Origin of the sequence: Pseudoalteromonas rubra (genome assembly GCF_000967655.1) — a bacterium.
Lineage (GTDB): Bacteria > Pseudomonadota > Gammaproteobacteria > Enterobacterales > Alteromonadaceae > Pseudoalteromonas > Pseudoalteromonas rubra_A.
The window spans coordinates 57672-115342 of sequence record NZ_JXYA01000047.1 but is presented as its reverse complement, the minus strand read 5'-3'; the positions used below and the strand labels follow the sequence as shown (position 1 = coordinate 115342).

The following is a 57671-nucleotide window of genomic DNA, read 5'->3' as shown; positions in this document are numbered from 1 at the left end:
CAGGACAATTGCATGGAAACAACAATAAAAAAAGCACTTTTACTTACTTTGGCAACCACCTCTTTAACGGGCGTTGCGCAAGCGAAGGAAAAACTACCGCTGCAAACTCGCGCTGCGATGGACAATGTCAGAATCGTAGGTGGGGGTGAAACAACACCCTTTGCTTATCCGTTTATGGGTAGTTTGCAAGTTTTTAATGGTGAGAAATTTGTTCACTATTGTGGCTCGTCGCTCATTGCTCCAAACAAGGTGCTGACGGCAGCGCACTGCGTTGAGGGCTGGAGTGCCAGTGATTTTGCGGTTAAATTTGGTGGCCATGACCTGACTGACGAAAGTCAGGGGCAGGCCTATGAAGTGACGGACATCGTCATGCATGAAGGTTACAAGGATGAGTACGACTACAATAATGATATCGCGATATTGACCCTGGCAAATCCGGTCGAGGGTATCACGCCCATTGAGTTGGCTGACGATGAACTGAAGCGCAGTTATGTGGCTGGTGAAAACTTCAGAGTAATGGGCTGGGGAGCACTACATGCAGGTGGTCCATCACCGGATAAGCTGCATGAAGTGGATGTGGCCTATATTCCAAATGAAGTGTGTAATGATGCCAAGCACTACGATGGCAGAATTTCCGATAGTATGCTGTGCGCCGGATTCGATGAGGGCGGCAAAGATTCCTGTCAGGGCGATAGTGGTGGCCCGCTGATTGTCAATCGCAATAATCGCTGGATCCAGGTTGGCGTGGTCAGCTGGGGATTTGGCTGTGCAAGCCCAAACAGACCAGGTGTATATGCTGATGTTGCATTTTTAAATACCTGGGCGAATAGAAACCAACAATATGCCGGGTTTGAACCTGGGCAGTTCACCATTGCTGATAAACCCAATGCAACCGTGTCTGTGAGCTTATACAACAAGTCTGCCAGCTCGGTTGAAGTTGCTGGAATTCAGTTATCTGAGGATTCTGCCGGCGCTGCCGTCGCGTCTGAAAACTGTACGGCAACGGTTCTGGAGCCAGGTCAACACTGTGAAGTGTCAGTGGCTACATCGGACAGCTCCTCAGCAGGTGAGTTCACAGTAAGTGCAGAGCTGGCAAATCAGGCGGTTCATTCGCGTGGTTATACATACAGTTATGAGAAGATCCCCGCCAGTAGGGTGATTGATGCGCATATGTCTTCCGAGCCAGTTGTACAGTGGTATACTGGCGGCGATGCACCTTGGTTTGTCAGTGAAGATGTCGCTGAAGACAACACCCGAACGCCACTTTTGATCAGTGGTGACATATCTGACAGAGAGGAAAATCCTAACCTTCAGGATGCGTCACAAAAATCTATTCTGTTGGCTGAAATTGACCATGGGTTAGCACTGGGGTTTGACTTCGAGTACCTGCTGTCATCTGAGCAGAGCTATGACTTTTTCAATGTCTACATTAACGGCGAGCAAGTGCTCAGAAAGAGTGGTTTAGCCGATAAATATGAGAAGACGTCGTTTGACCTGAATAAAGGTTCAAACACAGTGGTGTTCGAATACATAAAAGATAGCTCAGTCAGTGAAGGTGACGACAACATCGTATTGAAAGCATTTGACGTGAAAATGCGTGATAATCTGAGCCCTGCTATCAAACTGGCACAAACTAACCTGAGTGTCAGAAGTGGTATGGGCATTGCCCTGGATGCAACTGGTACAGCGGATCCGGATGGAGACAACTATGCTGTGGCCTGGGCTGAAATGAGCGCGCCAGAGATTGTATTGAGCACGGCAGAGGCATTTACACCTGTTGCACCTGTGGTAAGTGAGACAACTACTCAGACCTATGAAGTAACAGCGACTGACGAATTCGGAGCAGCGTCTAAACAACGTGTTACTGTAACTATCGACGAGAACAAGCAGCCTGTGATTAAGGTTGCCGAAGCGAATATTGAAGTGCGAGGCGGGCTGGAGTTTACATTAGATGCCAGCGGCACGGCGGATCCTGAGGGCGACACGCTGTCCTATACCTGGATAAATCGCTCAGGTGATAGCACGGCTCCTGTTGGTGGAACCGCGGTTGTAAAACTCAAAGCGGATGAAGCACAGGTTGGTAAAACGCTGGTTTATGAAGTGGTTGCACAGGATGAGTTTGGCGCTAAGGCAGGACAACTGGTGACTGTTGCGATTGCTAAAAACAATGCGCCTCAGGTTGTGTTGACTGCGAGTTCTACTTTGGTTGCGTCGGGTCAGAATATCGAGCTGAGCGCATCTGCCTCTGTTGACCTGGAAGGAGACGAGTTGACGTTTAACTGGGAGCAGGTATCAGGTACCAGCGTGAATGTTTCCTCCAGCAATGCGCAGTTGAGCGTTGCAGCGCCTGCTGTTGACCAAAACGAAGTCCTGGAGTTTGCAGTGACTGTGACGGATGCCTTTGGCGCATCATCAACCGAGAACATTAAAGTGACAGTTAAGCAGCCAGAAAAAGACAGTGGCTCGTTTGGCTCATTTGCTTTGTTGTTGATGTCTTTGGCTTTGTTTACTCGTCGTATGAAGAAGTAAACTTTAGCAATAAAGTATAGCCGTAAAAGGTATAGAAACCGCTATCATGAATGTGATGGCGGTTTTTTTATTGAAGATATCTAATATTAGAGATACGGCGTGTTTTTTAATGGGAGATATTACTCTCATCTATGTTTAATATTATTCGCATTGTGTTTCATCCTGTTCCTGCTTGTTTCAATTTGTATATTCACATTTGTTCCATTGATTTATCCCGATTAATCCTCAATGATTTGTAGCCGTAAAGTTGGTGCGTCAAAGCTCAGGGCTATGTATTTACGTTTACTTTTTGTTTAATAGGGAAATCCAATGTTTTTTAAATTCACTTCATGCAAGTCATTTTTGGCCTATGTGATTTCATTGGCCTTGATTGGCTGTGGCAGTCACAACGAGAGAAAAGAAGATAACTCAAAGCTGGCGACTGAGGACCAGAAAGCGGTTGTAAAGACCCCCGAAACACGCACGATCACCGCTATTGATGGCTACCTGGTCAATGCGATTGTATGTGATGATCAGAACGACAACCTGGTATGTGATTCGGGTGAAGAAGTAACTGTCACACACAGCGACGGTACATCACAGGTGTTAACAACCAACGAACAAGGTCAGGCTGAGGTATCAACAGATGCCAATGTAATTATTAAAGTGGTTGGAGAGCAGACGTATGACACCGATTTTGATCTTCTCGCAGGTCAGGCATACACGCTACTTGCACACTCGGACACAGATATTGTTTCACCATTTTCGACGCTGGCTACGCTTAAAAATGTCGATATGGATACGCTAGCGTCTGAACTGAATCTCGATGCTGCTTTGATCAAAAGTGACTTTGTATTAGCCAAATCGGCAGACGACCCGGCAACGATCGCTAAATCAAGGCGTATTCATTTGGTTGCCCGTTCAATTGTTAAACTGCTTCCTGAGAATTTCTTCTCAGTTAAAGACGATGTGAGTTTTCCAGAGAAGTTGGTTGCCGACACAGTTGGGTTGGTGCAATACGCTCTGGAAATGGCACTCGACGATATAGACAGTCTGGTACTGGAGAAGAGCGAAGATGGCCTCAAGTGGGTTGCGCACTGGGTGACAGAAACATCTTACCCTGTACCAGATGTTTGGACCCTGAAGGATGACCTGGAGCAGGGCGAAGGGCGCTGGTACATGGGGTTAATCAGTGCCGGGGATTTCGCGCGTGATGGCGTTAAACAATGGGTGATGCAAGATGGCGTGGCGTCAGTGGGTGACGAGTCTATTCCTTATCAGGTTGATGGCGGTGTGATTGTCATGGACGGCAAGGAAATAAGTGTTTTTGAGACTTTAGAGGGACTGCTTTTGGCGACAGATAACTCCACGGGCGAATTGATCTTCTTCAGCAGACACTATGACGTATCGGTAAATATGGCAGCGAAATTCAGCGAAAAGACGCTCATTACTGAGGCTTTATATACAGTGATTGAGGACAGTGCCAATGACTCAAACCAGCGTGCAGAGCTGACTGTAATCGAGCATACGTTTAATACAGACGGTACAGGTAAACTTAAGTACATAGACAAAGTCGAGAGTATGGATACTCAATGGGAAGTGACTGATGAGGGCGCACTAAAAGTGCAATTTAACTCTGCAGGTGCATTGGTGACGCAAACCTATTATCGCAGTCCAAGTGCGCATGACGTGTTTATGGTGAGAGCCGAAATGGCAGAAAACCAGGCGGTCATTGCTGCCCATGATAAAGATTCAGCGCTGCAAATTTTGAAGGCGCTTGCACGGCATTATAAGTTAATCGAATTACTGTGAGATAGATATTGTTTGGCTTTTAAATCAGCCCTTTATGTTGTGCTTGCGCTAAGGGCTGACGGATAGGTTTAGGCGAATCTTTAATCGGTTGCCTGGCAGTTTTCAACCCTGCGTACGCTCTGTAGTGCCTGGTAGAGCCTTTGTTTGTCTTGTACAGTTAGGTTATCTGTATTTAGCGCAGCAAGAAAAACAGGCTTTAGCTCCGTGGTGAGGTTACCATGTTGTGCCAGGTGAGTGGTCAGGGTCTGCAGTATAGCCGCGCCGAGCTGATTTAATGTGTTTCTTAGTTGCGTCAGGTCGGCTTCCTGATTAGGTACGCCTTCAGAGAGCCATTGTGCCCGGTATCTGTATTGAATTGCCTTGGCAGCATCCATTTGCGCCTGGAAAAATGCCTTAACACTGCCAGTATCGAGGCATTGCTGCTGGGCTTGCTCCAGCGCCTTTGACAGCACTACGGCTTCACGGGATAAATCTTCGATGGGCCTGTGTTTTTGTGCTTTAAACAGTGCAACGGGCTGCATCTGGGCAAGGCGTTGGTTAATATGTGAGAACAGCGCTTTAGCTGAATCTGTGCGTGTGTTTATCAGCACATTTGCCTGGTCCACAACGTGCGCCAGTGCACTGCGCGCTTCGTCCTCGCTGATTGGCTGAGGTCGTTTTTCCATTTTCATCAGGCCGAACAGAGTATGATTATCTGCGTTATCCTGAATGCCAGTTTCGCGTAACGTTAGCTCAGGGTACACGGCTTTGAGTGCACAACTGCCCACTGCCACTGTGTTTTGGTCAAACTGGTCAGCTGCGAGTAAGCGGGCGGCTTCGTTGGTGCCTTTTGGTACTGGCTTGGCTTGGAGCTGATGCGCACTGAGCCAGCGGGCGATCTGTTTTAGAGCTGCCGGATGCGAGGCAGCATGAGTGATTTTACCGGTTTTATTCAAGCCAAATACACACATCTCGATGGGCATATGAACGGCCGCGCTGAGCTCCGTGACCTGATAGCTGCGCATTGCATCCACAATGGCCGGGACCAGTTGCCCTTCTATCGTGGAGTTGGCCAGCGCACTAAAAGCCCAGGTCTGTGCCTGCGCCGCACTGGTATAGGTATGCGCCGGGGTGCCCGAGTAAAAGCGCTGATAATCCATGTGGTTACGGGCTGCGAGTAAGTCAAGCGCGGCATGATTAAAGCTTCCGGGCCCGGCTTGTACATAGACAGGTGCCCCCTGCGTTGTCAGCGTTAACAGTAATGCAGGTAACGCCAGTAAGCGAGATATAAAAGACAATTTCAACGGCTTTTCCAAAGGTCTAACAGGCAAAGAAGGCATCCTAACAGAACTGCCGCGCGCTGTCGTGCAAGCGATAGACGTCAATAGCTGCGCTTATGCGTGCTGTACGTAGCTTAGTCATCTCTTCAGTTCGAGTTAATTTTTTATTGCAATAATCAAGATAATTGAATTTAACTCAGGAATGAATATGACAATCAATAAGATACTACTGGGCGCCGCTGCACTGGCTGCTTTATCAGGATGTGAAATGAACAACACAGGTAAAGGCGCGGCGATAGGTGCAGCAACGGGTGCTGTGCTGGGTAAAGCCACGGGCAATCACAAAGATAAACGCATTGCCATTGGTGCGGCGGTGGGCGCCATTGCTGGTGCGGCCATTGGCAATTATATGGATCAACAGGAAGCGGCTTTTAACGAGGAGCTTGCGGGCACCGGCGTAGAAGTGGTGCGCGAGGGCGATCAAATGCGCCTGGTTTTGCCTGCCAACATCACCTTTGCCACCGGCCAGTCGACCATCAGCCCTGGTTTTAACAAAACATTGCAGGGTATTGCCCGTGTGATGCAAAAATACGACAAAACCTTTTTGACCATCATTGGCCACACCGACTCTGCCGGTTCAGCCGGGTTTAACCAGACCCTCTCAGAGCAACGGGCAAATAGCGTAAAGCAGTCTTTGCTGTCCTACCAGATAAACCCGGCACGTATAGACGCGCAGGGGATGGGGGAATCTCAGCCTGTGGCCAGTAACAACACCGAGCAGGGCAAAGCACAAAACCGCCGCGTGGAGATCAAGATTATCCCTAATCAGGCGTCGTAGCGTTCGCACTTTCATTTACAAAGGCTTGATGTGGCTGCACTCAACTTAAGCTTGTGTCGTCACATCTGCGGTGCCTTTTAACAGCCGGCCGAGGATATCTGCGCCGGTGATGATGCGAGGTTGTTCGGTCCAGACCAGCACCACGTCGACTTCAATGTCGCCGTCGTGGTCCGGGTCCAGGGATTCGGCAGACTTTAGGTGTTTAAGCACATCGCCCAGGTTCATGTCATTGCTGTGGATGATCAGGGGTCTGAAGCAAAATTCATAGGGCTCGAAGGGTTGCTCTGTATTAAACAGCGCGGCGCGCAGCAGTCCATCGGCGTCCATCACCAGTAAATGCTGGCGGGCTTCGTTGGCCAGGATCACCCATTTATGCCCGCTGGCATTTACCTGTTGTAAAAATGGGTCATCGCTACTGCGCTGGACTTCGGGGAGAATGGGAAAGTCGACCTTGCTTGGCAGCGTAATGACAGAGCGCGGGTCGATAAGCTCGCCCTCTTGCGACACCAGGGTATCATCTATGGTCAGAAAGTTAACCGCGCCTATGCCTTCGAGTCTGTCTACCTCGGCTTCTTCCGCTTCAATGTGCTTTTCAATGACGCTTTTCAGGTCGGTTTCGCGAAAGTAGTTAATGCCTTCTTTGCCGAGCCAGCTGCCACAGATCGGACAGCCTATTGATGTTGACCACCATATTGTCGATTGGCAGGGTCGCACTGGTACCGGCAAGGAGCAGATCGTCCTTAACGTCGTCATGCAGCTGCTGTAGTTGTTCAAGTGCTTGAGTTTGCGGTTACAGTGACCAATTCCTTTCAAGCATCATCAAAGTGGCAGTTAAGCAGCCAGAAAAAGGCGGTGGTTCAGTGGGTTTATTCACCCGTCGTAAAAAGCGGTGGCCCTCAGAGAAAGTGTTTTGCCTGTACAGAATGAAAACACCACCGTCATTATTGTGATGGTGGTGTTTTTTTGCTGTACAACGCTGTCTCAGGCAAGCTGATATAAGCGTCGTGTTATAGCATCAGAGTAATCTGGCTCAGCGGCGTTTTTCGCATGAGTTATAATAGGGGTTGTCGCTGTTGTTATAGCAAATATCGTAACCTGAGCCACCGTAAAGGCTATCATTCAGGTTGTCATAAGGATAACCACCACCGTATAAATAGTCGTCACCGCTACCACCAAATAAGTTATCAGACCCCTCTTGTCCATGGAGTCTGTCATTGCCATTACCACCATACAAGTTATCCCAGCCGTCTTTACCGTAAATGTCATCGTTGCCACTGTTGCCAAAGATGGTGTCCCAAGCAGAAGTGCCGACCAAAACATCATTGCCACTGGTGCCATAGATGGTGTCAGCCTGAGCTGCCTGAGAGAAAGACGCCATAAGGATGAGTGCACCCGCGAGGGTGGAGATTTTATTAAACTTCATTATTTTTCCTTAATGTAAAATGAGTATTTCGATATCAATATCAGGGTATTTGAAGGTCTAATTTCAAATTCGTTGTAGCTTTACTAAATCGCTTACTAATTTTCTTCAGAAGCTAGCTCATTCATTTTTACGCGAAGATGCGCCAGCTCTTGGTGACTAAGCGAGTAGGTTGAAAGTGCTTTTAGCGCATGTTTTTTAACAGCGGTATGTTCATTTTGGTTGTTGATTGTGTGCCACAAAACTGCGCGATTGTCTTCTGATTTGAAGGTACTTTCAGCAATGGACATAATCGCTCTTGCACGCGCATTAACATCTTCTTCATGCATGGCCATGTGTCTTACAGGCGTAAGATCTGTGTCGGAAGTGGCCCATTGTGCTATCTGATAAGCACCATGGCGTCTTACGTTTTGATCTGTGGAAACAACGACGCGTGAGAGAGTTTGTTGTACGCGTTCATAATCTTCCCGAGTGCCCGGAGCGGGTTTCAGAGCCATAATTGTAAACTGTTTCATATCTGAACTGGATTCTTGCTCTGAATCTATATGCTCCAGCAAGCGGTCACGAGTTTGCCCAGTAATACTGTCCATATTTGCTAGCAAGAATAATCCAGCGGCTCTGTCGTCCTCACTATTGGATAGCTCTGTTGCCAGATCTATGGCTGCGTGTTGTGCCAGTGGATCACCCGTTTTTGAAAGAACGGCGCTCAGCTCTCTGCCAAGTAAGCTGTCAGGTGCCTGCACAAAAGCATCCACAATATGAATTATCAAAGACGGGTCTTGCTCAAGTGCCATCAGCATATCAATGCGTAGTTCTGAATATGCCTGATTAGGGCCCAATATTGCGTGCTGTAAAGGCGCCGTGCTGGCAGCAATCTTTTCTTGTAGCGATGCTAAAGAGTGTATCAGTTGGTCTTCAGGTGATTGCCAGAGCATTGGTTCGGGTTTTTGTTCACTTATTTTAGCCTCGGCAGACGGTAACGTAGACGGTAACGCATACATATTGCTGTCTGAGTCTCTTGTACTGGCTGTCTTTGTGGTTGGTACCGGTAATACTTGCGGGGCAGTCTGTGTAGGCGCGATGCTTGCCGTTTTCTCTGGTTTACCAATCAGTATTAGCAAGGTAACGAAGACCACGACTATGCTTAAGAGTAACAAGAGCTTATTAGGCCTTAATTCAAAAATCATTGACACTGTCTCTTCCTTGGTGGTGATTAAATGATCAATGAAACAATATAGGTACAATGTGACAGGCTTGTTGCGCTCTGGATTATTTTTACTGAAGCATATGCAAGGGGACTAGTTTGTTTATCTTGCACGTGTTGGGGGTTGTGTTCTCATTACATTGAGCAGTTCTCAACGGGCGAATAATGACTGTTAGTGTGCCATTATTCGCAAACGAACGAGGCGATATCTCGGCTCAAAACTGCACAGATACACACCTATCCTGAACTCAGATGCCCACATCACTTTAATGTTGTGCCGGCTTCTTGATAGCCTTATTTTTGCGATATGAGCACTATCTAACGGTGAATTATGTGGTGCTATTGCTGCTTAAGCCAGGGGAAAGCTGGTGCTCTATCAAATATAACAATAACATGGCTTTTTGCCATTGCTGTGTCAGCTGCCACATATCGGACAGGCCATTGATGTTGACCACCATATTGTCGATAGGCAAGGTTGCATTAGTACCAGCAAGGATCAAATCGTCTTTAACGTCATCATGCAGCTGCTGTAGTTGTTCAAGTGCGGCGGTTAAGGTGCTTTCGCTCATCGACTCGGCTGTCAGGCTGGTTTTCATAAAATGCCCCAGCTGCGACTGATATTCCTGAAGCTGGGCGTGCAGTTCAGGGTGTTCGGCCAGTTGTTTTTGCGGCTGCAAGTGGGCTAGCTTTTCAACACAGTGACTGCAGGTGATCAGGTAGTGCTCAACGCGCATGAGCTTTGCCAGCAGGCCAGTGGTTTCTTCCGACAGCGCCGACTGCTCCACGGTAACAATAAAGTTGCTAATGTGCTGACAGAGCTTCTGAATGGTCTGGATCGCTTGTTCAATGGCCAAAGCGTCGAGAGGTTGGCGAGACTTTTCGTACTGTGCCAGTATTTTATCGGCCACTAATTTGGTTTCGAGCAGCAGTGCATTGGTGGCCAGTGCCGGTGTCTGGGCAATGGTTTTATCCAAAAATCGCGGCCGGGCGGCGGTCTCTTCGGCGCTGCAAAAGCGCTTCATTAAAAAGCCTGCCAATCGGTTATTGAGCGGGAAGATCAGCATCACGCCCAGCACGTTAAACAGGGTATGGAACAGCGCCAGTGACAGCGCCGGATCGGCGGTCAGATTAAAAAAGCCGGTGATCACGGTGATCAGATAAAACAGCACAGGTAACAAGGCAAAGGCCACCAGAGCGGTGAGCGCATTAAACACAACTTGCGCCGCGGCTACGCGTTTGGCGTTGGAGGTGGCGCCAATGGCAGCGAGAATTGAGGTCGAGGTAGTGCCAATATTGGCTCCTATTACCATAGCACCGGCTGCATAAAGGCCAATCATGCCACTGGCTGCTGCCGTAATGGTCAGCGCGATAGACGCGCTGGATGACTGCGTCAGAGTGGTCATTACAATGCCAACCAGTAAAAATGTCAGCATGCCTGTCAACCCTTCGGCGGTAAACTGGCTCAGATCAAAAGTGGCGACGACATGTTCAAACGCGCCTTTAAGAATATCGATGCCGATGAAAAACAAGCCAAAGCCAACCATCGCCAGGCCCGCAGATGCCAGCCGGGACTGCGGGCGCAGCAGTTTCATCAGTGCGCCTATGCCAATCAACGGCAGGGCAATGGCCTGAATATTGAATTTAAACCCAACTGCGGCAACCAGCCAGCCAGTGACGGTTGTGCCGACATTGGCACCATAGACGATACCCAGTGCCTGATGCATGGTAATCAGGCCTGCATTAACAAAGCCCAGCGAGGCAACGGTTACTGCGCTGGACGATTGCACTAGTGCGGTCATGCAAAAGCCCGAGGCAATACCGCGTTGCGGGGTTTTGGTCCAGGTCGCCAGTACTTTGCGCAGCGACGCGCCGGCGGCGAGTTTCAAGCCATCTGTCATCATGCCGATGGCGACCAGGAAAATCCCCAGGCCGCCAAGTAGGCTACCTATCAGCTGAAGTGTATCCATAGTTACTCAATCCCATTATGGTGGCACAGTGCGCTCGGTCCACCTTATTTTACAGCCGTTAAAAGTACCATGATTGCTAAAAAGGGCGTTGTCTGAGGTCAACTTTTTGAACGGTCACATATATTTAGGGATATAAGCAGAAGCTGGGAAAGTCAAGACGAGCGGCTTGAACGAGGTGCCAGATTAACGGGTGATTTATCAGTCATGTTGCGCTGATTTGTGCCGTCATTTTAAAACTGTGACTTGTGTCGCACTTTTTTAACTGTTAAAGTGCGACAAGTGTCACATTAAAACAACAACAGATATGAAACCTAATACCACCGAATTAGAGATCCTCAAGCTGCTGTGGCAACAGGAGCCGCGCACCGCCAAAGAAATTCACGATGCCATTGCAGCGCGTTTTAACTGGTCGTATTCCTCAACACGCAAAACACTTGAGCGCATGGGAGACAAAGGGCTGCTGAGCATTGGTGAACAGGGTAATAAAAAGTCGTACACGGCTCGCGTTGAAAAAGTGCCGACTTTGGCCGCCTACGCCCAGGAATTTGCTAAAAATGTGCTGGAACTGGACGGCCCGTTGCCGGTTGCTATGTTTGCCGATAGCCGGCTGATAGAGTCGCAGGAGCTGGAGGAGCTGGAGCACCTGCTGGCATCTTTGTCTGAGCAGGATAAGCGGGGCCAGTAGTATGAGTCTGGCAACTTTATTTACAGTGTTGGGGTCAGTGCTGATCTGGTGTCTGTTGAGTGTCGCTCTGGTGCGGATGGGTCGTTTTCTGAGTCGCTACCATCCTGCGTCTCCCGATTTATGGTGGGCTGTGCTGGCGCTGAGTTTTGTGCCTTTTATTCCTCTGCCAGATATGACGTCAGGCGGCTCTGTCCCCTTGATACTCTATGATTTTGCTGAGCAGACGGACAAGTTCCAAGTAAATACGGAGATTTTATTGACTGCCAACACACAGTGGGACTGGTTGTGGGTATTTATAGCGCTAACTTCGCTGGTTGCGCTGCAAAGTGTTCGCCAGGGCGCACGCTTACTGAACAAGCTCACCAGCCTGCGTGCTTTAATGGCTAGCGCTGAGCCACTAGAGGCCAGCCTTTATAAATCGCTCGCGCCTTTAACACGTGTTAATGGTCGCCAGGTGCCTGTCTATGTTTTACCCCTAGATTGCACGGCATTTGCAGCGGGTGTGCGTCACCCTGTGATTGTGATGCCTCGCTATTTTACCACCTTACCTCAGCACAAACAGCAAACCTTACTGCTGCATGAAATGACGCACCTGGTCCACAAAGACCATATTGCGATTCTGATTTGGCAGTTAGTGCGGTGTTTGTTTTGGTTTAACCCGGCGATTGCCAAAATGGAAGCGGCATTTATCAATGCCATGGAAGCGCGCTGCGATGCACAAACCATAGGCCGTTATGGGATTAATCGGCAGCAGTACGCGGCGACTTTGTTAGACGCACTTAAATACAGCACACTGAATAAGACACCCAATGCCGTCGCAGGGTTTGCCTCTGAAGCCGTATCGCTGGCCGATTATAAGAGTCGTCTGGTGCAGATCATGAAGCCGGTTAAGGCACGACATCGTTTTGTGCTCTTTAACCTGCTGTTGATAGGCGTGTGCTGCGCATTTATCTCTTTTCAGGTGAGGCCTCTGCTGAGCCCTCAGACTCCAAACTGGCAGTGGCCAATGACTGAATATGAGATCAGTGCACACTTTGGCCATGTGTCGGCATTTCGCAACCACAAGCCTCATGGCGGGGTCGATTTGGTGGCAGCAAAGGGCTCTCCATTGAATGCCGTTGCCACAGGTAAAGTGTTGGTTGCCGATGATGTCACATTGCCCAACAACTATGGAAAGGTGGTACTTATCCAGCATAGTAATGGCTATCAAAGCTTATATGCACATCTGGATAGTATTGCCGTGTCATCCGGTGACTGGGTATCGGCTGGTGAGGTGATTGGCACTTTGGGTGACAGTGGCCGGGTTTCCGGCGCCCATTTACACCTCGAAATTCTGGCTGACGGAGCGCGTCTCGACCCGCTGAGCATTTTCTCGAAGGACTAATTCATGAAATATCATCTGATGATCGCCATCCCTGTGGGTATGGTGCTAAGCACGCTTGTGTCTGATTTACCTGATCAGACAGCGGCTAAAAGTGGCCCTATGTGTACGCCCGCTGTGGCACAGGCCGAACCAAGTACAGAGCAAACAAGCGAAAAAATATTGCCTGTTCAGGTATCTGATGAGCCTGAACAGACGCCGCAGGTTGAGCACAAATTGCTAACTCTGTCTGCGGGTCAGTCATTTATTGCCTTACTGAAGCCTTTTGGTCTGAGTGACCGTCAGGCATACAAGTTACAAAAATTGATGGCCCCTGAGGTTGATCTCAGCAAGCTGCCGGTTGGGCAAAAAGTAAAAATAGAGGTCTTTGAGGGTCAATTACATTCAGTCACTGTAGCGACAGGCTTTGCACAGCGGCTGAGTGTTTCAATGACGGGCGAGTGGCAAAAACGCCGCTATCAACTCGATACGCGCCCGGCTCAGGCGGTGCACGATGTTGCCATTACTCAAAGCCTTTACGAGTCGCTGATTGCCGACTCGGTGCCGCTGGATGTGGTCAATCAGAGTATCACCGTGTTTTCTCATTTTGTTGATTTTCAGCGGGAAATACATCGAGGCGATGCACTGACTCTGATGTATGACAAAGCCATTTTAATGACCAAAGACGGCCTTGAGCAGCAGCTGGAACAGGCTGGCCAGTTGCGCTTTGCCCGGCTTCAGAATCAGGGAGAAGACCTGGCGGTATATCACCATGATGCAGAGGGCGCGCAAAGCGGCTTTTACTTTGCCGACGGTCGTCCTGCGCAGAGCTTTTTGCTAAAAACCCCGTTAAATGGCGCGCGTTTATCGTCTAAATTCGGCAACCGAAAGCATCCTATTCTCGGTTATACCCGGCTACACGCTGGACTGGATTTTGGTGCGCCCGTTGGCACACCTATCTTTGCGGCGGGTAATGGCACCATCAAAAAAGCAGGCTGGGGTGGTGGCTTTGGTAACAGGGTTGTGATCCGACACGCCAATGGCTACGAGACTCTATACGCGCACCTGAACGGGTTTGCTAAGGGCATGAAACCGGGCACACGGGTTAAGCAAGGCGAAGTAATAGGGTATCTGGGTAACACCGGATTGTCGCAGGCCCGCCATTTACACTATGAAGTACATAAAAATGGTAAGCCTATTAACCCATTGTCACTGAAGCATGTAAAACAGCAGCGACTGAGCGGCAGTCAGCTTACCAGTCTGCAACAGCGCATTGCGCGTGTGCATCAAAACCCAGAACTGGATCAGTATGTGACGAATACGGCTTCGCTGGGTAAGTAGCTATTCAGAAAATAAACAGCAGCGCCCGGTACAGGCGCTGCTGTTAACAGAGTTTTATGACTACTGCTCAACCACGTAATGGCGGTTGTTCAGTTCTTGTCTGAACACGCTATTATTCAGATAAGAGTAAGTCATTGGGCGATTGGCCGCGTCACGCTGACCGTGATCTTCGATGGTGTTTTCTTTGATCAGGTTAGGGGTTGCGGTATTGACGGCATACAGTTTAATGCCGTAACTGGCCGGATGTATAATCAGGTTTTCACTGTAGACATGCGCTTCACCATCGCTGATGGTGCTGTCCTGCTGCGCTGGGTTACGGGCAAAAATGCCATTTTCTCCGGCGTACAGAATGTGGTTGTCATGGATGGTTAAACCGTCGCCATCGAGCATCATGCCATTACCGCCACTGCGATAGATCAGGTTGCCTGTTACCGTTACCTTATCCCCGCCAACCTGAATACCTGTGTTTTGGTATTTAGGATCAAACGGGCTGACGCCGGTGCGGTAAATCTTGTTATTGCGAATGCTTGCATCACTTGCCACTGAATTGAGCTGAATACCATCGGCACCAATGTTTTCAAGGGTGTTGTTGTATATGTCAACGTCAGTCAGTTTATGCGGATACACCGTGGTTGCAACACCATCACATTCCAGCTTGCGGCTCTTCCCTGTATAGCCTATGTACATGCCTTCGCCTGTTTCGGTGTCGTGAATGTAGTTGTGGTGTACTCTCAGCCCGCGCATGGTGAAGTTTTCCTGCCAGGTGGCGGGATCGCAGGTAGGATCGGTTTTAATCAACAGTCCGGCAAAACGCGCGCGGTAGATTTCAAGATTATCAATCTCTATGTACTCGCTGAGCCCACCAATGCCAACTGTACCACCCAGGCGCATACCGTAACCTGCTTCATCCCGGCTACCGGTAATGCGTAGCTGAGAAGATTGCTCGACGGCAATACTGTACTCGTAAGGGGTGGTTGTGACTGTGCCATCTTCGTTGCGGATCACGACTGGATTGCCCGCTTCACCGTGAACGTTGCGAATTCGCAGCGGGCCGCGTTCCCCGGCTGCCAGGCAGATAGTATCACCAGCGACCACGCCCAGCGTATTACCATCGATCAAATGGTGGCTGGAAGGGATCACAATGTTACATTGCGCAGCGAGTGCCTGCGGGATAGTACACAGCGCCAGTGCGCCAGAGAGAAGAGTTAGCGTGAGGGTTTTCGTGTCTTTCATTGCTTCTTCCTTATTGAAGTCATCGTTACACTTAGTTTGGTTAACGAAGATACCACAACACAATGCGTTAATATCCTGCCTGTCTGGGGGGAATCTGCCAAAAGCACTAAATACATCTTTCGGCACTGTATCTGTAAACAGGTACTGGCACAATTTACTGCGCCATCGACAGTATCCCACACCGCAATGCTGACAACGCAATTAAGCACACAGGTATCGTTCGTCAAAATGCATTGTGCTATTAAATGAAATACTTGTCTATTATTTAGGTAATATTTTGTTACTCGTTTTGTATGATGCTGTTAAGTATGGCTAATTCATTATTGGTATTGACTTGCACCCAAAGCGGAAAGTGGTCGCTCAGCTCATAGGTCCATTTACTTTCGGGAATGCCGGTATCATCAAATATCGCAGCCATCAGGCCTTGTGCCGCAAAGTCAATCACGCCGCCTTTGTCGGCATAACTAAACGCATGCCTGGCACGGTGCAAAATTTGGTCGTAGCGTTTATTGCCAGCGCTCGCTGCGGTGTCGTTGATCTCTGCCAGGGCCTGCGGCATCTGTAATCCGCTTGATTGGGTGAGCGCCTGATAGAAGCGATCGCCAATGCGGGGAATATTAAAGTCGCCCACCACAATCAGGTCTTCATCAAATACCGTATCGGCGTTGTCGACCCAGCGGCTCTTTATCCAGTCGCCAAAGCTGGCGAGCTCTTGCTCACGGCCAGGGCGCGTGCCCCAGCGGGCGTGCATGGCCAGTATCATAAAATCGAAACTGCCAGCTTTAAAAGAAGCCATATAAGGCGCGCGCCACCAGGATTGTTCACTGATATACTGGTCATCGACTTTTTGCCTGTCTGGCTGCGCTTCTGCGGCCAGACCAGTAAACTGCACCATGCGTTTGTCGTAAACAAACGCGGTGCGCTCCCAGTTGCCGCCAAAATCGCTTTGCCAGTCGCTGATCACAAACTGCCAGTCTGGTCCCAGTTGCTGCATTACCCGCTTAAAATCGGTCAAATCGTCTCGAAGCTCGGTGATCGCAATCAGGTCAAACTGATACAAAATGCGCGAGATAAGCGTAATGGCCAGCTCGCTGCGTCGTCGTTTGCCAAAGTCACGAATATTCCAGGTTGCAATATTGAGGGTTTCATCCAGCATGGAGGGGGGGATGTGGCTTTGTTCTATACGTTCAACCAGTAGTTTGAGTTTTTCTGCTGTGGCTTTTGAAAGGTGTGTCAGTTCCATGGGTTACCTTGCTCAAGTGATGAATAGATTCATAAAGCTAGCTCATTGCCCAGTGAATACCAGTTTTTCAGGTCGATATGCTCGGGTGATGTGGTGCTTAGCGAAGAGCGTGAATAAAGGAACGTGCCGCTGAGTAGCTCAGGGCACGTTGTAACTTATGAAGTCATTAAAACGCGTGTTTATACACATCAAACTGATCGTGTTGTAATGGATCTAAGACCTTTTTTTGTGCTTGATTAAACTGCTCGATTAACATTTCAGGTGTCAGGTATTGGTCACTTTGTGTTTGTAAATAGTTCAACGCAGACACAGCAACCGGTGTTGAGTAAGAAGAGCTGTGGAAGGGCGCATAGATGGCACCGGCAGTTAGCACTCCATACAGGGTTGACGGATAAGACCGTTTACGGGATTTAATGCCGTTTTCTTTATATCCGCCAGTCGGGATATACACATCGGTACAACGCCACAGATTATAATCGGTTTGCGACAACTTAGCGTTATCGGTCACACCTTCAAGAGGAATGTCCTCGATGCCAAGCCTTTTCATAGAAGTAAGCGGATTGGCGACCCTCAATCTTGGCTGAATGTCAGAATCACAATCTATAGGGTAAGCTGCATCATCTTCAACCAAAGCGCGTTGTGACTTTGCGATACCCGCTTGTACAAGCAAGGTTTTACGTTGCTCGTTTTCATCCGTTGTGTACGTGAACGAAGCGAGATTTTCGATGTATCTGATCTCCAGAACCATTAACGCCGTCATAACTGAGTCATCAAGCAGCGCGCCACATTTGGCCTTTACGGTATCATTCAGTACGCTCTTAGACACACCAAAAGAGGCATTGATCAGGCCAATATCGTGTTCTTCCACGGCAGCTTGCAAACCACTGATTGCTCGGTCTTGCCTGGTTCTCAAATTTGCCAGCTCAGCTTCTCTAATCGCAGTGTCGCCGCTGCTGAGTGCCTCACATGAGCTATTGTCCATCCAGTGCCCATCTTCAACCAAAAGAAGCTGTGCTCTGGGGTTGTACTCAAATAAGAATGAAACGACGTGCGCACCGTGGCCATCACCCACGGCAAAAAAAGGTGCGCCTTTTTCCTTGATAAGCGGCAGGTAGTTACCGGCAAATGTCGCAGATACGTGACTGAAGTCAATTGCTGACAAACTGCGCGAGGCGCTGGCAATTTCAGTGAAAACCTGGTTCGCTTCAGATGGCATCATAATGACCGGGCGGTGCGCAACTAAATTCATATCTGCATCATAACTGAGCAAATCGAGCACCCTGTCTCTGTATGCCGATACGGCTTGCTGAGACATACCGAAGTCAATCACCATGATGCGCTGGTTCTTGTCAAACTTAGCTGCGTTGTGTGGTACTGGTGAAAAGGTGACTTCTACCATGTTGCAGTTTTGCTCCCACCCGTCGCAAGTTGAGGCATTAACGATTTCTGTTACTTTATCAATAATGGCCTGATCACTTTCTAAAACTGGAAACTTTGGAAAGATAACCCCTTGTTGCTCAACAAGTCTGTCTGCGGGCGTCGGTTTCTGATCTGGATCCGGGTCCGGTGTAGGGTCTGGGTCAGGCGTTGGATCGGGTGTGGGATCCGGGTCTGGTGTCGGCTCAGGGGCTGGTGTGGGATCTGGAGTCGGGTTTGGACTTGGCGTAACTGATTTATCAGGCACTACCGGTGTATCACCTTGTGCATTACTGCTCCCACAGGCACTTAGTGATGTTGCGAATAGTGCAATAAAGATTGCGTTTTTCATGATTGCTCCTTAATGAGATTCAATCTATTCCTTAGTTCGACCATTTTGTCATCAGGCAAGAGTAACACTGTTTCTGATAGCGATAAACCTGTTGTAAACAAGTCGTGAGTTTTCTTGGAGTATCCCGACTTTTCAACGATTTGTTCGAAGTCACCCATTAACTCTTCTTGCGTCAGTGTTTCTGTATATTTAAATAACAGGTCCACATAGTCGTGCTCTATTCCCTGTACCCACTCTTCCTGGTTCAGCCTTTCTGAAAGTTGTCCGATTGCTTTTTCTATCGGATCTCTTTGACCATTTTGAGCCAGGTAACTCAGGTACTCGATCGCGAGCAAACGTGCCTGAGCTTGCTCGCCTTTAAACATTTCTTGTGCAAAGCCTTTTTGAGTCAAAATTGTGTTTTGCAGTTGCAGCATGTCTGTGGAGCTATCCCATTGCCCAAAAAGTGCCTTCTTTCTTTCACTACGGTCAGCATGTTGACTAAATTCTATATATGTTTTTAAGTCGGCACTTGCGGTTTGCAGTGTCGTGACTGGCGTAGATTTGTTTTGGTTTGCAACCGAGTATGTGCTCGGCTTGTTGTTATTCTCGTTCTTTATCTTAGTTGCAGCAGACTGAGCTTTGGCCATGCCGCTGTCGGGGTTACGGCTTTGCTGATTGTCTTTGGGCATACTCAGTGCTATCAAAATGGCACCGGAGACAGCAAGTAATCCCAGTTTTGTATAACGACTCTTGAGCATAATGATCCTTATAAACCAGCTGCTTGCCTCGTGAAAAGCAGCTGGTTGTTAGTTTGGGTTTAATAAAGCGGCTAACCAAAGCTAGCCATCTTTGTGTTACTGTCTAACTTTGAACTTAGCCATGTCACTCATAAGAATGTTCTGCCAGTACAAGTCACCCATCACTAAACCGTTTGCAATGACCAGGTGTCCTTGCTCTTCTTCGGCTGTGGTTAACAGGTTATAAACCATCTGATTTTCCGCGCCGCTTTCAATCGCTACGATTTTGTCGGTGCTGCCATCTTCTTTTACTAAATCATCGCCAGCTTGCAGGTTGCGAGCCACAGTCATTTTACCTGATGCTAAAAGCACACCGTGCTCTTCAGACAAACCGATACGGATACCTGATTCTGTGTGTACAATTACAAGAGGCTTCTCTTCCGGACCCTTCGTAGTATCTTCGATTTGCTCAAGGTCGAAGTGAACGTTAGACATAGTGGCAGTTTCTGCAAAGGCTAGCACATCGAATTTCTGTTCGTTGTTGAACAGAGCTTCGACATTTACCTGAGTGATTGCGTTAGATTTGCCTTCACGCGCAGAGATTTTTGTACCAACCTCAAAACAGCCACAGCGACAAACCGCAATTAGCTTGCTTGGGTCAAACTGGTTACAAACAGGCGCAAAGTTTTTTTGCACAGCGTAGTTATACTCAGTGTTGTTGATACAGTTACCACGGGCATAGTTACGGTAATCACGACATTCTGCCTGCGTCAGCTCTGTGCCGTTACAACGAGACTTAAGCTGGTCAACATAAGTTTGATCTAAAAAGCGGTTTGTTTCGGCAGGAGTTGGATCATAACCACCGCCGCCACCGCATTCAATGCGCAATTCCTGTTCCATACCTGGCTCAGGGATTTCGCAATCTACGGGGAGGCGAGCTTCTGCGCTACTTACTGCTAACAAAGTCATCAAGGCAACGGATGCCAGAAGTAGTTTTTTGATAAGAGTCATTTATTTTTCCTTAATATTTTATTTTACGAGGCGAGGTTTGTACCAGCACTTAGGACGGTAGGCGTCATTAGCATTAGGTACGTTTAGGCTATGTGAAATGCTTGCACAATGGTTGCGAGCGGCTTCGAGTTCTGCGTAAATTGACTGACGACCCAAGGTGACATCTTTGCCTGGGATCAGGTAGTCATCATTGTCAATTTTACATAATGCACCTTCGACGTAGGTATCCAGACGACACTGTGGCTGAGGGTGAGCTTCATATGTTTGAGAGACAACACTGGTATCCCGGTCATCAAAGCTTACTGTCTGACCACGGCCCGCTGCCAGCAAACTCGCCAGCGAGTAGCCCGCCATGGCCGTGCGATAGCAGAGGTTTTGGTCATAGAAATTGCCATAAGTGGCATCACATTTTGCTTTAGCGGTTGCGTTTACCGTATAGCGATAGGGGGTATTGTCCTCATCTGCCCAGATTTGCTTTGCGCATGCGTGAGAAGCAAAGTAGTCCGACTGCCCCTCGCTTGATGCCCAGCGAGTGCCTTTGAATGGGAAGCCGCCAAGGTGGTGACCCAGCTCGTGACACACAACCAGAGCAAATCCATCTTCTGTCACTTCAGGCGCACGCGCGAGTCCACCAAACATAGAAACTATCCAGTTATTGCCTTGTTGCAGTGCATAGGCATTTACTGTGTTATCGTCCCAATTCCGACGCCATACCAAGTTTGCGCCATGGGAGTTTACGATGGGCTCGTAAATGACATTAATTTCATCAATGATGCGATTAAAGTCATCCTCGGTCATGTCGCCGCTCATAGCATTGTGACGAAGATGAAGATTATTCTCCGGCATAATGATTTCTGAGTACTTTGAAATTGACAGGTGATCTTTGTTTCCATCAGCCGTGCTATGTGCATGTGCGGCTCCACCAGTCGCAGCAGACATAGCTACAAGCAGAGCGGTAATTGTAAAGCTCTTCATGATTACTGTAGTTCCTTATTGTAGTATTAGTTGTTGATGCACGTTTTGGGTGCTGAATTAATCTAAATAAAAAACTCAAATATTAAAATAGTTGGTTTATTGATAAATATTTGTTTGTCTTTAAATTGCAATATTGTTAATTTTGGGTTTTTAGAGTATTGTCCCTAAATTTAATATTAAACTCGAAATTTTATTTCTAACTCTATGAAAGGAATTGTTTTATTTTGATTGTCCCGATTTTTGAATGGAACTTTAGGGTAGCGTTTTAGTTCGATATATGAACAAAAGTTCTATTTGTTACTTTATGTATGAAAAAATAAAATAACGAAATAAGGAACTTTTTTGAAATATATGAATTTTTACTGTGGCTCAGACACGATCATCAGCCGAGTTGGGCATAGTTTTGTCTGACAGCGACAACCGAATATGATTTTATCGCTAACTTTTGGTGCGTCGACAGGTCAATGATGGCACGAGATAAAGGTCCGCTATACTTATAGAAATCTGCATACTGTATTTTGAAACATCTTAGGATCTGATATCTTCTAGAGTTAGGGACAGAGTTTTAGGTAGAGAGTCCGCTCCCCCCGATTTTATGGCAGAGGGGATTAATAACTCTAACTGCTCCACCTGTGCAGCTCGTTATAACCGAAAATAGTCAATATGAAGGGATAAGAATGAACAAAACTCTGTTAACTGCAGGCCTGGCTTTGCTTTTGCTGGGCTGCTCAGATAGTGAGGTGGGCGATGTTTCTTTGGGCCTGTTTACGCTCAAAGACATTAAATTACACTCGATGACAGATCCGATTGTTACCGGCGTGACATGCCATGTCGCCAGCATAGAGGCCGATCTTAGCTTATCCGACCCCAGCGATAGCTCCATTGCGTGTCGTCAGACCGGCGAAATTACGCCGCAAATGATAGCGCAGATAGATAAGAGCAAATCCGGTGAAGTGGTGTTCAAGCAATCAAAAAGTGTGTTTTTTAAGGCCATGAAGGTCAGACGCATTTTTGATGCCGAGCATCAGACACTGATGTATCTGTCCTATACAACCAAAGAAACCTCAGGCAGTTTTAAACATAGCTTGTCAACCGTTCCTTTATGGGGCACTCAGGCTTACTCTGAAAAATTAGCCAGCCAGTAGGGTAGAACAATACAGCGCTCTGGTAGTGTGCAATCGGCAGTTGCCTGTCTGTATAAACTGAAGTGTTTGTGTCCACAAAATGCCTGATAGCTACTGTCAGCTGTTCAGGGATGAGTAAAAAGTTGAGTATTATGAAGCAGCTATACATCCTATGCGCCATCGTCCTGATGGTGTGGTTTAATCCTGTCAGGGCGCTCGGTGAACGTCCTGATGTGACAATTTCATCGGCTCCAGCATGGGCTTCAAAGCAGTCACTGCCAGCGTTACCTGAAAGTTTAAGAAAGCCACTTCATTATCGCCTGGTTGATCGTCAGGTGAGCGATGCCGCAGGCGTAACAGCGGTTTCTCACAATCGGTTTGTGTTTACCGATGCAGCCGGGGTGCAGGAGGGCAGTACGGTCAGAGTGCGCTTTAATCCGGCTTATCAGCAACTGGTGTTCCACAATGTCACAGTGTGGCGAGACGGTAAAGCCGTTTACCAGTTAGCAGCGCAGGATATAAAAGTGATCAATGCTGAAGAGGACCAGAAAAACAACATGTATCTGGGTTTGTTTGATGCGTTGATCTTGCTTCAGGATATTCGGGTCGGCGATGAGCTGGATTACAGCTACAGCTTATCGGGTAGCAACCCGGTGTTGGGTGAGCGTTTCAGTTATTTTGATAACCTGGGCTGGGGTGTGGCGGTTGACTTACTGAGCTTTAAACTGACCCTGCCAGATGATAAGCAAGTGGCGCATAAAGTATTTGGCAACCTCAATACACAAGTGCAGCATCAGCAAAGTGAGGGCACGCAAACCTTTACTGTAAAAGTTGAAAACAGCATTGCGCACACGGTTGAGAACGAGCTGCCTGGCTGGTTTAGTCCTTTTCCTTATATTCAGTTCACCGAGTTTAACTCCTGGCTTGAAGTGCAATCCTGGGCAGCTGAGTTGTTTCAGGTTAAAACCGAGCACAGCCCTGAATTGAAAGCCTACATTAACGAATTGAAAGCCTTACCCAAACAGCAAGCCATTGAGCAGGCGATCACGTTTGTGCAGGATGAGATCCGCTATCTCGGTCTGGAATTGGGCGTGAACTCGCATCAACCCAACATGCCCCATCAGGTGTTTGAAAAACGTTTTGGAGATTGCAAGGATAAAACATTGCTGCTCAATACCTTGTTGCGCGCGCTGGATGTTGACGCCCAACCAGCTCTGGTTTCTACGGATAAACGCGCCCACATTAGTGAGTATCTGCCTACTCATAGTGCCTTTAACCATGTGATCACTCACTTTACTCTGGACGGTGAAGCATACTGGGTTGACCCGACCATTAACTATCAGGGAAGCCGCCTGAGCAGTTTACACCAGCCAGACTACGGCAGTGCACTGCTGGTGGACAGCCAGTCCGATGCCTTGACTGAAGTGAATATCAAGCCCGCCCGTCATGGTATTGATATCAATGAAATGATCGTTGCACCGGATTATGTCTCGCCGGTTCAATGGCGGATTGAATCTCAGTACTATGGCTGGCAGGCTGAGCGCCTGCGTTATCAGCTGGCCTCATCGCAGAAAAAGGTTTTTCAGGAACATTCTTTGAACTACTACGCGCAATTTTATCCGGGCGTGCAGGTAAAAACGCCTATCTCGTTTAGCGATAATCGCCGGGACAATGTTATCACAGTAGTTGAATCTTACTGGGTGCCTGATTTTTGGCAACCGGGAGAAAATGGCGCGGCCGAGTTTTATCTCTCTGCCGGCAATGTCAGTCAGTACGTTAAACTCCCTCAAACAGTGCGCCGTAAACAGCCTCTGGCGAAGGCGTATCCTTTATCTTTGTCTCAGCGTGTGACGTTACTGATGCCGGCAGATGTAGACTTTAGTGCGCTGGCCTATCAGAAATCCTTTGCCGACCCTTATGTGCAAATTGATAGCGCCATGGAATACGACCGTCGCCGGGTAACTTTCCATGCCCGGTATGAAGCTTTGCAGGAATTTGTGCCGGTGGAGGCGGTGCCTGCTCACCTTAGTAAGATCAAACAGGCAAACAAGTATAGTGGCTTTGGTGGCACAGTGATGGAGGTTGAGACTAACCCTAACTACACCTTATTTAAGGACTTTATCAACCAGCTTGAAAATAAAACCAAGATGAAATTTGTCGGAGAGTCACTATGAAACGGTTATTGAGCCTGCTGGTTTTAATCTGTGTTTTGTCTGGCTGTGCGTCGACCAACAAAGCCACGTTTTTGGAAACTTCAACCACTATTTATGAAGCCAACAAAAAGCTGGAATACTTATTTAAAAACCCCGATGAAGATGTGCTGCTGGCCATGATTGACCGACATGCCAGTGAAGCTTACGTAAAAAATGAACTGGGCGTGGAAGATCCCAAGTTTGCGATGAAGAGTGCTTATATTTCAATAGGGGCAATCATTGGTCTGGCTTCTTTTGAACACATTGTATACAGCCACAGCCGGGAAGTCGGTGACTACTGGCTGAGCCGGTATATTTTTTCCCACAATAATGGCACCTTTGCACTGGTCGATATCACTTTGACAAAACAGGATTATAGACTGGTGGATGTCAACAACCTGAGTTATCGCTCCAGTTTGGTGCATTTTTTCGCTGAATATGATCAACAGGTTAAATCGGCAGGACATGAAGAAGCGATAGCGGTGGTGACCGAGCATCTGGAAAAGAAAGCGTCGAAGTTAGCGCTGGAAAAGTACCAGCAACTCCCGGGCGAGGTTAAAACCTTGCCAATTGTGCATGAAACTTTGTTCCGCGCCCTTGAAACCTGTGAGGGGGAGCAGCATCAGCTGTTTTGCGAGACTTTGCTCACAGACAGCGAGAATGTGCATCACGGGCTGCTAAAAGCAAACCTGTTTCGCAGTATGGGGCAGTATCAACAGGCACTGACAAAGTTTGAAGACCTGCCTGAAGATATTCGCTCAAGCCCACCAATTTTAATGGAAAAAGCCATGGTGCATGCGCATTTAGGCCATAAGCGCGAAGCGTTTGCTATTGCACTGGACGGACTGTATCAAAACGCGGGTAGCGCCTATGGCTATCTGATCATGTTGCAGGTTGCGCTGATAACCGATGAGCATGACTATACTGTTGAGTTGCTTAATTTTATGAAAGAGACCTTTGAGATCCAATTTTCTGAGCAGCAGCTGGCCGATATCACAAACAGTGAAAATTTCATGAAATCAACGCAATATGCGCAGTTTAAACAAGTCTATCAGTCATAATTGTGAGCTAACTATGTGGATAAAAAATACCCCTCTCGAAGGTCGATATATTCGATTAGAGCCACTTTCAATGGAGCATGTTGAGGATCTGCAACATGCTGTGGAGGATGGCCAAAGCTGGAAGCTCTGGTACGCGAACGTGCCCTCACCGGAGCAAATGCAAGGTTATGTGCAAAAGGCACTTAGTAAGAGTACGGACGATCAGGTGACTTATGTCGTCAGGTCGGTTGCCAGCGGCCATATCGTTGGCACTACGCGCTACTATGATATTAAACCTGAACATAAGCGCGCTTCAATCGGTTATACTTGGTACAGTGCTGCGGTGCGTCGTACGCCAGTGAATACCGAAGCAAAATTGCTGTTGATGGAAAACTTGTTTGAACATTGTGGTGCGCTCTCGTTAGAATTTAAAACACACTTTTTCAATCATGCGTCACGCAGAGCCATCGAGCGCCTGGGGGCAAAACTGGACGGGGTGCTCAGAAGCCACCAGATCCTGGCAGATGGCTCCATTCGCGATACGGCGGTCTACTCAATTCTGGCCAGTGAATGGCCGGCCGTGCGTAACCACCTCAAAGCTAAACTCACAGCCCGTTAAAACGGGCTGTTCAGTTGATAGCGTTGCCCACCCACTTTGAGCTCCTTAAATCTTGGCTCGGCCAGCTCAAAGTTGTCTGATCTGAGTGCATCAAGCAGATCCTGTGATTGCCTGTCGTATATTTTTTGTTCCATATAGCCACTTTGCCAGCCCAGTTTGCCATCGATCACACCGAGATAAAAAACCCGTAGCTCGACTCTTTGTTGAGTACTGGCGACAAACAAATACTCAGGTTCAGGTGTGTTATCCAGCTGAATGGGTTTAAGTAGCAATTCCGTAGCGTCATCAAACAAATGTGTATTGTGCCTGGCAAAATTTTCCAGTGCGTTTTGTAATGCTTGGGGCAAGGCCTGCTTTTCATCCTCAGACATTTCGATGAGTGCCAGCAGGGTTTGCGAGGTCAGGGGCTGCGTTTCCAGAGCCAGTGCGGTGTCGATCCGGCGTTTTAGTTGCCCGTCGCTGACTTCCTGCTGCAGTGCCTCAAGTGCTTGCAGCCCTTGCTTACCGAGCTCGTTCGCCAGATAGCGAGGGTCGAAATCAGCAGGCTGAGTGATGCCCGTTTTTAGGCGTTCTATCTGAGAGGCAACACTCAAGCCTCGAAAGTCCAGCAAAGGTGTTTGGGTCGCTATCAACAGTGCAAGCAAAGATAAAGTCACCGGGCGGTTAATCGTGCTCAGCCGGGTGTGCCAGCTGGCTTTATACGCAATTAGTTGCCAGACATAGCCTAAGCAAATCGCCATGCTGATAAGCGCGATAAGTACCGCCCACAGACGAGCAAGACTTAGCCCATACTGCTCAATTCTGAGCTGTAACCCCCAACCACTGAGCGCCAGGTAGCAGGGCAGCAGAACCAGTCCCAGCGCGATAAAGCGCCGATACCACAGGCGCTGTGCCAGTGCGTCTTTAGCCAAATTCAGGCACAACACTATGGCGCCGACCAGCACAAAGATAAGCGCACTGCCACCATTTTTCCATAGGGTTTCCAGCTCGCTAAATGACACCGCGATGATAAACAGCAAGGCCACGGCAACCAGCACGGGCAACAATAAGGTGGCAAAGTTACGGCAAATGGCGAACAGCTGACTGGCCAGGTTACTGCGACTACGGGCCTGGATCACCCCAATGGCCTGGCTTAATGTGATGGCCGGGTAGTAAAACCAGGGTTCTGAAAACAGCTCGGTAAAAAAGCTGATCTCAATAACCTCAAACAATCCGGCCCAGAGCATCAACAACATCAGCACCGACAGAGTGAATAACTGCGCCGCTGCAAAGACTAGCAAAAAACGCCCCATGGCGCGGCTTAAGGTGTCGTAGTCGGGCAGCCAGTTTTCTTTAGCGTTTTGGGTTATCCAGGGAACGAGCAGCACCGAGGCCAGGAAGATAATAAGTGGGTAAGGCCAGGCTTGCGAGGGCAAAGGTGCGCGCTCGGGTAACAGCTGGCTGCCAATGTAATAGCCGCACAGCGTGAACAGCAGTGCATACATGCCGAGCTGAGTGTAAAAAGCACGCTTGAGCTGAGTAAAACTTGAATAAATGAGTGTTGAGGGTAGAAATACGACTAAGGAGTATGCCGCAAACAGCCAGTGTGGTGACTGCGCCGGCCAGAATTCGAATTCAACAGACTGATGCAGGATGATCAGTAAAAAGCTCTGCAACAGAGCTGCGAGTAATAATTGGCGTGCGCTCAGTAAATTTCCCATAGATGTCTCTCAATATCAGATCCTTGTGCCTGTCATTTAAACTTAACAGCACTTAAATGCAAGTAAAGAATGGGAAAAGTGGCTTTATATGGCACTCAACCAGATCTGCATGCGTCACTCTTTTAAGGCCGCCCAGTGCGGCCTTATAATCTCAGCTTACTCCTCACCTTCCGTGTTGTTAGCGGTTGGTGCAGGAGTGTCTGTCACTAATCCCTGACCATCTCGGACGTTCTTCTGAACTGCTATCGCAGCATACAGGCTCATTAGGTACGCGATACCATAAAAGCCCTTTTCACTGAGCAGTAACTCGGCGCGCCACAGGGCAAATACCAGTAAGACGATGGCCAGCACGGTGGAGACCAGGCTCAGTAAATAATAGATATTTGAGGTCGGGATTTGCTCCTGCCGGTCACGAATACACTTTTGTAGTGATACGGCAGAAAACAGGCCATACAGCAGGGCAATCAGGTAATAGCCTTTTTCATTTAAGGCCATTTGTGCATTGAACAGGCCAACCAGGTAACAGGCAATGCCAATCAGCAGGACTGCTATCGAGGCCAATCGAAATGCTTTACTTGGTGCATAAGCGGTTGAATGCGTCATAATCTGTTCTCCTAAAGCGGGTATTTCAAATCAACCGGTCCATCCGGTGTCAGCACGGTGCTGTGCGCCAGCAACTGATTGTCGTTCAGGTATTGGGCGATAGCGCGGAAGGTCGTAGTTTTGACCTTACCCTGGTGGTCGCTACTGTCGATGCCGTCGTTAAAGAACGCGCCCAGCGCCAGTTTAAAGCGGCTGACATTGAGTATTTGCGGCTTAAAATAGGCCCGCGTATTCACTTTGAGCTGTGCCATGTCCGTGGTGTTATATAAAGCTGCATTGATCACATTCAGCGTATGCTCGGTGCAGTTCTGTTTTTGGTTATTAAAGGGGTTAGCCACCACCGAGTAGCGCGGATTGTGGACCTTTTCTGGCACCCCCTGTGCAATGGCGTTTAGCAGCTTTTGTTGCAATGCCCGGTTGGGTATCGCTATGGCCGCTTTAAGGTCATGTACTGACCAGAAAAAGTCCGCCGGGTAATCCACAATTAGCTGACTCGTGCCGGGGTCGTCGCTCAGCTGATATAAATTGTGAATGGCATAACCTTGTTTCTTCTCGCCATCGGTGGTTGTGAGTTCGGAATACACCGCCAGTGCGACATGGGTAAATTCGATGCCCTTAGGCAAGTCTTCCAGTGCTCGACCAACCCGGCCAATAATAAACACGTGTGCGCCCTGGGCTGCGGCATAACGCTCGACCTGTTTGGCAAACTGAGCAATCTGGTTTGCTTCAAAGCGAGCTTCGCCACCATTCTGGCTACCTGCAAAAATGTGTGTGCTGGCACATATTGCTGCGGCCATACACAGTCCTTGTATCCATTTCATTGTTACAGCTCCTCGTTAAGCGCCTGCGCCGGTGCAGGTCCTGCAATTAATACATCGTCACAAATAGGCAAAGGTTTTGGGCTGGCGGCGTCAGATAGGTCTGCGGCGACCTTGGTACTGGCCATACCTACTGAAATTGCACCGAACCCGACTACTGCAACGGGGATAGCAACTGCAATCATAGACACTTTTGCGCCTTCAACGGCGCTTTCACCTACGCTAAGTGCGCTGTACTTACTGGCCTGACTACCATGATGGCTGGCCTGTGATGCATGGCTGTCATTGGCCATTGCCTGCGTACAGACCATGCCTAATAGTGCGGTACACAAAACTGAACGAAGTAAGTGAGTCATGTCTTTCCCTCCTGGTATGCAAACCATCTGGCTTGCGTTGACTTGTTTTCCAATTTAGCGCAGGGATTATATTTGTATACTAAAATTTAAGATGTATAGTAATTAGAGACTGTAAGTATAGGAATATAATACTTTGAGCCAGATCCCATTAATTACTTCAACACTTAAACAGCTGCTGAAGCAGCACAAACTGACTTATAAAGAGGTCGCCAGTGCGCTGGATATGAGCGAGGCTAATATTAAACGTGTGTTTGCCACCGAGCAGTTCAGCCTGCAACGACTCGAGCAGATCTGCGACCTGATGCAGTTGTCTTTGGCCGATTTGTTCGAGCTCGGTGAGCAAAAGCAGTCGCTGGTGAGCCAGCTCACCCAGGATCAGGAGCAGGAGTTGATGGAAAACCCTAAACTGTTTTTGGTGGCCGTGTGCGTACGTGATGGTTGGCAATTTGAAGACATTGTCTCTCAGTATCAAATTGATGCGCTCGATTGCATTCGTCTACTGGCACGGTTAGATAGCCTGAATATGATCCAGCTGTTGCCCAATAATCGCTATAAATCGCTGGTTGCGCAGGATTTTCGCTGGATCCCCGGCGGTCCGCTAGAGCGCTTTATTGAACAGCAGGTGTTGACCAAGTTTTTACAGGGAGATTTTAACCGTGAGGATAGCTTTCGGTTTTATTTACGCGGCAGCTATAGTGAAGCAACCATCAGTGTGGTGCGACGTCGTCTGGAGCAGCTCACTAAAGAGGTTGCTCAGCTTAATCAGCAGGACGCCCGTTTGCCGCTGAATAAGCGCCAGAGTGTTGGCCTGTTTCTGGCCATGCGTCCCTGGCAGCTGGGGCTGTTTAACGATCTCAGGCGCGAAGACAGGGCAGAAGCAACTGAACAAAGCGCAAAAACCTCGCAACCATGATTTATTTTATGTACTTAAATGGGTACACTTTAAATCATAACTTATATCTTAAAATGGCTTCGGGCCCCGGGATAGCATGATAGATGTCACCTTATTACCTCTGTTTTTCACGACCATCTTCTTTTTGGTGATAAGCCCCGGCCCCGATCTTTTGCTGTTATCCAGTTACTGTGCAACGAAAGGATTTCGGGCTGGGGCATATATTGCGTTGGGGATCCTGCTTGCAGGCTTTGTACAAACGGCATTGGTGGCTTTTGGCCTCGGCCAGATAATGCAAACCATGCCCCTGGTTGCGTTGGCAGTTAAGTTAATTGGTGCTGTCTATCTGGCTTATCTGGGGGTGAAAATGTTACTGCATTGGTACAAACATCGCAGTATGACCCCTTCTCAGGATAAAACAGATTTGGCCGACATGGGCCTTAAAGGCGCTGAGTTGATAAAGCGAGGGTGTCTTAATAATTTACTTAACCCCAAAGCGCTGTTGTTCTTCAGCTTGTTTTTACCTCAGTTTACCACTGCGGATCATGATCTGAGTACGCAATTAATCACGCTTGGATTGATGCTCAGTGTGTTTGCATTTGTCGTTAATCTATTGTTTGCCGCTGCGTTTAGCAATCTGGCGAAAACCATAGCAACACGCTTTAAAGGAATTAAACGTTGGGCGGTTCATCTTGACGGTGTGCTGGGCACCTTGTTTATTGCGTTATCAGCACGTCTGGCACTGAGTAAGTAAAACGTCATTGTATGGTAATAAGCAATAATTAAGATGGCCTGAAAAAGGAGAGACTCTAAGCTTTTTTAATTTTATCAATGGTTTGAATAAATTATTTTAAAACTGTCTGGGGAGGAATTTTTTATGTCCCATAGATAGCAAAGTGAATTTATTTGTAAATGACACGATATGATTGATTAATTTTTTCTAATTATTTAGTATTGCACACGTTTGGCTCCAAAAGTAGAACAATAAATAAACAATAAAACATTGCCACCAGACAATGTGACTTGATGGACCTTTATGGAATTTGATACAACACTGACTCAGTCTGCGCACTACCTTAAACAGGCGCTCCCCATTATGATCCGTAATCGGATCCCACTGACACCACTGAATTATTCAATTTGTTATTGTTATGTAGTGGGGTCGCAGCCCGAACTGAATGTTGAGTTTGATCAGATTTTGGCCCGCTATCAAAGTTGTCCACCACATCTGGCCAGAGAGTTATTTGACAAGTACCTTTCTCAGCAAGATTTGGCCTTGTTTCATGAAATTTCTCATTCTTTCCAGGGCGCCATAGATCAAGTCCAAAATGGTATTTGTGAAACCCTGGAATCCTCACAGGACTTTTCGGCTTTTCTGTCAGAGTGCCATTATGGATTGCATAACCTGAAAAAGCGGGGCTCGGAGCAAGATCCGCGTGCCTACGATGAAGTACTGGAATACGTGTCCCGGCTAACCCGCGAAGCCGTCGCCATGCAGCAAAATGCATTGGGCTTTCAAAATAAGTTGGAAGTCGCTTATGACGAAATCAAGCTACTCAAAGAAGCACTGTTTGCCTCACAGCGAGAAGCGAATACCGATAAACTCACGGGGCTGTTAAATCGCGGTAAGTTCGATGAGGACATTGTGAGCTTCTGCGTTCACCCGCGGAGTAAGCAGAAGGTGTTGATATTTGTTGATATCGATCATTTTAAGCGCTTTAACGACGATTTTGGTCACCAAAAAGGTGATGATATTCTTCGCAAGGTGGCTGAAAAACTGGCACATCATGCCCAAGGTCGCGGCGATGCCTATCGCTATGGCGGTGAAGAATTTTGCCTGACTTTGTCACTGAGCAGTGTCAGTGAAGCGGTCAGTTTTGCCAATATGGTTCGTCAGGATATTCGCAAGCTTTCGGTTAAAGATAAAAAAACCGGTGAGCCTATCAGGCAGATCACAGCCAGCTTTGGGATAGCGTTATACAAAGACGGTGCCCCCTGGCAAAGCTTGGTTGAGCTGGCTGACAGAGCCTTGTATCTGGCCAAATCTCATGGCCGGGACAGGGTTGAAGTTGCCGGCTAACCGTCGGCAATTGCCATTGCTCTGTCTGAAAACTTCGCTACCAGCCCTGCCTCAAAATTTCTTCATAATTCCTATTACCCAAATTACAAACGTTAATAAAAGTTTAATTTAAATTCTCTTTGTGGTTGATTTTTGATCATATACTCATTAGCTTATTATTCGCTTTAACTAAAAGGTCAGACGTCAGATGAGTGCTGTTTTTGCACAGTGATACCTAAGGGAACGTCCCAGGTATAGCAATATTGCACGGTGGCATAAATCTGAAGACTGGTCACAGAACACAATGATATTAATAGGATAAAGAGGAAATTATGCAGCACAAAATCAAATACTTTCTGCGTCTGTCTTGGCTCTTCCTGCTAAGTTCGGTGGCATTTAATACGTTTGCAAGTGGTTATAAAGTTGTTCTTATTCACGGTCTTCAGACCAGCCAGATTACGTCTGGTTACCCCATTGATGTACCCGCCGATGGCGCGTCTTACTGGTCTGAGTTTTGGGCGCAGCATGCGGATGTTCGCATTGACTGGCCGGCGCTGGAGCGCATTGAAGGCAAGATTGCCAGCGATTATGTATGGCCTAAGCTAAAGCAAATGTCACAGCAGGGCACTTGTCAGCCGGGTTGTATTTTAGTGACTCACTCTACGGGCGATTTGGTTGCTCGTTATCTGTTAGACAATCAGGCAAACTGGCTTGAAAATGCCGGCATGACACCGCTGAATATTGTCGCCACGTTTGATATCGCCGGTGCCGGTGGTGGCAGTGAGCTGGCTGATTTGGCCGTCAGTGTGGCGCAAGGCACAGCGGGCCTGAACCCATTGCTAGAGGCCGCTATTACGGCCTGGCTGGGCGGCTCCGTTGAAGGCCGCTTGGGGGTCCTTAACGATCTGAAAGTGAACAACGCCAGACAAATCGCGGCGTTACCAGAAGCAAGAACGCCCAGGCTGCGTTTTGTTGCCGATGGCACACTGTTTTTGGGTGCAACCAAACTTTTCCTTAAAGGCACCGACGACAGTGTTGTTGCAACCCACTCGGCGTGTGGCGCGAGCCGTGCCGATAACTTTGGCAGCTGTAGTGCCAGTATCGCAACCAGCGGCAAGTTAGCCTCTCAGAGCGATGCCGTAAGCGGGTTTATGCCACATCACTACCCTATGCTGATGAGTGATAAATACGATCACTTCTCTGTGATCAACGACCGTGCAGAAGGCAAAGTGACTGCGGCTCTGACCAGCAGACAGCTGCTTGATGGCAAGGTCGTAAACTTCAACACCTATAATGAAGAAACAGGTGCCTGGTTCTGGAAAAGCACCTATCGTTATGTTGAAAACTCAGCAAATAACAGCCTGTCTCGCCTGATGCTTAATGCTATGCCATAGGAGAGACAGGTATGAAGCCCCGAATGTTCATTATTCTGATGTGTGTGGCAATCGGGCTTGGTTACTGGTGGCTCAGCGATGACGCTGAGCCCATTCAGCCTGGTGCTCAGGCCAAGTCGCAAGTGCCCGCAGAATTTCACAAACCAGTACAAAAGGCTGCAATCATCGCGGCTCAGACCAAACCGGACCCACAGCGAGAGCGTCATATGCCCGTTGCCATGACGGAGGCGGCAGCGCAAGTCGCTGATTTGTATGCACAGCAGCTTCAATATGCGCCTTACTCCCAGCCGCTTACACTGGCTGATGCCGACAGGCTGACGCCCAATCATTTTTATCCAGTCACCATTCCCACGCAGAACATTGAGGAGGTATTGACGCTCAAAGTCAGTCAGTATCGTTTTGTTTATCCAGAGCCGATAGAGATAGTACTGACTGGGAGTGATATTTATGGTGCCAGCGTATCTGTCAGCGAAGTTGAGAGCAACAAAGTGCTGACTGCCCAAAGCCTGATAGAGCAAGAAGGTCGCTATTTTGCCAGCATATCCGCAAAGAAAGACTTTCCCCGGGAATTGCAACTGACTGTTCGCGCGCATGTCAGAGGAGATGAAATCCCGTTGGTGGCGCAGGTTCAGTATATGCAGCCCAGTGCTGAGCTGCTGAATCTTGAGCAGGCGCGCGTGCAGGGGAGCGATCTGCTGGTTGACGCCAGACTGAAGGTGCACGAAGCCGGTATTTATCGGATCAGGGCAAATTTGTTTGCAGGCGATCAGCCCTTGTCGCATGCGGTTGCCAGAAAACGTTTAAGTGAAGGTGTGCAGACTCTGCCACTTAAAATTCACCAAAGCGTGTTACCAGAGCAGGCAACAGGATTAAAACTGACCACCTTTGTGGTGGAGCGCATGTCTGGCTCGCCGCAGGAAAAAGCGCGTTTTGGCCGCAGCCAAGTGGATACGTATTCGCTGGAGAGCGTGGATTTGTCAGATCTGCAAAGGCAGCCCTATACACCCAGTGCACAAGAGCAACAGAAACTGGCGTTTTTGAAGCAATTAGGCAAGCAGTAGTGTAACGGGCGGGAAAGCGCAGAACGCGATGGCTGGATAACTCATTGCGCAGCTCGTTTCTCTGCCTGTAACTTGAACAGGGCTCAAGCGCTTTAGCAACAAGCTCTCGTTGCCAAAAATCACGTATCAGTGAAGTCAGTAATTGTCTTTTCTCTCATCTGGCCTGCTTGAACCCCTTGGCATTGTTCGCTAGGGTGTTTGTTTCTAATATGGTAATGATGAGTTATGTGCTATTTAGGTGTTGTAATGAACCCATGTAAATCGTCCGGGTCACCTTGTTGTTGCTATGATATAACAAATTAAGGAGTGAAGATGATCACAATTAACAGGCTTAGCGCTACTTATATTGATGCGGTTGAGTCCATTCAGCTTGCCCCAGAGCAGCTTCGCTTTGCCGGCACACCGCAAGAGTTTCTGAGCGAACGCTGTGAAACCACACACCTGCATGTTATTTGCAAGCAAGAGACAGTGGTTGGCTATTTTAAACTGGATCTAGCCTATGCCGACAAATACACCTATTGTCCCAGCTCAGCGCTCGGCTTACGCGCCTTTGTGATCGACAATCAGTATCAGGGACAAGGTTTGGGAAGTGCGGCGATGAGGGCCCTACTAAGTTACCTGGCGCGTCACTATGCCCAGTATCGTTGGCTATATTTGGGCGTTAACTGCGAGAATCCCGGTGCCTACGCGTGTTATAAAAAAGCCGGGCTGAGCGTGTGTAAAGAAAAATACTTAGGTGGCCCTGCGGGTCCGCAATACATTATGTATAGTGAAATCTGCCTTTCACGAGCTTAAACCACACACAGCGCTGTCATGGCAAATACCTTAATCACTCTGTGAGTGCGATAAGAAGTTTTTGATTTAAGTGTCTATACTTACGTTTTGTCACCGGCTTAAAAGTCGCTTCAAGGACGTCTGATGTATGAGTACCAAATATGTGGTGATTGTATTTAGCGCGCTGATAGCGGTATTTTTGCTCCTCGCCGCTCAGTTTTACTTTTCTGATCCGCATCGCCACAGTCAGTCTTCGGTCTATACCAGTTTAGAGCTTGTCAGTTATGAACCTCAATGGGTTGATGCGGCTATTCAACCGCTGCCGCGGATAAAGCAATACGATGTAGGCTGGGTGCAGCTTGGCAAAGCCTTGTTTAAAAGCCCGCTACTTTCGGCCGACAACACCACTTCCTGTGCATCCTGTCACGATTTATATAACGGTGGAGACGATGGTTTTCCCGTTTCGGTGGGCATAGATCAGCAACTGGGCAGTCGCAATGCGCCCAGTGTTATCAATGCCGTGTTTAATTTCAGACAGTTTTGGGACGGGCGCAGCGCGGATTTAACCAGTCAGCTGCCATTGCCTATCCACAACCCGTTAGAGATGGCGAGTAACTGGCCTCAGGTGATAGGCAAACTAAATCAGCAGCCGCACTTTGTAAGCAGCTTTGAAGCTTTATCGAGTGATGGGATCACAGCAGAAAACATTACGAAGGCCATAGTGGCCTTTCAGATGTCACTGGTCTCTGAAAATACCCCCATTGATGCCTATCTGCTTGGGGATAAACAAGCGTTAAGTGCAAAACAACAACGCGGCTATCGCAAATTTGTTGAGTTTGGCTGCGTGACCTGTCATCAGGGGCGCAATATCGGGGGCAATATTTATCAGAAAATGGGTCGTCTGGAGAGTATGCCCGGTGAGCTTCTGAACGATTTTGGCAGATATCAGCTGACCCGCAATGAGCAGGACAAGTTTGTTTTCAAAGTACCGAGTTTACGTAATGTCGCCAGCACTGGCCCGTATTTTCACAATGGCTCGGTGGCGCAATTGTCGGACGCCATTCGGTTGATGGCAAGAGGGCAGCTGGGGCTTGAGATCAGCGATGAGGATGTAGCTGATCTGGAAGCCTTACTACATGCTTTTTCCGGCGAACTTCCGAGGTCATTGAAAGAGTGAAATATATTATTGAAGTCACAGTACTGTTGCTGATCTGGTGGACCGGCACTCAGGTCATTGAGCAATACCAGCAGCTGCAAAATACCCAGGCAAAAATGGCACTAAAAACGCGGCTCAACCGGGCAACGACTGAGCTGTCGCTCGAGACGCTCTCTGCGATGGACAGTAACATTTATCACTTTGACCGACATGCGCAAAAGCAACTGGAGTTTGAGAGTGTATATAATGAGCTGACGTCAAAGCACTTACTGAGCGAAGAAATGAGCCAGGCGGTTGCGCGGTTTCACGATGCGATAGATACCTATATGCAGCTGGCCTCAATGCTTAAGACCTCTTATCGTTATATCGCAAAACAGGAGCTTGAAAAAAGCGCGTTTTCGGCGCAGGCACAAACCGTGGTGAGTCACAGCGCCGCACTGGTGTCTAATTTGCAGGTGACCAATTCGCACGCGGTTATTAAGCAGGTACGAGAGCAGCTCGCGCGCACTATGACCTCGCTTGAGCAATTTGAACAGGAAGACCGCAGTTTCAGGGTCATGCGTTTGCATATCGCTTTCATTCTGGAAAACGCGCTAACGGCTTCCAACTTACTGGTGCCTGTGCAAAATAGCACACTGTCAACCGCGATCCTGAAAGACACCCAGCAGCTTGGTGAGCAAGTCGATGTTGTTTACTGGCAGATGATACAGTCGATTTTTCTCTTTTTACTGTTGGTTTTTACGCTGGTTGTTATCGTGTTATTACGCCTGATGAGCGGCCTTAAAAAAGCCAATGCACAGGCTAACCAGGCAGCCGAAACCAAGTCGTTGTTTTTATCCAATATGTCTCATGAGATCAGAACGCCAATGAATGGGATTATGGGTCTGACAGATATTCTGCTGGCGACGGAGCTGACCTCAGTACAAAGAAATTATCTGGAGAAAGTGCGCTTTTCAGCCAATGCACTGACGACCATCATTAACGATATTCTCGATTTCTCAAAAATCGAGTCTAAGAAGCTGCACATTGAGCAAACCCCTTTTCAGTTTGAAGAGTTGCTGGATAACCTGAGATCTCTGATCACACCCATAGCCAACACCAAAGGGGTGAAACTGATTTTTGATATCGACCCCCAGCTCAGCGAATGGTATGTCGGCGATCCGGTTCGTATTAATCAGATTATGCTAAACTTTGCGTCTAACGCCGCTAAGTTTACCGAAGAAGGGGCAATTACACTCGGTGTGCACCGGCAACCTAAAGATGCCACCAGTGATTGGGTTGAGATTTCGGTCAGTGACACCGGCATAGGTATTGAGCAGGACAAAGTCGCGCAGCTGTTCGAGCGTTTTACTCAGGCCGAGTCTTCGACCACACGGCGCTATGGCGGCACCGGGCTGGGCTTGACCATTTGTAAATTGCTCGCAGAGCTGATGCAAGGGGAGATCACCGTCAGCAGCGAAGTTGGTGTTGGCTCAACGTTCACGGTTCGTCTACCGATGGCAACACTCAGCCAAGCGCCGGTGGCAAACGAAGCGGCAGATAAAGTCGTACTGGCAGGTTCGATACTGATCGTTGAAGATGATCCCATATACATGGAGGTCAGCGTCAATATTGCAACTTCGGTTGGGCTGACGGTCGCGCGTGCGCACAGTGGCGCCGAAGCCGAAGCGCGGTTGTCATCCGAAACCTTTGATATGCTACTGCTTGACTGGGTGCTGCCAGACTGTGAAGCCAATGAGCTGTTAGAAAAACTTGAAGCCCTGGGGATATTGCCCAACAGGGTGGTGATTTACACCGCACACTCAGAGCAAAGTATAACGCCTGCGGTTGATTATCCAATTCTCTACAAGCCTCTGTTAAAAAAAGATTTGATCAGTATTTTTATCAAAGATGAGGCAGGCGATAACACGGCAACTCAAGAGCAGACGCCCTCAGTCAATTCTGATGAATCACCAGAGGCCACACAGACGCGCACATTCCGGATCTTACTGGTAGAAGACAATGATATTAACCGCATAGTGGCCACCAAACTCCTTGACCGGTTTAATTTAGAGATTGTGGTGGCAGAAAATGGCCAGCAAGCCGTTGACGCAATCAAAGCCTGCGATGGCGCGTTTGATCTGGTTTTAATGGACATTCAGATGCCGGTAATGGACGGCATGGAAGCCACTCGCATTGTGCGGCAAAGCTTTGATGCGTCACAGCTCAAGATCATCGCCTTAACGGCCAATGTGATGCAAAGTGAGGTCGAAAAATACCAGGGTATTGGTATGAACGATCACCTTGGCAAGCCATTTAAAACCGATGAGCTGGATAGAATTCTGAATCGGTATTTGTTCAACGTGGATAAAGTGGAATGCTAGTTCGCAATGAGGAAGAGGCTCAATTGCTTTATTGAATTTATGGGCGAACCTTCATTATGTTTTGCAGGGCACGCTATGTGCCCTGCAACGTGAGATTTACTTTACAAAGTACAGTAATTCGTCCTGCTGGTAGCGAGAGCTTTCGTTATTGCCGTAAGGCCAGACATCGAATCGAGTTTTGGAGTTTGGAGCCTGAATAACAGAGGCACCCTGATAGGTGTAAGTTGCTGCACGCGTTGAATCTTTGTCTCCTAATATAACACCTGAGAAGTCCCATGATACATCACAGTTGGTGTCCTCATGGTGCCAAATTAAACCATAATCTCCCAGCGTTGACAGCTCAGCCAGACTTTCATCGGTGTAAATATTCCGGCAGTTTGCATTGTTCATTTTTGCCTGATAGACCTGAGTAATGCGGCCATGTTCATCTTTAAACATCATGCCGCCCGAGACGGTTTGTCTTAGCGCTTGCCATCTTTGCGCCTTCATAACCGAAAATTCAGCAGGTGAGACGACTTCCCCTTCCTGTATATTCTCTATGTTGTCTTTGTGATTTGCGAATAAGGTCCACCCTCCGCCCTGATAATCCATATCACACCAGACTTTAAAGGGGTCGATACCAAAGTTTTCACCATCCGGATCAATAAGATAAAATCCAGTACTGGCAACCGGCAACTGAGTTTTGATATCTAGGCAGTTACGACCTGTTGGAGAAAGTGTGTCTTCAATTTTATCCAAACGCTTGATCACGTTTGTGTAGTCGTTGCGAACAGCCAGATACTGATTTTCCAGCTCGGCTACTCTCAGTTGCAAAGATTGGATCTGTTGCTGCTGTTGCGCTGAGGCGTCAGAGATGCTCTGAAGTTGCTCGTCTACATAGCGCTTTGTCACCAAGTGAGTTGGTTGCAAAGGATCATCGGCAATGGCGTTACCAATAACGTGGAGCGCTTCACCGGGAGAAGTTGTACCAATACCTACTTGTTTGAGCGTTGTGACACTGGTCGATGACTCCTGCCAGTCCGTATCCGAGACAATTTGTGGGTCTGCGGGCACCGGCTCTTGTGTATCTGCATGAGCTTGACAGGCCATAGCCAGAGTTAATGCGATTGTGATGGCGCTGAATTGATATTGTGTCTTCAAAGTAGTGCTTCCTTATTAATGTGATAAATCCCGAGCGTCGTATTGTATCGGTTATAAATACAATATTTAACTAGATATAGTCGTTATTTTACCGCGCAAATGTAGGGGGAGGGACACATTCCCCTCGCGTTATATTATCCCTGCAACAACAAAAACACCCCAAATAAAGCAATCGCACCGCCGCAGAGCATGGCTCTGGTTACGGCCTCTTTGCGGATCAGGCTCAGCGTCATTACCATCAAGGGGGCGGTTGCGAAAATGGTTTGCGCAATGGCCGGATCGGTGTGGTTAACGGAGATAAGCTGTAACCACAGCCCGATAAAAGTGCCAAAAAACACCGCCACGAATAACCAGCGTTTTCCTGACAGCTGTCTGAGCGTGAGTGCTTTGTTGAGGCTGTGTGATTTCAGGCAAGCGACCAGACAGGCAACAAAGAAAGTGCCCGACGCAAGGCGGATTAAGGCAGCCCACAAACTGCCGATGGATTCATTATTTAAAGCGCCTTTGGAGAGCACCATGCCAGCGGCCTGACAGGTTGCGGCACTCAGCGCAAATGCGATGCCCAAAAAGTAATGCTTTGGATTGGGAATGGGCTGCGCTTTGCCAGGTTTTATCGCCAGCATCACGCCAAAAGTGGTCACTAGAATACCCAGCCAGGCAACCGGACCCAGATAGACGCCCAGGATCAACATATTCAGCATACCCGCAATCGCAGGTGCCAGGCTTTCTACTACCAAGGTGCGCGCCGGGCCGATATTTCTGAGTGCGGCAAAGTAGGCGCTGTCGCCAATGGCAATACCGAGTACGCCACTGGCGATAAGCCAGGCCCAGCTCGATAACTGGGCTGGGTAGCCGGTGTCCTGAACAAGGAGCAGACATAGCACCATCAAGGCTGAAGCAATCACGCCCTTACTGACATTCAACTCGAACGGACTCAGGTGGTGGCTAAAGCGTTTGTACAGCAAAGTTGAAAACGCCCAAACAAATGCCGCACTGATGGCTGCCCCTTCGCCTATTCCAATCATCTTATTATTCTTCTGCTGAGTTAAAAGCGGCTAGTATACATAAACCAAACGAAAGAGACAGGGATGCAACCTTTGCTAAGTAAAACTCTTGAAAGAGTGACGAAAACAGAGTGAAGTCGTGATGAACTGCGTTTATTTTCGCAGTCTTTTACAACTGCTGGTCGCTTGCATCGCGTTTGCCGGCTTTCTGGTTATTGCCTGAGCACGCGGGTCAGTTGAGCTTATATTTGGCAAGCGCTGTGAGGGATTTCCTCACTGCGCTGGCAGATCATAAAGCCCGAGCCGGTAGCTTTAAACAGCTAGCTACTCTGCTGATTAATCGGGCCTTGCCTTAGTAAACGGTGCTGTGATCCCGCTATACTCGGCGCTGCCAAGGCGTGCCAGTGGCGCGGCTTTGTCGGCGTGCACTTTAATCCGCTGTTTGTGGTCCAGCTCGGTTACTTTATCGCTCAGGTACAAACTGACTATTTTGACAAACACCAGTTTTTGCGGCGTATCGCCTATCTCCTGTACTTCATACAGCTCACACCCATAGGCGATATCGCAGTGGGCTATCCGCGGCATGCTAAAGCCGTTAAATTCAGCCAGTGCGATGTTGTTTGCTGTGACCTCAGACTCGCCATGGGGCAAGGTCGCGGCTGTTTGCGTCACTAACTCCGCATCCTGCTCAGAGGCTATGTGGATCACACAGCGCTGTGTGGCTTTGATGTTTTTCACTGTGTCTTTGATTTCTCCGCCGGGCTTTTTTCCGGCTGAAAACATCAGCAAAGGCGGGGCGCTGGATACCGCCGTAAAATAAGAAAAGGGGGCCAGATTGTAGTTTTGCTCGCCCGACTCGGTTAACACCCAGGCAATGGGCCGTGGGATCACGGTTTGAGTCATCAGGTGATAAATCTGGGTTGGCGAAAAATCGGCAAAGTTCAGTTCCATAAGGCAAATCAGGCAAAGTAAAGGGACAGATATGGTGCCACACTAACTATCAGCTTGAAAGATGCGTTACACTCACGCCATCCGTGTTTTGGTTTGTTTTGGATATGTATATAAATCGCCAACCCCTTAATACCCGTTTGCCTTTGGTGTATCACCCTAACTATTCATTTAGTTTCGACCCAAATCATCGCTTTGTGATGAGTAAATTCGCCAATTTATATCAGCAGGTGAAGGCATTGGGGTTAATTGGCGACAATCTATATCAGCCTCCACTGGGGTCGCCAGAGGCACTGGAAACGGTGCACTGTGATACCTACCTGTGGGACTTATGGCGCAATCAGCTGGATGACAAAGCCATGCGCCGCATTGGTCTGCCCTGGTCGGAACAACTGATGGCACGGACCTTTACCGCCCCGCTTGGCACACTGAAAACGGCCGAGCTGGCGCTGCAAAATGGCATTGCCTGCCATCTGGCCGGGGGCACCCACCATGCGCATTATGACTTTGGATCTGGCTATTGCATGGTGAACGACTTAGCCTTTACCGCCACAACCCTGATAGAGCAAGGTAAGGTAAATAATGTGCTCATCTTTGATTTGGACGTTCATCAGGGGGATGGCACGGCAGCCATGCTTAAACACCACCCTTACGTATTTACCTGCTCCATCCATTGCGAAAAGAATTTTCCGTTTCGTAAACACCAAAGCGACCTGGATATTGGCCTGGCGAACAACCTCAAAGATGCCCAGTACCTGAGTATTGTAGAAGACACACTAAAAGGGCTGCTGAGTGATGTAAATCCGGATCTGGTACTGTACGATGCCGGTGTGGATATCTGGGAGCACGATGGCCTGGGCAAACTGGATATCAGCTGGCGCGGCCTGGAGCAGCGCGATGCTTTGGTGCTCAAAACCTGTCAGCAAGCCGGCATTCCGGTTGCTACTGTGATTGGCGGCGGCTACGACAAAGATCACCTGCGCCTGGCTCAGCGCCATGCTATTGTGGTTGAGCAGGCGGCATTGCTGTAACCCAGAGTTTTGTCCATTTTTCACCTCTGATTTGAATAAAAAGTAAATGGACTATTTTGGGCCAAATTCAGGTAGTTTAACGCCTTGATAAAAATAGGCTTATAAATAGATTCATAAAGTGCCTAGTTTTCGTTTCTTATGTTAAAAATTGGTTGCTTGTGCGCGTTGTTGGGTGGTATTTTTCGCTCACAGGATAAGGAGAGGGTACAAGTGTGTGAATAACATAACAAGAAGGAACAAAACAGAAAGATTCAGACGCTACATTCAAAGCTCGGTCAGGCGGATGCGCCTGGAGCGAAAATGGTCTCAGGCCACCCTGGCTAAAAAGCTTGGCGTTGATCAGGCCACCATCAGCAATTATGAGTCCGGTAAAACCGATATGAGCAGTGTGCAGCTGTTTGAGGTATTTTTATTATTTGGTAAAGATCTGACCAATGCGTTTGATTTTGCTGAGCCGAATTCAGATGAGGTTCGAGAGAACGAGCAGGAGAAAGAGTAATGTCTATGTATGATATTTATACTATTGCTGATTATACTCACCCTATTTTTATTGCGCTTGGATTACTGTTTTGCTGGAAAGTACCCACAGCACGATGGTTCTTGCTTTCTTATGCAGTTGTTGTCGTTTTTAGCTTCATCGTGTTTCCTACTATAATCCAGTGGAGAACACACTACTATTTGGCACAAGCGCTAATGAGTATTTCGTTTCTACTACCAATTTTCTATCGCAGAGATCTGGCTTTGCTGCTTTACAACAGGACAGGGCTTAAGTTTTATAAAGTAGTATATGAGAAGCAGACTCTTTCCGCTCAAGAGTGCACTATTTTTCTATTAATTGGTCTGACAATTATTATGGACCTGGTCACTTGGTTGGAAGTCCTTGCTTATAAATATTCCTGGATTGATAACGCATATATAAAGTTATACTTGAGAGACAACTTTATAATGGTCGCCCAGTTTTTTGTTGGTGGGTGCTTTTTAAGTTATGCATTGAAGGCTGAGTCGAGGGAGCGTAACTTCGAAAAGATTGAACAAGCAGAGAAAGGTTACGACGATTAGTCTCCTTGAGATTCGAGAGATCTCTATTTATGTGCATGAATAAAGGTATCAACCATTAGTGAACTTAGAGCAAAGAACAGCTCCCTTTATTGATATCAACACCCTTGTCATCCCGGGCGCTTGCGACCCGGGATCTACTTAACGCCACTCGGCTCTCTAACCGGGCGGATTAAATAAAGTGTGATAAGTGCTCTGTGTACTTATATCCAGCGGTTAGCACTGATGCAGCCCCGGACCCGACTCACTTTACCCAGCGCGCTGGCTATCCACCAGTTGTGCCAGTTCACTGCGGCTGTTTATCCCTATCTTGTCGTAAATTCGGTATAAATGATTAGACACGGTTGAAGGAGCTACATTCAGCTGTTTGGCAACTTCCTTAAAAGTCAGACCCTTACACACCCATTCAACAATTTGGCGTTCGCGCGGGCTCAGGGTGTCGAGCGGACCGGGCAGTCTGAGCGTAACCATAAACAGCTCACCAAGCGCGCGAAACGAAACCGCCAGATTATTAATCTCCACGGTGGTTTGGTCTTTACCTATCGCAAAGGGCAGAGTCACCCCGGTACGGTTGGGAAAATACTCATTCAATAACGCGACAAAGCGCGGCTGCACCTGGTGGAAACACCCGTTACTGTCGCAGATGGCAGACGTAGCCTGATCCTGGGTTTGTTGCAGCGCATTGCCAACGCGCAAATGCAGAAAAAAGGCGTGAGAGACGGCGTTAACCAGATGAAATACCAGTCGCTCCTGCAACTGGCGCTCCTGCTCGGTAAACACCTGTTGACGGTCGAAGCGATACAAACTGATCAGTGAATACAGGCCATTGTCCTGATCAAAATGACCCGCAGCCAGAATGCGCTCAATGCCATAGGGTTTAAACAATTTTTGATATAATTCAGACTGATAAAAGGCATCATCGGCGATGACATCCTGCATATTGACCGGCTTGCCGAGGTTATTGATCACCGCTTCTTTTATCGGATTAATGGCTAATGTTTGTTGCAAGTGGTGGGCATATTGCTCGTCTAAACCAAGATGACAAACATAATGAAAGTGAATATCTGCACTGTTGCCGCTGCCCCAGAACGCGGCGTCAAAGTCGATGACTCTGGATAGTTGCTCGAGCGCCCAGGCCCGGTAATTTTCCGGCGCAATACGCGTGGCCTCTCGATATAAGGTGCTGATAAAGGCTTCTGAGCCTGAAGCCGCACGGTTTAAATGGGTTGTCATAATGTTATTTTGTCCGTGTTGTTATTCTTTGTTGCGCACGGGCTGTGAGCGGGTAGACAGTCAGATTATCAGACGCGTTTAGGTTAAATCTACTATTGGCCAACGTCGCGTGGCTGTTCACTATGAGCAGTCATGAATTTGCAGGGGCCAATATGAAACCCAATTATCAGCTTTCACCGGAATTATTAGATAACCGCACCCAGTTCAGTGCGCCGTTTTTTCAGCGTTTTGCACTTCGTCATGACCACGCACCACTGCAATTAAATGCCAGTATTAGCAAAAACTATTTGTTTCCTACGCTCTACGCTAATGTCAGCTGCGCGATTGGTGTGTTTTTGTGTGACTACCAAAAGGCGCAGGCATTGTTGCCACACCCGAAGATGAAACCGGTGGCCATGCCCAAAGGGCGGGCGCTGGTGACGTTTTCATGCTATCAGTATAAGCAGGTGTTAGGTATGGCACCTTATAATGAAATTGCCATGACGATCCCGGTGATGGTTGACGCATCCCTCAATGTGCCGGTTTTGCCAATGGTGGTGCCCGGTTTCAAAAAATTTGGCTTTTATGTGTTTCATATGCCGGTTACCTCACAAGAGAACCGCATTCGCGGCCAGCAGATCTGGGGGTTGCCCAAAGCCGTTGAAACAGTAGAAATCGCAGAAGACAACCAGTTCAGCACAATCCGGGCTTATGATGGCGAGGACAAGCCATATTTTACCCTGCGGGTGCCGACGCAGGGCAAGGCGACGGCGTTTGATGTTTCGTCCAACCTGTATTCTCTGCGCGATAATCGTTTGCTGCAAAGTCCTACCCATTTTAAGGGTAGCTTCAGGGTGAATAAATACCTCAGCCGGTTATGGAAAAAAGGCGGGGATGACCCCAAAATGTTGATCCTGGGCGATGGTCCTAAGGCGCAGATGCTTAAGTCGCTGGACATTGAGCCGCAGCCGTTTCAGTTTCGTTATGCCGCAACAATGAATGCATGTTTTGATTTGCCCAATGTGGATTATGTGTCACCGCTGGGGTTGGGCTGAGGACTTGATATCGTGGCCAGATATGGCCAAATGGATAACCAGGCCATGCAGAGGTGGCCTGGTTGGTCAGTTTGTTATGTTGCCAGCTTATTTGACGGTAAAGGTTCGGCTTTTGCCTGAATAACTCTTTATGTTTCCACCCCAGCCGCTTTTCCAGTGGCCATTGTGTTTTATGCGATAGGTACCGGCGGGCATGGCCGCATCTATGGTCCATTCCAGCTGTGCGAACGAGCAGGCCATACAATCCGCTGCGGTATCGCGGATCCAGGTAAATTTGGTGCTCAGATCGTTATCGGTTAAAACGGTTGACCAGCCGCCATTTTCATAGCGCTGCACTTCCATAAAGCTCGACATGGTTTTAAAGTTATTCTGAGGGTGGCCGGAGCGAAACTTCACCTTAACCGTGTTACCACGTACGTAACTGCTGTTGGCATCATTCCAGGTTTGCCCGAAAGACTCCCACAGGCGTTTATCATCGTAAACCACCCCAATGGCATACACTTTTTGTTTGTTTGACCAATCCAGCGGGCTGGGACCACTCGCGACAGGTTGGTTGTTTACCATAGCGCTGGCAAGAGCGGCAAAAATCTGACGGTAAGCCGCCAGGCTGTACTGACCAAACAAAGTATGTGCGCCCTCGTAATACTGGATCTGATATTCTTCTTTGGTGGTGATATAGCCACCATAAGCATTGGCGAGTCCGGCAAATACCACAGTAGTGATCCCGCGAGGAGCAAGGGCTGCCTGCAAGTCATTGCGCAGGCGGCGCGCGGCCATGGTGGTCATTTCTCCTGGGATACCCACAAGCGCCATATTGCCAATCTGAAAGAGCTGAAACGGCAGTGTGTCGGTATAGAGGTGTGCGCTGCTGCCCAGCTGAGTCGGCAAAAAGGTAGGTTTGGGATACTGACACGCCTCATGTGTTTTGCTGCCCAGTACATTTTTATCGAACCCGAGCAGGCCGCCAAAATCGTTAATGAACTTAAACGCCCCGCCTACCGCGCCGATCACTGTAGTGCGATCCCAGCTTGACCCTTCGTTGTCCTGGGTCATACCTTCAAATACACCCGACTGACCAGACGGCCCGTCATAGGTGGCACCCGCTGTCATCGAAAAACCAATCGCGCCTTCACACAAAGACTGAGAACCGTTGCCGGTGTAGTGCCCCGAGATGCTCAGGCCGGGTAATTTAACGTACTGAAAGCGCACGTCTAATGCACCACTGAGGGTGTCTGTTGCGTTGTTATACAGGCTCAGTGCTTTGTTATATTGCTTATTTGCAGATAACGCTACGTTGGCTTCATTATTACCCGCACAGCCATTTTCAGGGCCGCACACATTGGGCGATACATCGCCTTCTTCACTGTTGGCAAAGGCAGCAACAAACTGACCCGACAGCGGCCAGTTTGCGCCTTTTTGCTTTTCAAATAACTGTGCAGCAACGCCTTTGTTATCGCCCGTAATAAGCCGCTGGCTTTGATTGCTCGACACATTGTGTACACCAAACCAGTTGATCATGCCAATCTCCTGGCCGTTGCTTCGTACTAGTTTTAACAGCGTCATGGTTTCGTTGACATTGGTTGAGTAGTCTCCCGCATCCGGGTTCTGGTTATAGGCGGTGGGGTTGCGGTTAACCGCCGTATTCGATAACTGGCCCTGATTAATATGAATGCTGCCAGCGTCGCGGCTTAAAAAGGCATTACGGATAGACAGGTAGATACCGTTGACTATAGTGTTGTAATTGTCTTCATCATAGCCAAGGGCACTCATGTTCAGCATGATGTTGTGATCATAACCGCCTGGCCCTACATGGACATGGGTTGCACTGAGCATCACATTGTTTTGATTGAAAAAAGGCGCCAGTACAGGATCGCTTGCCACCTTTTTGAGCACACCCTGATGTACCCCTTGCGTAATGCTTTGTAAGTCAGCACTGACAAATGAGATGAATTGACTGGTGCCCGGTTTGCCAATCACAAACGCACGCGACCACAATCGCGTATGTATGCCTTTCGTGGTTTGCCCAACGTCACCATATCCCACCATGCCACGGTCGGCGGCCGGTCCGGTAATATCGTAGATCCCAGAGCCAATGAGCCAGTCATTGTTTGCTTTGGCGCCCAGGCTAAAAAGTATTAGCGCTAAGCCACTGAATTTAATCAGCCATGTTTTATATCTTGCGTGTAAAGTAGCCATACCAATCCCTCAGCCAGGCCCAAAAGCCCAGCTGTTCGCTATTTTTGTTAAGGATGTTCCCCATGTGAAAATGGGCGTATTGATACTCGCGAGATCAAGAGATATTAAAACCTCTTTGATAATTTAACGAAATAGTAATATTGACCTAACAACTAGGTTGGTTTCTTGCTTTGAGCTGTGTTTGAACAGCTTTTTGCTGCAAAGGAATAGCTTTGCTAATGGGGTTGCGTCCCAGTTCAGAAGGCCGGGAGCCTAACTGCACATGCAAGCCTCAGAGTTGGCTGCAACCTCGTTAAGGCCGTTTTCAGCCAGGCTGTGCAATGATTAAAGCGTTTTGAACCTATTATTCATGTTTAGCGCTGAATAATGACCGTCATTGTCGAGGTATTGGAATCGTATTATGAGCCTATCTAAGCAAGTTGTAACAGAGCATCTCAAACGGTCTTTTTCACTGGTATTTGCGTTAATTTTTTTATTACTCGCACTCGCTATCGTTGTGTCTTTGATCAGTAATATCTATGCCTCCTTCCTGGCAGGTGAAGAAGTGATGCAGATTTTCCTTAACTCAATCAATACCGGCATTATTGGTTTGGCTGTATTTGAGCTGGCAACCATTATCAATGCTGAATACGCAGAAGTGCGCGAAACCAGCTCTGAAGAAGTGTCGGGCATTCAGCGTGCACTGCCAAAGTTTGTTGGTATGGTGTGTGTAGCGCTTTCGCTGGAAGGGTTGATCATGGTGATTAAATACAGTCAGCTTGAGTTGGCAGGCAATTTATATTACCCGGTGGCAATTATTACCAGTACCGCCATGTTATTGGCTGCCCTGGGTTTGTTTATCTATCTCACCAAAAAGTCGTCCTAGTTGGGTACTTTGAAATTGCGCCTTCAGCAATTTGTCACGAGCCGATGGGCTTTATACCGCGGCCCGTCGGCTAATTACTGTCGCTCATTTATCGCTGGACCAGGCTGAACCAGTTCCCTGAGTTGTCTACACCCATTGCTTCAATGCCGTATAGCTGCTCTGTGGGCGGTTGCATAAATTCCACGCCTTTGGCGACAAGTGCGTCGTACGTTTGCTGGCAATTTTCCGTTTCGAAAACGCCCGCGCCAAATGCACCTTCTTTGACCAGGCTACGGATTTTATCCGCCGCGTCTTTGCTGAACATGGGGCCCTCTTTAGGCTCGGCCAGTACCAGCTGAAGCTGAGAGTTCGATTTCGGATAAACCGTCAGCCATCGAAAACCGCCTTCTACTTTCATGTCATCACCAACTTCGAATCCGAGTTTATTCTTATAAAAATCAAGTGCTTCTTCCTGGTTAAGGACATAGATTGTTGCATGTGCTATGGATGTGATCATGGTTATATTCCCTATTGAAAGTTCACCTTTATTGTATAGATAAAATCCAGCGAAGGTTTCTCCAATATTGCGCTATTTGCCTAAAAAGTGAAATGCGTAACAGGCAGGAATGGCCCGCGCGGGAAAGCAAAATGGCTCAGCCGACAAAGCCCACAACTTGCGCCGATACAAAGTTGGCGCCATACCCGTTTGTTTTAAAAACAACGAAGAAAAGCTTCCCAGACTGGTGTAACCCACATGCTCGCACACCTCCGAAATACTATAATTTTCTGTGATCAGCATTTTTTTAGCCTGCTCAACTCTAAGCCGGATCAAAAATTCGTTGGGCGTTTCACCATAAGTATGCTTAAAAACACGTAAAAAATGGTAGGGCGAGAGATATGCCTGCTGCGCCATATCAGCCAGGCTAAGTGGCGTTTGAAAATTGTCAGCAATATAATCCCTGCCAGCTTTCAACCTGGTTAATTTGTAGCTTGTAGCCATAACAATTGACTCGCTGTCCTTTTAATAATGCAGCGAGATTAGCCTGAGCCTGGACTGCATGCTAAAAGCGCTCCGTGCTCATCGCTGCTTGCGATAATAAATATTAAACTAGCACTGCTAAAGCCCTTGCTCAAGAGTGATAAGCTAAGGTTTTAGTTTGGTCAACAGGTGCGTATGCACCGCCTTGCTCTCAGTTGCCTGAGTCTTAAGGCGCACTCAGTATGACCCCACAGTAAATTTGAGGCTTTGCCAGATAAAGGTTGATTGGATATAAGGAAAAAGTTTTGCGGGCTACCAGCGTGTGGCCAATAAATGACAGTAGCCCACAAGACAAGCAGGTTAGTTACTTACAACATTGGATGCTGGCGATGCGTTGAAACAAATACCACTGTGTGTGCAAGCTTTCACTCGGTATTGTCTTTTGCCTGACCCCAGATTTGACCATGAGATACTTGATGTGTTTGGCGCGCTAAAGTATCTAAAATCAGTCCAGTTATTGTTGTTAAACTTAATTGAAAGCACATACTGATAAGCGCCTGGCACATCATTCCAATCTACGATGACTGTATTGCCACTTAGGCTTGCTGTTGGTGCATTAGGTGTACCTAGTCGCGAACTCACCGTTGCTGTATTTGAAATGGGGGAGGGCTCAGAGCAGCCATAACTGTTGCAAGCGACAACTTGATAACGGCGGTTGCCATCGTTTAAGTTTTGCCAGCTCATATAGGAGGCTGATGCAGGGCTTGGAACATACTGATAATCGGTCCAGCTATTATTGTTATATTGAATGGCGACTTTGTAAGTTGCACCACTGACAGGCTCCCAGTTTACACTCACGTTATTGCCTGAAGTAGATGCATTTATCCAGCCCGGCGCATCTGGCACACCTGGAACATCATATTCATAATCAATTCCTATGGTGTATTCGAAGTACATATAGTCTTCACACTCAGCCGGGTTTCTGTTTGCACACCGTAAACTGACACTGTTTTTTAGTTGTGCCGTCAGGTTGAGCGACAGATTGTCTAATCGGACACCTTCGAAAGGTAAGTTGACGGTTGAAGAGCCTAATAAGTTTGCGTTGTATGCATCCATAGTTGCCTCAACCTGACCAGAAATCGGGTTGGCTAAGTATGGCGAAGAAGCGTTTATTTTTAGAATATAATCGCCCTTTAGCAGGCCACGTGTCAGTATTTGCTTATTTGCAAATGCAGTAAAGCTGGCATGAATTTTAGTAATGGTTGCATTGTTGGGGGCTTCGCAGCTTTCAGCGCCAAAGACCGAGTGTTTGACTTCCGTGACGTAGTCATTGTTGTCCCAGCTCATTGGAGGAGAGCCAGGTGCCGTTCTGGCAATTTCGCAATGGCCACTTTGGGTCGCAGCTTGCGCTGAAAACGTGGCAAGTTGCCCAAACATAAGCGTTGAACCTATGCATAGCGTCGAAACACAGGTTGGTAATAGCTTAGAGGTCATAATCATGTTCCTTCTTTATTTGTCCTAAATATTGGGGGCTGGCAATAGCGCCAGCAATGAGATAAAAGTACCTTTAATAGGAAGGCGGGTCGATGTTATACCAAAATATTCCATAAGTAATTGATTTATGCAGTGCAAAAGTGAGTTTTTAGAAACAAACTAATGGAGTCTGACCTGCGCCCGAGTATGTGTAATGACAGAGCCTCTCACTTGCGTATACGTACCAATATTGAGACATTGATATTGTGATATTAGATGCCTATCAGTCAGACAAGGAATGACACCAATGGAATTTTGTTTTCTCGCCGAACGACCCGACCTCACGCCGCAGGTCGCAAAATGGTATTTTGAACAGTGGGGCGCTATCGTGCCCGATGCCACTTTGTCTTCGTTTGAAGACAAGCTCACAGAGTATCTGCAAACGGACGCTATCCCTTTAATCGTGCTGTTGATGCAAGATAACAGGCCCATTGGCGCGGCTCAGCTGCGTTTTCATGAAATGACCATCTATCCGGATAAAACCCATTGGCTGGGTGGGGTTTATGTTGCTCCCCATGCAAGAGGCAACAAAGTTGCATCGACACTGGTACAAAAAATTGAGCAGCTGGCAGTCTCTTTTAGTGTTCGGGAATTGCATTTGCAAACCGAACAGCAAGATGGTGGTTTGTACGCTCGCCTGGGCTGGCAGGCTCAGGAGCGAGTGAATTATCGCGGTGTGAATGTGGTTGTGATGTGCAAGCGTTTAGCACATTCGTAAAGATTGGAGGGAGCATGATCACAGGATTAAACCATATCACGATTGCAGTCAGTGATTTACAACAATCAATACACTTTTATATGGATGTATTGGGCTTTACCGGTCACGTCAAATGGGAGACGGGTGCGTACTTATCAGTCGGTGAGTTGTGGTTTTGTCTGTCGTGCGATACCCCAAGTGCCAAAACGGACTATACGCACATTGCTTTTACAGTATCAGACGCTGACTTTCCCGACTATTGCCAGAAGGTGCTGGCTGGTGGCACAAAGCAGTGGAAGCAAAATACCAGTGAAGGTAACTCTTTGTATATTCTGGACCCGGACGAACACAAACTGGAGTTACATGCAGGTAATCTGACCAGCCGTCTGGATGCGCTTAAAGTTCGGCCTTATAAACAGCTGGAGTGGCTTTAACTGATTGTCAGAAAGCCCATTAACAGTGTGACCTTATAACACATCGGGTTTTTATCTGCTTTTATCGCGTATCAAGTGACATCTGTGGCGCACTGCATAACTATGTGGCTCTTATTAAAAAGACAACAATAGGAGGCTGTCCATGCCTTTTGGACTCAAACGTACTTTGCAATGCTCCTTGCTGGCGTTTGCAACACTACCCGTATTGGCGCAGGCAAGTGCCGGGCTACAGGCTGAAGATATTTTTGAGCTGGAGTATGCAAGCGACCCACAGATTTCGCCCAATGGTGAGCAAGTGGTATACGTGCGTAACAGCAACGACGTAATGAAAGACGCCAAAAGACAAAACCTGTGGCTGGTGGATGCCAAAACCGGCGTACAGTCTCCTTTGTTCTCAGACGAAAACCGTTATCATCAGCCGCGCTGGTCACCCGATGGCAGCAAGATCGCCTTTTTGAGTGATGTGTCTGGCAGCACTCAGGTGCACGTGCATTATATTGCGCAAAACCGCACAGCTTTGCTGACCCAGTTACAGTCTGGGATAAGTGACCTGACCTGGTCGCCAGATGGTAAATGGCTGGCATTTAATCAGAAAGTAGAAGAAAAGCCGGCAGTCATTGCCAAAATGCCTGCTAAGCCCAAAGGCGCGCAGTGGTCAGAGTCGGCCATAGTAATTGATAAAGCCTATTATCAGGCGGACGGGCGCGGTTTGGTTAAGCCCGGGTACAGACAAATTTTTGTTTTGCCAAGTGAAGGCGGTACGCCTCGTCAGCTGACTTCAGGCAACTACCATCACAGTGGTAAACTGGCCTGGCGCAGCGACTCTAAAGGCATAGTGTTCTCGGCTAACCGCATTGCAGACTGGGAATACAAACGCTTAGAAGGCGATCTGTTTGAGGTTGATTTTAACGGCAAGATCACACAGTTGACCAATGCACCGGGTCGTGAGCACTCTCCGAGTTTTTCGGAAAATGGCAAGCAGCTGGCGTTTTTGAGCTCATCAGGCGAGCTTAATCCGTATCGTAATCACAAACTGAACATTATGAACTGGCAAAGCAAGCAATCTCGCATGATTGCAAAAGACTTTGACCGTTCAATCCAAAACCCAAGCTGGATAGACAGCGCTAAGCTTGCCATCGCCTATGACGACCACGGTATGCGCAAGCTGGCCACCATTACCACCAAAGGTAAAATCAAAGATCTCACCGATACGCTGTCGGGCACCACGCTGGGCAGGCCTTACCTGAGCGGTCAGTTCAGTGCCAACTTTGATGGTGAAATTGCCTTTACCAAAGGCTCAAGCTCGCGTCCTGCGGATGTGGCAGTGACAACCAGTAAAGGCAAGGTGAAGCCGTTGACTGCGCTGAACGAGGATTTACTGGCGCACAAAACACTGGGTAAAGTGCACGAGATTACTTACAAGTCATCGTTCGATGGTGAACCAATCCAGGGCTGGTATATCACGCCGCCGGACTTTGATCCGAGCAAGAAGTACCCGCTGCTGATGGAGATCCACGGTGGCCCACACCTGGCCTATGGTCCACACTTCTCGGCCGAGCTTCAGCGCTATGCGGCGCAAGGTTACGTGGTGTTTTACGATAATCACCGGGGCAGCAGCTCATATGGTGAGCGCTTTGCCATGTTGCTGAAATACAAGTACAGCTCAAAAGAAGACTTTGCCGATCACAACTCGGGCGTAGACGCCATGATTGCCAAAGGCTTTATTGATCAGGATAACCTGTTTATCGCGGGTGGCTCTGCGGGCGGTATCGCGACTGCCTATGCCATTGGCCTGACCGATCGCTTTAATGCTGCTGTGGTGGTTAAGCCGGTGATCAACTGGTTAAGTAAAGTACTGACGGCCGACAGTGGCCTGGTGCAGATCCCCACTCAGTTCCCAGGTATGCCGTGGGAGCATGTTGATCATTACTGGGAGCGCTCGCCGCTGTCTCTGGTAGGCAATGTCACTACGCCGACTATGCTGATGACGGGCGAAGAAGACCTGCGTACCCCAATGGCTGAAACCGAGCAGTTTTATCAGGCACTAAAACACCGTAAGATTGACTCTGTGCTGGTGAAAATCCCGGGTGCACCCCATGGTATTGCCGGGCGTCCTTCGCGGATGATCAGTAAAATAGAGCACACGCTCGCGTGGTTCGAAAAATATAAAAAATAACGGAAAAGCCGCGCAATGCGGCTTTTTTAATGTCTGTTAGCAAAAGGCAAAATAACCCTTCGGTGCGCCTTTATTTTGCCCAACAATCCCGCGATGAGCTGAAAAAGCCTGAACAGCGAGAAAAAAATGAACGTTTTCCTGAATCGGGTATCTTAACTGCCTAATAACTAATAATTAGAAGGAATTACAAATGAGGCTTATTCAGTACTTTGGCTTACCTCTGGCGCTGCTATCTTGTATTAGCAGTGCTAATGAGGGTCTTAACAAGCAGGAAGTTGTCAGCTCTTTAGTGAATGAAATTGAAAACAGTTATGTTGAAACAGACAAAATTCCCGGCCTGACAAAGAGTTTACGTCAACTCAAAGATAACCCAGCCTTTCACGGCGCTGTTACTCAGGATGAATTAGCCGCTTTGTTGTCCACAGAGCTGAAAAAAACCGACCCGCATTTTAGCGTGCAGTGGCGCGATCCGAGCGGTGCTGTGGCACAGAAAAAAAATGAATCCTGGTTCGCTAAACTGGCGCGCAACAACTCAGGCTTTAACAAGGTCGAGATCTTGCCTGGCAACGTCGGGTATATTGACTTCTGGGGCTTTGATAATGTTACGGATGACTCAAAAAGTACCGTGACAGGGGTGATGAAGTTTGTGGCCAATGCCGATGCCTTGCTCATTGATCTGAGAAAAAATGGCGGTGGTAGTGGGGAAATGGTACAGCTGATCAGCAGCTATTTTTTAAAGCCCGAAACGCATTTAAATAGCATCTACTGGCGCACCACCAACACCACGCGCGAGTTTCATACCATAAAAGAGGTCGCTGCGAAGGCGAATTTGACCATTCCCTTGTATGTGCTCACGAGCAAAGGAACCTTCTCGGCAGCTGAAGAGTTTGCCTACAACCTGAAGCATCTGGGCAGAGCCACGTTAGTGGGTGAAGTTACCAAAGGGGGCGCAAACCCCTGGCAATACTACGAGCTGGGTAACGGTTTTCGGGCCGGCATTCCTATTGCCAAGGCTATCAATCCTGTAACCAAAAGCAACTGGGAAGGCGTCGGCGTGAAGCCGGACATTGTCACGACCAGTGAGGCGGCTTTCAATGCGGCTTATAAACTGGCGCTCAAAGACGTCGCGAAGGTCGCTGATAACGAATATCAGCTGGCCCAGATTAAGGACAAAATCGATACTCTGTAACTTTTTCTTCCCGCAAGTGCCTCCCTGTTCGTCATGCACGGCAAAAAGGGAGAGCACATGCGGCAAATCTTGCTGGCGCTGAAGTTTGTCGATGCTTGCTATAACATCCAGCATAAGCAAAGGAAACAGGTTTTGAACCGGTTACAAAACCTGGTATTGGAGGTTTTTAAGCCGCATAATGCGGCTTTTTAACAATGTAGTTCAGGAGTTTTATGAAGTTTTTAAAAGGATTTTGTCTGGCAGCTGCCTGCTGGCTGAATACAGCAGCGGCTGACGTTCAACCTGTCAGCGTTTACGATAAAGCCCGTGACAGGGCCATTGTGGTTGAGATCACTTATCCCGAATCTCACCCACAGTGCAGTGACAAAGCCCCTTGCCCGGTGGCGTTTCTCGGCGCGGGCTACGGTATATCGCATACCGATTACACCTTTTTAGCCAAAGTGCTAAATAAACAGGGGTACCTGGTGGTCGCAATCGGGCATGAGTTGCCGGGCGATCCACCGCTGTCTGTCTCTGGTAATTTGTTTGAAACGCGCAGCGAGAACTGGCAGCGGGGTGCAAAAACACTGGCGTTTTTACAGGGGGAATTACAACGCAGCATAACTGGGTACGATTTTAATCATTTAACTTTGGTTGGCCACTCAAATGGGGGTGATATTTCTGCCTGGCTGGGCAATGAAGGC

51 protein-coding genes (1 of these 51 only partly in view) are annotated in these 57671 nt (G+C 48.1%); 28 read left to right on the top strand and 23 right to left on the bottom strand.

The window, feature by feature from the left end:
• Positions 1-12: 12 nt before the first annotated feature.
• Both TW77_RS18995 and TW77_RS18990 read left to right on the top strand, forming a co-directional pair.
• On the top strand, positions 13-2529 hold the full coding sequence (locus TW77_RS18995) for a serine protease (RefSeq protein WP_046006549.1): 2517 nt from the start codon (positions 13-15) through the stop codon (positions 2527-2529).
• A 309-nt stretch (positions 2530-2838) separates the two neighbouring features.
• Positions 2839-4320: a hypothetical protein gene (locus tag TW77_RS18990; protein WP_046006548.1), complete on the top strand. Its 1482-nt coding sequence runs from the start codon at positions 2839-2841 to the stop codon at positions 4318-4320.
• A gap of 80 nt (positions 4321-4400) precedes the next feature.
• Here TW77_RS18990 and aroQ read toward each other — a convergent pair whose 3' ends face one another.
• Positions 4401-5597, bottom strand: a complete 1197-nt coding sequence (gene aroQ / locus TW77_RS18985) for a gamma subclass chorismate mutase AroQ (protein ID WP_240479522.1) — start codon at positions 5595-5597, stop codon at positions 4401-4403.
• A 190-nt stretch (positions 5598-5787) separates the two neighbouring features.
• Between aroQ and TW77_RS18980 the strand changes: the two genes are divergently transcribed.
• Positions 5788-6417 carry an OmpA family protein gene (locus TW77_RS18980; protein WP_082078978.1) on the top strand — a complete coding sequence of 210 codons (630 nt, stop codon included), beginning with the start codon at positions 5788-5790 and terminating at the stop codon, positions 6415-6417.
• 45 nt (positions 6418-6462) lie between these two features.
• On the opposite strand, the gene TW77_RS18975 is transcribed toward TW77_RS18980, so the two are convergent.
• The 4 genes from TW77_RS18975 to TW77_RS18960 all read right to left on the bottom strand — a co-directional run bounded on the left by TW77_RS18975 (position 6463) and on the right by TW77_RS18960 (position 11008).
• Positions 6463-7170 (bottom strand): hypothetical protein, encoded by a 708-nt coding sequence (locus tag TW77_RS18975; protein ID WP_156158710.1) that lies wholly within the window; start codon positions 7168-7170, stop codon positions 6463-6465.
• 277 nt (positions 7171-7447) lie between these two features.
• Complete coding sequence (locus TW77_RS18970; RefSeq protein ID WP_052713275.1) at positions 7448-7840, bottom strand: calcium-binding protein; 393 nt, start codon at positions 7838-7840, stop codon at positions 7448-7450.
• A gap of 95 nt (positions 7841-7935) precedes the next feature.
• Complete coding sequence (locus TW77_RS18965; protein ID WP_046006545.1) at positions 7936-9024, bottom strand: hypothetical protein; 1089 nt, start codon at positions 9022-9024, stop codon at positions 7936-7938.
• Positions 9025-9370: 346 nt separating this feature from the next.
• A complete protein-coding gene (locus tag TW77_RS18960) occupies positions 9371-11008 on the bottom strand; it encodes a Na/Pi cotransporter family protein (RefSeq protein WP_046006544.1) in 1638 nt (545 codons plus the stop codon).
• Positions 11009-11312: 304 nt separating this feature from the next.
• Here TW77_RS18960 and TW77_RS18955 point away from each other — a divergent pair, with 304 nt between their 5' ends.
• From TW77_RS18955 to TW77_RS18945, 3 genes are read left to right on the top strand one after another with little or no spacing between them, the layout of a single operon-like run.
• Positions 11313-11693, top strand: coding sequence for a BlaI/MecI/CopY family transcriptional regulator (locus TW77_RS18955; RefSeq protein WP_046006543.1), 381 nt, complete (start codon positions 11313-11315; stop codon positions 11691-11693).
• Position 11694: 1 nt separating this feature from the next.
• Complete coding sequence (locus tag TW77_RS18950; RefSeq protein WP_046006542.1) at positions 11695-13077, top strand: M23/M56 family metallopeptidase; 1383 nt, start codon at positions 11695-11697, stop codon at positions 13075-13077.
• A 3-nt stretch (positions 13078-13080) separates the two neighbouring features.
• Positions 13081-14394 (top strand): peptidoglycan DD-metalloendopeptidase family protein, encoded by a 1314-nt coding sequence (locus TW77_RS18945; protein ID WP_052713274.1) that lies wholly within the window; start codon positions 13081-13083, stop codon positions 14392-14394.
• 60 nt (positions 14395-14454) lie between these two features.
• Here the strand turns inward: TW77_RS18945 and TW77_RS18940 are convergent, their stop codons facing one another.
• The 6 genes from TW77_RS18940 to TW77_RS24460 form a co-directional block, all read right to left on the bottom strand.
• A complete protein-coding gene (locus tag TW77_RS18940) occupies positions 14455-15627 on the bottom strand; it encodes a right-handed parallel beta-helix repeat-containing protein (protein WP_046006541.1) in 1173 nt (390 codons plus the stop codon).
• Between the two features lie 280 nt (positions 15628-15907).
• Entirely contained in the window at positions 15908-16870 is a 963-nt protein-coding gene (locus tag TW77_RS18935; RefSeq protein WP_046006540.1) for an endonuclease/exonuclease/phosphatase family protein, read from the bottom strand.
• A 166-nt stretch (positions 16871-17036) separates the two neighbouring features.
• The gene (locus TW77_RS25670) at positions 17037-18638 is read right to left on the bottom strand and encodes a hypothetical protein (RefSeq protein WP_046006539.1); all 1602 of its coding nucleotides are present in this window, start codon (positions 18636-18638) and stop codon (positions 17037-17039) included.
• Positions 18635-19309 carry a hypothetical protein gene (locus TW77_RS18925; RefSeq protein WP_162197972.1) on the bottom strand — a complete coding sequence of 225 codons (675 nt, stop codon included), beginning with the start codon at positions 19307-19309 and terminating at the stop codon, positions 18635-18637. Before TW77_RS18925 ends, TW77_RS25670 begins: the two co-directional genes overlap by 4 nt.
• A 165-nt stretch (positions 19310-19474) precedes the next feature.
• Complete coding sequence (locus tag TW77_RS18920) at positions 19475-20368, bottom strand: hypothetical protein (protein ID WP_046006537.1); 894 nt, start codon at positions 20366-20368, stop codon at positions 19475-19477.
• An 18-nt stretch (positions 20369-20386) separates the two neighbouring features.
• The gene (locus tag TW77_RS24460) at positions 20387-21343 is read right to left on the bottom strand and encodes a hypothetical protein (RefSeq protein WP_052713273.1); all 957 of its coding nucleotides are present in this window, start codon (positions 21341-21343) and stop codon (positions 20387-20389) included.
• Positions 21344-22020: 677 nt separating this feature from the next.
• On the opposite strand from TW77_RS24460, the gene TW77_RS18910 reads away from it, so the two are divergent.
• The 4 genes from TW77_RS18910 (at position 22021) to TW77_RS18895 (ending at position 26318) form a co-directional block, all read left to right on the top strand.
• Positions 22021-22488, top strand: a complete 468-nt coding sequence (locus tag TW77_RS18910) for a CreA family protein (RefSeq protein ID WP_046006536.1) — start codon at positions 22021-22023, stop codon at positions 22486-22488.
• A gap of 131 nt (positions 22489-22619) precedes the next feature.
• The gene (locus tag TW77_RS18905; RefSeq protein WP_162197971.1) at positions 22620-24641 is read left to right on the top strand and encodes a DUF3857 domain-containing protein; all 2022 of its coding nucleotides are present in this window, start codon (positions 22620-22622) and stop codon (positions 24639-24641) included.
• Positions 24638-25720, top strand: coding sequence for a hypothetical protein (locus TW77_RS18900; protein WP_046006534.1), 1083 nt, complete (start codon positions 24638-24640; stop codon positions 25718-25720). Before TW77_RS18905 ends, TW77_RS18900 begins: the two co-directional genes overlap by 4 nt.
• Positions 25721-25733: 13 nt before the next feature.
• A complete protein-coding gene (locus TW77_RS18895) occupies positions 25734-26318 on the top strand; it encodes a GNAT family N-acetyltransferase (RefSeq protein WP_046006533.1) in 585 nt (194 codons plus the stop codon).
• On the opposite strand, the gene TW77_RS18890 is transcribed toward TW77_RS18895, so the two are convergent.
• From TW77_RS18890 to TW77_RS18875, 4 genes are all read right to left on the bottom strand, one after another.
• Entirely contained in the window at positions 26315-28018 is a 1704-nt protein-coding gene (locus TW77_RS18890; RefSeq protein ID WP_046006532.1) for a DUF4153 domain-containing protein, read from the bottom strand. The two genes, TW77_RS18895 and TW77_RS18890, sit on opposite strands and share 4 nt — an antisense overlap.
• Positions 28019-28174: 156 nt before the next feature.
• A complete protein-coding gene (yiaA, locus tag TW77_RS18885; RefSeq protein ID WP_046006531.1) occupies positions 28175-28621 on the bottom strand; it encodes an inner membrane protein YiaA in 447 nt (148 codons plus the stop codon).
• An 11-nt stretch (positions 28622-28632) separates the two neighbouring features.
• A complete protein-coding gene (locus tag TW77_RS18880; RefSeq protein ID WP_046006530.1) occupies positions 28633-29442 on the bottom strand; it encodes a DUF2145 domain-containing protein in 810 nt (269 codons plus the stop codon).
• 2 nt (positions 29443-29444) lie between these two features.
• Positions 29445-29795: a hypothetical protein gene (locus tag TW77_RS18875; RefSeq protein WP_046006529.1), complete on the bottom strand. Its 351-nt coding sequence runs from the start codon at positions 29793-29795 to the stop codon at positions 29445-29447.
• A 133-nt stretch (positions 29796-29928) separates the two neighbouring features.
• Here TW77_RS18875 and TW77_RS18870 point away from each other — a divergent pair, with 133 nt between their 5' ends.
• The 8 genes from TW77_RS18870 (at position 29929) to TW77_RS18835 (ending at position 39494) form a co-directional block, all read left to right on the top strand.
• Positions 29929-30708, top strand: a complete 780-nt coding sequence (locus tag TW77_RS18870) for a helix-turn-helix domain-containing protein (RefSeq protein WP_046006528.1) — start codon at positions 29929-29931, stop codon at positions 30706-30708.
• A gap of 76 nt (positions 30709-30784) precedes the next feature.
• The gene (locus TW77_RS18865) at positions 30785-31441 is read left to right on the top strand and encodes a LysE family translocator (RefSeq protein ID WP_046006527.1); all 657 of its coding nucleotides are present in this window, start codon (positions 30785-30787) and stop codon (positions 31439-31441) included.
• A 282-nt stretch (positions 31442-31723) separates the two neighbouring features.
• Positions 31724-32767 carry a GGDEF domain-containing protein gene (locus TW77_RS18860; protein WP_046006526.1) on the top strand — a complete coding sequence of 348 codons (1044 nt, stop codon included), beginning with the start codon at positions 31724-31726 and terminating at the stop codon, positions 32765-32767.
• A 311-nt stretch (positions 32768-33078) separates the two neighbouring features.
• A complete protein-coding gene (locus TW77_RS18855) occupies positions 33079-34140 on the top strand; it encodes a hypothetical protein (protein ID WP_046006525.1) in 1062 nt (353 codons plus the stop codon).
• 11 nt (positions 34141-34151) lie between these two features.
• Positions 34152-35201 (top strand): hypothetical protein, encoded by a 1050-nt coding sequence (locus TW77_RS18850; RefSeq protein WP_156158709.1) that lies wholly within the window; start codon positions 34152-34154, stop codon positions 35199-35201.
• 312 nt (positions 35202-35513) lie between these two features.
• The gene (locus TW77_RS18845) at positions 35514-35996 is read left to right on the top strand and encodes a GNAT family N-acetyltransferase (RefSeq protein ID WP_046006524.1); all 483 of its coding nucleotides are present in this window, start codon (positions 35514-35516) and stop codon (positions 35994-35996) included.
• Positions 35997-36123: 127 nt separating this feature from the next.
• Complete coding sequence (locus tag TW77_RS18840) at positions 36124-37152, top strand: cytochrome-c peroxidase (RefSeq protein ID WP_046006523.1); 1029 nt, start codon at positions 36124-36126, stop codon at positions 37150-37152.
• Entirely contained in the window at positions 37149-39494 is a 2346-nt protein-coding gene (locus TW77_RS18835; RefSeq protein WP_052713271.1) for a response regulator, read from the top strand. Before TW77_RS18840 ends, TW77_RS18835 begins: the two co-directional genes overlap by 4 nt.
• Before the next feature lie 96 nt (positions 39495-39590).
• On the opposite strand, the gene TW77_RS18830 is transcribed toward TW77_RS18835, so the two are convergent.
• The 3 genes from TW77_RS18830 to TW77_RS18820 all read right to left on the bottom strand — a co-directional run bounded on the left by TW77_RS18830 (position 39591) and on the right by TW77_RS18820 (position 42589).
• On the bottom strand, positions 39591-40634 hold the full coding sequence (locus TW77_RS18830) for a fibrinogen-like YCDxxxxGGGW domain-containing protein (protein WP_046006522.1): 1044 nt from the start codon (positions 40632-40634) through the stop codon (positions 39591-39593).
• Positions 40635-40768: 134 nt separating this feature from the next.
• Positions 40769-41659, bottom strand: coding sequence for a DMT family transporter (locus TW77_RS18825; protein ID WP_046006521.1), 891 nt, complete (start codon positions 41657-41659; stop codon positions 40769-40771).
• Positions 41660-41974: 315 nt separating this feature from the next.
• Positions 41975-42589 (bottom strand): flavin reductase family protein, encoded by a 615-nt coding sequence (locus TW77_RS18820; protein ID WP_046006520.1) that lies wholly within the window; start codon positions 42587-42589, stop codon positions 41975-41977.
• A 104-nt stretch (positions 42590-42693) separates the two neighbouring features.
• On the opposite strand from TW77_RS18820, the gene TW77_RS18815 reads away from it, so the two are divergent.
• The 3 genes from TW77_RS18815 (at position 42694) to TW77_RS18805 (ending at position 44676) form a co-directional block, all read left to right on the top strand.
• On the top strand, positions 42694-43617 hold the full coding sequence (locus TW77_RS18815; protein WP_046006575.1) for a histone deacetylase family protein: 924 nt from the start codon (positions 42694-42696) through the stop codon (positions 43615-43617).
• A 214-nt stretch (positions 43618-43831) separates the two neighbouring features.
• Entirely contained in the window at positions 43832-44116 is a 285-nt protein-coding gene (locus TW77_RS18810) for a helix-turn-helix transcriptional regulator (protein ID WP_240479521.1), read from the top strand.
• Positions 44116-44676 carry a hypothetical protein gene (locus TW77_RS18805; RefSeq protein ID WP_240479520.1) on the top strand — a complete coding sequence of 187 codons (561 nt, stop codon included), beginning with the start codon at positions 44116-44118 and terminating at the stop codon, positions 44674-44676. The genes TW77_RS18810 and TW77_RS18805 overlap by 1 nt, the downstream gene beginning before the upstream one ends.
• Before the next feature lie 246 nt (positions 44677-44922).
• On the opposite strand, the gene TW77_RS18800 is transcribed toward TW77_RS18805, so the two are convergent.
• Positions 44923-45906 (bottom strand): helix-turn-helix transcriptional regulator, encoded by a 984-nt coding sequence (locus TW77_RS18800; RefSeq protein ID WP_046006518.1) that lies wholly within the window; start codon positions 45904-45906, stop codon positions 44923-44925.
• A 152-nt stretch (positions 45907-46058) separates the two neighbouring features.
• On the opposite strand from TW77_RS18800, the gene TW77_RS18795 reads away from it, so the two are divergent.
• Positions 46059-46940 carry an acetoacetate decarboxylase family protein gene (locus TW77_RS18795; protein ID WP_162197970.1) on the top strand — a complete coding sequence of 294 codons (882 nt, stop codon included), beginning with the start codon at positions 46059-46061 and terminating at the stop codon, positions 46938-46940.
• An 87-nt stretch (positions 46941-47027) separates the two neighbouring features.
• Here TW77_RS18795 and TW77_RS18790 read toward each other — a convergent pair whose 3' ends face one another.
• Positions 47028-49136 (bottom strand): neutral/alkaline non-lysosomal ceramidase N-terminal domain-containing protein, encoded by a 2109-nt coding sequence (locus TW77_RS18790; RefSeq protein ID WP_052713270.1) that lies wholly within the window; start codon positions 49134-49136, stop codon positions 47028-47030.
• A 400-nt stretch (positions 49137-49536) separates the two neighbouring features.
• Here TW77_RS18790 and TW77_RS18785 point away from each other — a divergent pair, with 400 nt between their 5' ends.
• Positions 49537-50001, top strand: coding sequence for a hypothetical protein (locus TW77_RS18785; RefSeq protein WP_046006516.1), 465 nt, complete (start codon positions 49537-49539; stop codon positions 49999-50001).
• A gap of 88 nt (positions 50002-50089) precedes the next feature.
• Here TW77_RS18785 and TW77_RS18780 read toward each other — a convergent pair whose 3' ends face one another.
• The 3 genes from TW77_RS18780 to TW77_RS18770 form a co-directional block, all read right to left on the bottom strand.
• Positions 50090-50497 carry a VOC family protein gene (locus tag TW77_RS18780; protein ID WP_046006515.1) on the bottom strand — a complete coding sequence of 136 codons (408 nt, stop codon included), beginning with the start codon at positions 50495-50497 and terminating at the stop codon, positions 50090-50092.
• Positions 50498-50569: 72 nt separating this feature from the next.
• Positions 50570-50980, bottom strand: a complete 411-nt coding sequence (locus TW77_RS18775; RefSeq protein ID WP_046006514.1) for an AraC family transcriptional regulator — start codon at positions 50978-50980, stop codon at positions 50570-50572.
• 339 nt (positions 50981-51319) lie between these two features.
• The gene (locus TW77_RS18770; protein WP_156158708.1) at positions 51320-52453 is read right to left on the bottom strand and encodes a fibronectin type III domain-containing protein; all 1134 of its coding nucleotides are present in this window, start codon (positions 52451-52453) and stop codon (positions 51320-51322) included.
• Between the two features lie 286 nt (positions 52454-52739).
• Here TW77_RS18770 and TW77_RS18765 point away from each other — a divergent pair, with 286 nt between their 5' ends.
• The 5 genes from TW77_RS18765 to TW77_RS18745 all read left to right on the top strand — a co-directional run.
• On the top strand, positions 52740-53210 hold the full coding sequence (locus TW77_RS18765; RefSeq protein ID WP_046006512.1) for a GNAT family N-acetyltransferase: 471 nt from the start codon (positions 52740-52742) through the stop codon (positions 53208-53210).
• 14 nt (positions 53211-53224) lie between these two features.
• Positions 53225-53623, top strand: coding sequence for a fosfomycin resistance glutathione transferase (fos, locus tag TW77_RS18760; protein ID WP_046006511.1), 399 nt, complete (start codon positions 53225-53227; stop codon positions 53621-53623).
• A 142-nt stretch (positions 53624-53765) separates the two neighbouring features.
• On the top strand, positions 53766-55799 hold the full coding sequence (locus TW77_RS18755; protein WP_046006510.1) for a S9 family peptidase: 2034 nt from the start codon (positions 53766-53768) through the stop codon (positions 55797-55799).
• Between the two features lie 190 nt (positions 55800-55989).
• Entirely contained in the window at positions 55990-56988 is a 999-nt protein-coding gene (locus tag TW77_RS18750; RefSeq protein WP_046006509.1) for a S41 family peptidase, read from the top strand.
• Positions 56989-57200: 212 nt separating this feature from the next.
• Positions 57201-57671: the 5' portion of an alpha/beta hydrolase gene (locus tag TW77_RS18745; protein ID WP_046006508.1), read on the top strand. The gene runs 288 nt beyond the window's last position; only the first 471 of its 759 coding nucleotides appear in the window; it begins with the start codon at positions 57201-57203; its stop codon lies beyond the right edge, outside the window.

What these genes read in the sequence shown, in the direction of transcription:
- TW77_RS18995 (WP_046006549.1), top strand. Translation starts at nt 13, where the DNA reads ATGGAAACAACAATAAAAAAAGCACTTTTACTTACTTTGGCAACCACC.
- TW77_RS18990 (WP_046006548.1), top strand. Translation starts at nt 2,839, where the DNA reads ATGTTTTTTAAATTCACTTCATGCAAGTCATTTTTGGCCTATGTGATT.
- TW77_RS18980 (WP_082078978.1), top strand. Translation starts at nt 5,788, where the DNA reads ATGACAATCAATAAGATACTACTGGGCGCCGCTGCACTGGCTGCTTTA.
- TW77_RS18975 (WP_156158710.1), bottom strand. Translation starts at nt 7,170, where the DNA reads ATGACGACGTTAAGGACGATCTGCTCCTTGCCGGTACCAGTGCGACCC.
- TW77_RS18970 (WP_052713275.1), bottom strand. Translation starts at nt 7,840, where the DNA reads ATGAAGTTTAATAAAATCTCCACCCTCGCGGGTGCACTCATCCTTATG.
- TW77_RS18965 (WP_046006545.1), bottom strand. Translation starts at nt 9,024, where the DNA reads ATGATTTTTGAATTAAGGCCTAATAAGCTCTTGTTACTCTTAAGCATA.
- TW77_RS18960 (WP_046006544.1), bottom strand. Translation starts at nt 11,008, where the DNA reads ATGGATACACTTCAGCTGATAGGTAGCCTACTTGGCGGCCTGGGGATT.
- TW77_RS18955 (WP_046006543.1), top strand. Translation starts at nt 11,313, where the DNA reads ATGAAACCTAATACCACCGAATTAGAGATCCTCAAGCTGCTGTGGCAA.
- TW77_RS18950 (WP_046006542.1), top strand. Translation starts at nt 11,695, where the DNA reads ATGAGTCTGGCAACTTTATTTACAGTGTTGGGGTCAGTGCTGATCTGG.
- TW77_RS18945 (WP_052713274.1), top strand. Translation starts at nt 13,081, where the DNA reads ATGAAATATCATCTGATGATCGCCATCCCTGTGGGTATGGTGCTAAGC.
- TW77_RS18940 (WP_046006541.1), bottom strand. Translation starts at nt 15,627, where the DNA reads ATGAAAGACACGAAAACCCTCACGCTAACTCTTCTCTCTGGCGCACTG.
- TW77_RS18935 (WP_046006540.1), bottom strand. Translation starts at nt 16,870, where the DNA reads ATGGAACTGACACACCTTTCAAAAGCCACAGCAGAAAAACTCAAACTA.
- TW77_RS25670 (WP_046006539.1), bottom strand. Translation starts at nt 18,638, where the DNA reads ATGAAAAACGCAATCTTTATTGCACTATTCGCAACATCACTAAGTGCC.
- TW77_RS18925 (WP_162197972.1), bottom strand. Translation starts at nt 19,309, where the DNA reads ATGCCCAAAGACAATCAGCAAAGCCGTAACCCCGACAGCGGCATGGCC.
- TW77_RS18920 (WP_046006537.1), bottom strand. Translation starts at nt 20,368, where the DNA reads ATGACTCTTATCAAAAAACTACTTCTGGCATCCGTTGCCTTGATGACT.
- TW77_RS24460 (WP_052713273.1), bottom strand. Translation starts at nt 21,343, where the DNA reads ATGAAGAGCTTTACAATTACCGCTCTGCTTGTAGCTATGTCTGCTGCG.
- TW77_RS18910 (WP_046006536.1), top strand. Translation starts at nt 22,021, where the DNA reads ATGAACAAAACTCTGTTAACTGCAGGCCTGGCTTTGCTTTTGCTGGGC.
- TW77_RS18905 (WP_162197971.1), top strand. Translation starts at nt 22,620, where the DNA reads ATGAAGCAGCTATACATCCTATGCGCCATCGTCCTGATGGTGTGGTTT.
- TW77_RS18900 (WP_046006534.1), top strand. Translation starts at nt 24,638, where the DNA reads ATGAAACGGTTATTGAGCCTGCTGGTTTTAATCTGTGTTTTGTCTGGC.
- TW77_RS18895 (WP_046006533.1), top strand. Translation starts at nt 25,734, where the DNA reads ATGTGGATAAAAAATACCCCTCTCGAAGGTCGATATATTCGATTAGAG.
- TW77_RS18890 (WP_046006532.1), bottom strand. Translation starts at nt 28,018, where the DNA reads ATGGGAAATTTACTGAGCGCACGCCAATTATTACTCGCAGCTCTGTTG.
- yiaA (WP_046006531.1), bottom strand. Translation starts at nt 28,621, where the DNA reads ATGACGCATTCAACCGCTTATGCACCAAGTAAAGCATTTCGATTGGCC.
- TW77_RS18880 (WP_046006530.1), bottom strand. Translation starts at nt 29,442, where the DNA reads ATGAAATGGATACAAGGACTGTGTATGGCCGCAGCAATATGTGCCAGC.
- TW77_RS18875 (WP_046006529.1), bottom strand. Translation starts at nt 29,795, where the DNA reads ATGACTCACTTACTTCGTTCAGTTTTGTGTACCGCACTATTAGGCATG.
- TW77_RS18865 (WP_046006527.1), top strand. Translation starts at nt 30,785, where the DNA reads ATGATAGATGTCACCTTATTACCTCTGTTTTTCACGACCATCTTCTTT.
- TW77_RS18860 (WP_046006526.1), top strand. Translation starts at nt 31,724, where the DNA reads ATGGAATTTGATACAACACTGACTCAGTCTGCGCACTACCTTAAACAG.
- TW77_RS18855 (WP_046006525.1), top strand. Translation starts at nt 33,079, where the DNA reads ATGCAGCACAAAATCAAATACTTTCTGCGTCTGTCTTGGCTCTTCCTG.
- TW77_RS18850 (WP_156158709.1), top strand. Translation starts at nt 34,152, where the DNA reads ATGAAGCCCCGAATGTTCATTATTCTGATGTGTGTGGCAATCGGGCTT.
- TW77_RS18845 (WP_046006524.1), top strand. Translation starts at nt 35,514, where the DNA reads ATGATCACAATTAACAGGCTTAGCGCTACTTATATTGATGCGGTTGAG.
- TW77_RS18840 (WP_046006523.1), top strand. Translation starts at nt 36,124, where the DNA reads ATGAGTACCAAATATGTGGTGATTGTATTTAGCGCGCTGATAGCGGTA.
- TW77_RS18825 (WP_046006521.1), bottom strand. Translation starts at nt 41,659, where the DNA reads ATGATTGGAATAGGCGAAGGGGCAGCCATCAGTGCGGCATTTGTTTGG.
- TW77_RS18820 (WP_046006520.1), bottom strand. Translation starts at nt 42,589, where the DNA reads ATGGAACTGAACTTTGCCGATTTTTCGCCAACCCAGATTTATCACCTG.
- TW77_RS18815 (WP_046006575.1), top strand. Translation starts at nt 42,694, where the DNA reads ATGTATATAAATCGCCAACCCCTTAATACCCGTTTGCCTTTGGTGTAT.
- TW77_RS18805 (WP_240479520.1), top strand. Translation starts at nt 44,116, where the DNA reads ATGTCTATGTATGATATTTATACTATTGCTGATTATACTCACCCTATT.
- TW77_RS18800 (WP_046006518.1), bottom strand. Translation starts at nt 45,906, where the DNA reads ATGACAACCCATTTAAACCGTGCGGCTTCAGGCTCAGAAGCCTTTATC.
- TW77_RS18795 (WP_162197970.1), top strand. Translation starts at nt 46,059, where the DNA reads ATGAAACCCAATTATCAGCTTTCACCGGAATTATTAGATAACCGCACC.
- TW77_RS18790 (WP_052713270.1), bottom strand. Translation starts at nt 49,136, where the DNA reads ATGGCTACTTTACACGCAAGATATAAAACATGGCTGATTAAATTCAGT.
- TW77_RS18785 (WP_046006516.1), top strand. Translation starts at nt 49,537, where the DNA reads ATGAGCCTATCTAAGCAAGTTGTAACAGAGCATCTCAAACGGTCTTTT.
- TW77_RS18780 (WP_046006515.1), bottom strand. Translation starts at nt 50,497, where the DNA reads ATGATCACATCCATAGCACATGCAACAATCTATGTCCTTAACCAGGAA.
- TW77_RS18775 (WP_046006514.1), bottom strand. Translation starts at nt 50,980, where the DNA reads ATGGCTACAAGCTACAAATTAACCAGGTTGAAAGCTGGCAGGGATTAT.
- TW77_RS18770 (WP_156158708.1), bottom strand. Translation starts at nt 52,453, where the DNA reads ATGACCTCTAAGCTATTACCAACCTGTGTTTCGACGCTATGCATAGGT.
- TW77_RS18765 (WP_046006512.1), top strand. Translation starts at nt 52,740, where the DNA reads ATGGAATTTTGTTTTCTCGCCGAACGACCCGACCTCACGCCGCAGGTC.
- fos (WP_046006511.1), top strand. Translation starts at nt 53,225, where the DNA reads ATGATCACAGGATTAAACCATATCACGATTGCAGTCAGTGATTTACAA.
- TW77_RS18755 (WP_046006510.1), top strand. Translation starts at nt 53,766, where the DNA reads ATGCCTTTTGGACTCAAACGTACTTTGCAATGCTCCTTGCTGGCGTTT.
- TW77_RS18750 (WP_046006509.1), top strand. Translation starts at nt 55,990, where the DNA reads ATGAGGCTTATTCAGTACTTTGGCTTACCTCTGGCGCTGCTATCTTGT.